Origin of the sequence: Actinocrinis sp., from assembly GCF_035605935.1 — a bacterium.
Taxonomy (GTDB): Bacteria; Actinomycetota; Actinomycetes; order Streptomycetales; family Catenulisporaceae; genus Actinocrinis.
Window position 1 is genome coordinate 1 of record NZ_DATNGK010000233.1, and the last position, 57,671, is coordinate 57,671.

Below are 57,671 nucleotides of genomic sequence, written 5' to 3' on the forward strand. Positions count from 1 at the left end.
CGGCCAGGCTCTCCGCCTCGGCGGCGCTGCGGGCGAGGCGGCGGCGTTCCAGTGCCGCGGTGGCCTGCGCCGCGAAGGCGGTCAGCACGCGCTGGTCGTCGGCCGGGAGGGTTCGCCCGCGCAGCACGATCACCGCGTCCGCGCCAGCTTCGACGACGGTGTCCGCCTGCGCGGGACACAGCGCGAGATCGGCGCCGGTACTGGCGACCAGCGTCCAGCGGTTGGGGTCGTCGTTCTCGTCGGGAAGATGCGGCGAGGAGTGTTCGGCGACACGTTGGAGCAGCGCGACGGAGGCCATGCCGAAGGTTTCCCGGAACCGTTGAAGCAGGGCGCTGATGGTCTCGTCGCCGCGCAGCACCGCGACCGCGAACGCGTTCAGGGTCTCGGCCTCGGCGGCGGCGTTGGCGGCGCGCCGGGTCTGCTTGGTGGCCAGGTCGACCACCGAGGCGACCGTGAGTGCGACGAGGGCGAACACGACCAGCGCGATGACGTTGTTCGCCTCGGCGATGGTGATCGAGTGGACCGGCGGGATGAAGTAGTAGTTGAGCAGCATCGAGCCCCACAGCGCCGCGATCAGCGCGGAAAGCAGGCCGCCGAGCCGCGCGATGGCCACGGTGGCGACCAGGAAGATGAGCACCTGGCTGGTGAGGTTCACGCCGTGGCGTACGGTCGTCAGTGCGAGAGTGAGCAGTGGCGGCACGACGAGCGCCGCCAGGTGACCGCGCCAGCGGCCGTCGCCCCAGCTCGCTTCACGCAGCGGATTGGGCGGCAGCCAACGCGCGCGCCGCCGCGAGGTCTTCGGCTCCTCGTGCGTGACCATGTGCACGTCGATGTCTCCGGAAAGCCGGATCGTCGTCTCGCCGATGCCGCGCCCGGTCAGGAAGCGATTGACTCGGCTGCGCCGGGATGTGCCGAGCACCAGCTGGGTGGCGTTCTGGGCGCGGGCGAACTCCAGCAGCGCACGCGGCACGTCATCGCCGACGATCGGATGGTAGGTACCGCCGAGTGATTCGACGAGATGACGCTGCGCTTCGAGGGCCGCCTGGCTGATGTCCGCGGACAGTCCGTCGGAGCGGGCAATGTGCACAGCCATCAGTTCGGCGCCGGTGCCGCCGCTTTTCGAGGAACGCGACGCGATGCGGGCCGCGCGCCGGATCAGCAGCTCACCGGCGTCGTCACCGGGCAGCGCCACCACGACCCGCTCGCGCGCCTCCCAGACCGCGCCGATCCGATGGTCCTCGCGATACTGCTGTAAGCCCTCGTCGACACGATCGGCTACCCACAGCAGCGCCAACTCTCGCAGAGCCGTGAGATTCCCGACGCGGAAGTAGTTGCCGAGCGCGGCATCGACTTTCTGCGCGGCGTACACGTTGCCGTGCGCGAGGCGCCGACGCAGCGACTCCGGGGACATGTCCACCAGCTCGATCTGGTCGGCGGAGCGCACCACCTCGTCCGGCACCGTCTCGCGCTGCGGAACCCCGGTGATCCGCCGCACGACATCGTTAAGTGACTCAAGGTGCTGAACGTTGAGAGTAGCTATCACCTCGATCCCGGCGTCCAGTAACTCCTGCACGTCCTGCCACCGCTTGGCGTGGCGGCCGCCGGGAACGTTGGTGTGCGCGAGTTCGTCGACGAGCGCGACCTGTGGCTTGCGGGCCAGTACCGCGTCGAGGTCCATTTCGCGCAACTCGCGGCCGCGATAGCCGCGCAGCAGCGGCGCGATCACCGGCAGCCCCTCGGCCAACGCGGAGGTGTGCGGCCGTCCGTGCGTCTCAACCAGCGCGACGATGACGTCGGCGCCGCGCTCGATCCGGCGATGCGCTTCTTCGAGCATCTTGTACGTCTTGCCGACTCCGGGTGCTGACCCGAGGTAGATCCGCAGCTTGCCGCGCACGCGCCCGCTCTCCTCGGCTAGTGGGAGTAGGGGTATTCGGCGTCGAGAGCCAGGTTCAGCTCCAGGACGTTGACGCCGCTCTCGCCGAGGAAGCCGAGGTCACGGCCCTCGGTGTACTGCTTCACCAGGGCGTCGACCTGAGCGGGCGAGACGCCGCGGGTGGCGGCGATCCGGCGCTCCTGCTGCTGCGCGTTGAGCGGTGTGATCTCGGGATCGAGGCCGGAGGCGGAGGTGGTGACGGCGTCGGTGGCGACTTCGCCGGGGGCGACGACATAGCCGCCGACGGAGTCGAACACTGACATGGTCTTCCGGTTGGCCGCGATGTTCGCGGCGAGCTTGTCGCTGTTGGGGCCGAGGTTGCTTCCGGCGGATTGAGCGGGATCGCAGCCGTAGTCGTTCTGCGCGCCGGAAGGCACGGCGTCGGATGGGCGCGGCTGGAAGTATTGCGGCAGTGGATTGCCCTCGCCGTCGACGAATTCCTGGCAGAGCAGTTTCGAGCCCACGCTTTGGCCCCTGCCGTTCGTGATCAGCGAGCCGTCCGCCTGGTTCTTGAACGCGGCCTGCGCGACGCCGGTGACGATCAGCGGATAGGCGACGCCGCAGATGGCCGTGAGAACGAGCAGCGCGCGCAGCGCGGCGAGGTGGCGCAGAACGGCGCCGGGGAGACGGTTCATGCTCTTACCTGCCCATTCCGGGGAGCAGCTGGATCACCAGGTCGAGCAGCTTGATGCCGACGAAGGGGATCACCAGGCCGCCGAAGCCGTAGATCCACAAATTGCGGCGTAGCAGCGCGCTGGAAGAGGAGGGGGTGTAGCGCACTCCGCGCAGCGCCAGCGGAATCAGTGCCACGATGATCAGGGCATTGAAGACGATGGCCGAGGTGATCGCGGACTGCGGGCTGTGCAGATGCAGGATGTTGAGTTTTCCCAGGCCGGGAAAGACCCCCGCGAACATGGCCGGCACCATCGCGAAGTACTTGGCCACGTCATTGGCGATGGAGAAGGTGGTCAGTGCGCCCCGAGTGATCAGCAGCTGCTTGCCGATCTCCACGATCTCGATCAGCTTGGTCGGGTTGGAATCCAGGTCCACCATGTTCCCGGCCTCCTTCGCGGCCGAGGTGCCGGTATTCATCGCCACGCCGACGTCGGCCTGCGCGAGCGCCGGGGCGTCGTTGGTGCCGTCGCCGGTCATCGCGACCAGCTTTCCGCCCTCCTGCTCCTTTTTGATCAGGGCCATCTTGTCTTCCGCAGTGGCCTCGGCGAGGAAGTCATCGACCCCTGCTTCGTCCGCGATCGCCTTAGCGGTCAACGGATTGTCGCCGGTGATCATGACGGTCTTGATGCCCATCGTGCGCAACTCGGCGAAGCGTTCCCTGATGCCGGCTTTGACGATGTCCTTGAGGTGAATCACGCCGAGGACCCGCGCTTGGCCGTCGTGTAACTGCGCGACGACCAGGGGAGTGCCGCCGGAGCCGGAGATCGCGTCCACGATCTGGCCGACCCCGTCCGCGGGGTGGCCGCCGTTTTCGCGCACCCACTTCATGACCGCGCTCGCCGCGCCCTTGCGGATGCTCGCGCCGCTCTGTCCGTCCAGCGCCGGCAAGTCGATGCCTGACATCCGGGTCTGCGCGGTGAACTCCACGAAGGTTGCGTCGTGCACCTCGCGGCCGCGCAGTTGGTACTCCTCCTTGGCCAGCACGACGATTGAGCGGCCCTCGGGCGTCTCGTCGGCGAGGGAGGAGAGCTGCGCGGCGTCGGCGAGCGTCGCGAGGTCGACCCCGGGTACGGGCACGAACTCACTGGCCTGCCGATTGCCGAGGGTGATGGTGCCGGTCTTGTCCAGCAGCAGAGTGTTGACGTCTCCGGCGGCTTCGACCGCGCGACCGGACATGGCCAGCACATTGCGCTGTACGAGGCGGTCCATGCCCGCGATGCCGATCGCCGAGAGCAGCGCGCCGATCGTGGTCGGGATCAGCGCGACCACGAGGGCGACCAGGATGACCAGCGACTGCGGGGCGCCTGAGTAGAACGCCATCGGCTGCAGTGTCACGACGGCGAGCAGGAACACGATGGTCAGTGAGGCCAGCAGGATGTTGAGCGCGATCTCGTTCGGCGTCTTCTGCCGCGCCGCACCCTCCACCAGCGCGATCATCCGGTCGATGAAGGTCTCGCCGGGCTTGGTGGTGATGCGCACCACGATCCGGTCGGACAGCACGCGAGTGCCGCCGGTGACGGCAGATCGGTCTCCGCCGGACTCGCGGATGACGGGGGCTGATTCACCGGTGATCGCCGACTCGTCCACCGAGGCCACGCCCTCGACCACGTCCCCGTCGCCGGGGATGATCTGCCCGGCCTCGACGACGACGTAGTCGCCGAGCTTCAGTTCGGTGCCGGCGACTTCCGTCTCAGGGCCAGTGCTCCCCGGCTCCCAGGAGGTCAGGCGTCGGGCGACGGTGTGCGTCTTGGTCTTGCGCAGCGTCGCGGCCTGCGCCTTGCCCCGGCCCTCGGCGACCGCCTCGGCCAGGTTCGCGAACAGCACGGTCAGCCAGAGCCACGCGGTGATCGACCAGGCGAAGACCGAGGGATGCGCGATCGCGCCGTACGTGGTCAGCGCCGATCCGACTTCGACCACGAACATGACCGGATTCTTCAGCTGTACGCGCGGATCCAGCTTGCGCAGCGCGTCCGGCAGCGAGATCCACAGCAGCTTGGGGTCGAGAAAGCCGCCGGCGATGCGGCGCTGCTCCTGTGGCGCGGGGGCCTGGGGTCCGGGCGCTGAGGGCGCCTGAGTGGGCGTTATCGTCGCCATCTGTTACTTCAGTCCTTCTGCGAACGGGCCCAGCGCAAGCGCCGGGAAGTAGGTCAAACCGACGACGATCAGCACCACGCCGAGCAGCATGCCGACGAAGAGCGGCTTGTGCGTCTCGAGCGTTCCGGCGCAGGCCGGGGTGAGTTTCTGCTTCGCGAGCGAGCCGGCCAGCGCGCCGACGAAGATCATCGGCAGGAACCGGCCGAGCAGCATCACGACGGATCCGGTGATGTTGAAGAAGGCCGTGTTGCCGTTCAGGCCGGCGAAGGCGGATCCGTTGTTGTTGGCCATCGAGGTGAAGGCATAGAGGATCTCGGTCAGGCCGTGCGGTCCGGAGTTGTTCATCGAGGCCCGCTCGCCGGGCAGCGCGATCGCGATGCCGGTGGCGATCAGCGCGACGGCTGGGGTGGCCAGGATGTAGAGCGCCGCGTACTTCATCTCGGCCGGGCGGATCTTCTTGCCCAGATACTCCGGCGTGCGCCCGACCATCAGACCCGCGATGAACACGGTGACGATGGCCAGGATCAGCATGCCGTAGAGCCCTGATCCGGTGCCGCCCGGGGCGATCTCGCCCATCATCATGTCGAACAGGGCCATGCCGCCGCCGAACGGGGTCAGCGAGTCGTGCATGTTGTTGACCGCGCCGGTCGAGGTCAGCGTGGTGGAGGCGGTGAAGAGGCTGGATCCGGGAATGCCGAAGCGCACTTCCTTGCCCTCCATCGCGCCCTTGGCCGCCGCGACCGCGTTGCCCCAGCCGCGCGCCTCGAACCAGGTGATCAGCGCGGCGGAAGCGGCCCAGAGCGCCGCCATCACCGAGACGATCGCATAGCCCTGCTTTGGCGAGCCGACCATCTTGCCGAAGGTACGCGGCAGCGAGAAGGAGATGACCAGCAGGCTGTAGATCTCCAGCCAGTTGGTCCAGCCGTTCGGATTCTCCAGCGGGTGCGCGGAGTTGGCGTTGTAGATCCCGCCGCCATTGGTCCCGATCTCCTTGATCGCTTCCTGAGACGCGGTCGCGCCGGTGTAGAGGCTCTGCTGGCCGCCGGTGACCGTGGTGAGGGTGTGTACGTGGTTTGACAGCTCCTGCGGGATTCCGGAGGCGACCATGATGATCGCGACGACGAACGCGAAGGGCAGCAGCAGCCGCAGGTTCAGCCGCGTGAGATCCACCCAGAAGTTGCCCACCCGGTCGGTCTGCCTGCGCACGAAGCCGCGGATCAGCGTGGCGACCAGGCAGATGCCGACCGCGGCCGAGACGAAGTTCTGCACGGCGAGCCCGGCGAACTGCGCGGTGTAGCCGAGGGTGTTCTCGCCCGAGTAGTTCTGCCAGTTGGTGTTGGTGACGAAGGAGGCGGCAGTGTTGTAGGCGAGGTTCGCCTGCATCGCCGGCATGCCTAACGCCAGCATCAGATGGTCCTGGACGCGCAGGATCAGGTAGAGCAGCAGGACGCCGACCGCGGAGATCGCCAGCATCGAGCGCACGTACACCGGCCAGGTCTGGTCGGCGTCGCCGTCCACGCCCATGAGCCGGTAGAGGAACCGCTCGATCCGCCAGTGCTTGGGGGAGGTGAGGATGTGGGCGATGTAGTCGCCGAGCGGGCGGTACGAGACCGCGAGGGCGAGCACGAGGAGTCCGGCTTGCAGCCAGCCGGCAGCAACGACTGACATGGTCACAGCACCCTTTCTGTGCCGTCGATCTCGCTTCGCTCGTTCTCGGGCATCGCTGTGTTTGTTTCTGAGCCGTCGATCTCGCTTCGCTCGTTCTCGGGCATCAGAATTTCTCCGGCTTCACCAGTGCGATGACCAGGTACGCGGTCAGCAGCACGGACACGACCAGGCCGATGATGTTCTCAGCGCTCAAGTCGCTCGACCCCCTTGACGATCAGGGCGAGCACGGCGAACACCGCGACCGTCAGGACGACGAAGGCCACGTCGGCCATCTCGGGCTCCTACGAGTAATCGACGGTGCGCGGAGCCGGATCCCGGCCGCACGCACAGGCCCGCATCCGGGCCGCGTGATCCATGGAACCGCCGAATTAACCGGTTTCCTCGGTCACTCACAAAGCTCTAACGGCCCCGGGTCGAATCTCCACGCCTGGTAGACGCCGTGCGGACTGCTGCCTAGCCGGCCGTATGCGCCGCGTTAGAGACGCGCGAATTCGGCACGTGAACCCGTTGAATCGACGCCAGAGATACCGCCGGTCAGCGCGTCGGCGTCAGCGTCAGTGCCGCTTTCAGTGCCGGCGTCAGTGTCAGGCTCAGTGGTGGAAGGCGGTGCGGTTCTCCACGCCGTGCTCGCTCATCGGTCCCGGCTGCCGGTGGAGTTCGGGCAGCAGGCGGTTGAGGTCCGCGAGTAAGAGGTCTGCCAAGTCCTTGGAGAATCCGTTGCGGCACACCACTCGGATGACCGCCAGGTCCTCGCGGTTCGCCGGGAATGTGTACGCCGGCACCTGCCAGCCGCGCTCGCGCAGCCGCCGTGAGACATCGAAGACGTCGAACGCCTTCACCTCGTCCCGGGTCGTGAACGCGAAGACCGGCAACTGGTCGCCGCGGGTCAGCAGCCGGAACGCCCCGCTCGCCTCGATGCCGTCCGCGATGTGTTCGGCCACGTTGCGAGCCGCCTGCTGCACTGCGCGATAGCCGTCCCAGCCCAGCCGCAGGAAGTTGTAATACTGCGCCACCACCTCGGCCCCGGGCCGGGAGAAGTTGAGGGCGAAGGTCGGCATGTCGCCGCCGAGGTAGTTGACCTTGAACACCAGCTCCTCGGGCAGCGCCTCCTTGTCCCGCCACAGCGCCCAGCCGACACCGGGATATACGAGGCCGTACTTGTGGCCGGAGGTGTTGATCGAGGCGACCCGCGGCTGCCTGAAGTCCCAGGTCAGCTCCGGGTCGAGGAACGGCGCGACCATGGCTCCCGAGGCGCCGTCGACGTGGACCGGGATGTCGAGGCCGGTGCGCTCCTGCAACGCGTCCAGCGCCGCGCAGATCTCCGGCACCGGCTCGTAGCTGCCGTCCATCGTCGAGCCGAGCACCGCGACCACGCCGATGGTGTTCTCGTCGCACATCGCCGCCGCGGTCTCGCCGTCGAGGTGGTAACGCTCGCCCTCCATCGGGACCAGCCGCGCCTCGATCTCCCAGAAGTTGCAGAACTTCTCCCAGCAGACCTGCACGTTGATGCCCATGACCAGGTTCGGGCGAGCCTGGCCGCTGGCGTACCGGTCGGCGTTGCGCGGATTGCGCATCCAGCGGCGCTTGAGGGCGAGGCCACCGAGCATGCACGCTTCGCTCGAACCGGTGGTGGAGCAGCCGACCGCGGCCTGCGGATCGGGGGCGTTCCACAGATCCGCCAGGATCGCCACACAGCGGCGTTCGAGTTCGGCGGTCTGCGGATACTCGTCCTTGTCGATCATGTTCTTCTCGGCGCACTCCGCCATCAGCGCCGTGGCTTGCGGCTCCATCCAGGTGGTCACGAAGGTGGCCAGGTTGAGCCGGGCGTTTCCGTCGAGCATCAGCTCGTCGTGCACGAGCCGGTATGCCATCGAAGGCGGCATCGGACCGTCGGGCAGCCGGTGCGCCGGCGGCGCGATCTCGAGGGCGCCGAGCGGGTCGGCCTCCGAGAACAGCGGATTGACGGATAGACGGCGATCGCCTTGGTGTCCCTCATGAAGTGGCACCGGTCCACCATCCCACTGGTCCGCGGTGAGCGCGAGCGGTCCGCGCTACAAGTGTTAGCGGCGGGGTGGCAGCGGCGCGGGGCCGGCGCAACGTACGCGCCGGCCCCGCAGAGTTCACCTACCTGTCAGCCTGCTGCGGTCAGCCGACCGTGCAAGCGTTGCCGTTGACGGCGAACGCGGTCGGTGAGGCGTTGCTGCTGGACCAGGTTCCTTGGAAGCCGAACGAGGCCGAGCCACTGGCCGGTACGGAGCCGTTGTAGCTGACGTTGGTCGCCGTGACCTTGGTGCCGCTCTGGCTCACCGTCGCATTCCAGGCGTTGGTCACCTTCTGGTCGCCTGGCCAGGTCCAGGTGACCGTCCAGCCGGTCCACGCGCTCGTGCCGGTGTTCGCGACGGTCACGTTCGCGGTGAAGCCGCCGCCCCAGGAGTTCGGCGCGTAGGTGACCTTGCATCCGCCGGACGAGGTGGACCCGCTCGTGGTCACGGCGAGGGTGCCGGAGCGCGCGGATCGGTTGCCCGCGGTGTCCTTCGCGTAGACGGCGAAGGTGTAGCTGGTCGAGGGAGTCAGGCCACTGATTGTCGCCGCGTTCGTGGTCGGCGAGGCGAGGACGGTCTCGGTTGCGCCGTTGACGCTCACCACGTCGTACCCTGCGATGCCCGCGCTACTGGTCGACGCGGTCCAGCTCAGGTTGACCGAGGTGGACGTGATGCCCGAAGCCGTCGGTGTGCCGGGCGTCGTGGGCGGGGTCACGCTCGTGCCGGGCTTGAGGGAGATGACGGCGGCGCTGTACGGCGCGATGCTCTGCGAGGCGGCGCTACCGCTGGCCGCGGTGATGATCGACGTGCCGGGAGGTGCGAGAGTGGCCACGCTGGGTGCGCCGGATGCCGGGGTGAAGCCGGCGTAGCTCAGCGCGACGTTGTAGCTGTTGGCCGGGTCGGTGTTGACCAGCAGCACTCGCATCGAGCCGTCCGCGGCCTTGACCGCGTACGACTTGACCAGCGACTGGCTGGAACTCGCCGAGACCAGGGTGTCGCCGGGGTGGATGAACTGGCTCAGCAGCTGCATGCCGTAGTAGGCGGGGAACGGGGTGTCGGCCGCCGGTTCGCAGACCTGCGCGCCGTTGAGGGTGCCGCAACTGCCGTCCGCCAGTACGCCGTAGTCGCCGTAAGTCGCGCTGCCATAGAGGGAGGAGCCGTTGTCGCCGGTGGTCACGATGCCGTTGTGGATCTGCCACCAGTCCACGCTCGCCACGCCGCTTTGCAGCCAGCCGAGGTAGTCCTGCTCCAGATACAGGGCATTGACGATGCTCAGCGTTTGCTTGCCAGGGTTCGAAGACACCGAGTTGGTCTCGGTGATCATGATCGGCACATTGGCGCTACCGCTGTACTGGCTTAGCGAGGAGCGCAGGCTGGAGACCATCGTCGGGATCTGCGACGCGTCGCCCAGCAGTCCGGAGTCGGTCGGCCCCGGCGGAGTTACCGTGCTGGGGTTCTGCGGGTACCAGTGCACGTCGGCGAAGCCGATCTGGTTGCCCAGCGCGGAGAGCACGGTCTGGTTCCAGGTCTGCGGGCTGCCACTGTTGGTCACCCCGTCCGGCCAGTTGCCCGGCGCGGTCAGCACGACGCCGATCACGATGCTCGGGTCGACCGCCTTCATGGCACTGATGTAGGCCTTGGCGTTCTGCGCGTAAACCGCGGGACCGCAGTTGGTCGGGCTGGTGGCGGAGGTGCAGTGCTTGTCCGGTTCCCAGCCGGTGCCGCCGTAGGTGCCGTTGCCGTAGATCTCGTTGCCGATTTCCCAGTACTTGATGCCGTAATGGTGCGTGACGTTGGCGTAGCGCACCCAGTCCGCGGCCTCCTGCGCGCCGGTTTCGGCAGGGCTCTGCGACGCGCCCATGGTGTCGCCGGTGCCGTAGTTGACGGTGATCATGCCCTGCGCGCCGCTCTGGCTCAGCAGCGTGGCGTACTGGTCGAAGTTCACCGACTGCGCCTGGCCGGAGAGCACGTCGGTGTTGGTCTTCCAGTTGTACGTGTCCGACGAGGTACCACCTGGGAAGCGGATCAAGCCGATCCCGGCGTTCTTCATCAGACCGGGCACGGCGGCGTCGACCAGCTTCGAGTCATAGACCGAGCCGTTGGTGCCGATCCCGGTCGCGGGCACCGTCGCCAGCGACTGCCCGGCGTTGACGCTCACGCTCGCGGCGCCCACCGCACCCGCCGCGTGCGGTGTCACCGCGCTCGCCTGGACAGACGCTGCCGCGAGCGCGGCCGTGGCTGCTAACGGAAGCACGGCCGCGGCGAGCACGCCGCGGCGGGCTCGAGGTTTTTGTGTTCGCGCAGCATCTGTGCGCCCTGCGATGGTCATCGACGGTGCCCTCCGACGAGTGGGGAATACTGCTCAGCCGGTGGTGCCCGGCCAAAACGGCAGGATTGGTTCCGCTGGCGCTGATCGTCAAGCGTCCTGAACGAATCGCGATCATCGCGCAGCCCAGTGGAGGGCAGGCGTCGAAACTTACGCGCGGCCGACCTGTGTGCCGTCAGACACCGCGGAGCCGGGTACGCCGCATTGCGTTCGGCGTGCCCGGCTCCGCTCTTCTGCGGCAGGCTTGGGTCAGTTGCTCGTGTAGAGGGGAATTCCGACGCCGGCGGAGACGGGGTCCACGCGCAGGTAGTTCGCTCCGCTCTTGGCGCAGGCCTCGAAGGCGAATGGCAACTCGACGGACGCCTTCTGGTTCGGCGGGTAGATACGCAGTCCGAAGGCCTGCGTCGGCCCGCAGATGTTCGCCGGGTAATTTGCGACATCCACGATCTGCAGTATGACGTGCGAGGTGCTGCCCGGGGTCAGCAGTACGGTCCTGGGCGTGATGCGGTGGTCCCAGCTCGCCGGAGTGCCGAGCTGGGCGCCGCCGGCTTTGATGCCGGAGACTCCGGGAAAGCCGTACAGCGTGCAGCTCGTGGTGCCGATGTCAGAGAACTCCACCGGGAGGTAGAAGCTGCCGGCGGTCCCGCTGGGGGGTTCGCCGTACCAGACCCTGAGTTGCGAGGTCGCGCACGCGGCGACCCGAGCTCCCGTGTGCGAGGCGGAGACGGTGGCGGCGCTCGCCGCCACGCTGCCGCCGAGTGCGGCCGCGGCCACCACGCCGACGACCAGGCCGGCGAGCCGCGAGAGAGGTGTCCATTGTCGATTCAAGGCGCGTTCCCCTTTCGGTCTTCGGGGGCGAAGCCGATCCGCGCACGCCACCCGAAACCCCCGACCGGAGTCATCCGGTCACACAGAGAGACGTCCATCGCGCCAAACGGTTGAAAGGAAACGCGAAGGAGCCGGGTACGCCGCATTGTGTTCGGCGTACCCGGCTCCGGTTGCCTACTGGAGCGCTACCGGCTAGTGGTGGGCCATGTGCTCCGCGGACGCTGACGCGGTCGGCGCCGCGGCCGGCTTGTTCGCCTTGGGTGCGGGCTTGGGTGTCGGCTTGGGCGACGGGCTCGGCGTCGACTTGGCCGGCGCGCCCGTCATGTCCTGGACCGACGCCTCCGCGGCGTGGCGCCTGATCGACTCGATGCCGCTCATCGCCGCGGTCTTGGACTCGTAGGCCTCACCGACCGCGATGATCTCCCCGTTGCCGGCCTTGAGGCGGAAGCGGAACTTGCCCTTCGCATCCGTGTAGAGCTCGAACTTCCCGGCCATGCCCTGTCCTTTCTGTCGCTGGGCGATGACAGATCGAGACTCGCCGCCTTCGCGGCGCGGCGCACGGCGGCCGGTCCATCTAGGTGACCGGGCGCCTTCCGCATCCTCTTGACACTCGTGTAACGCGAGTGTTCACTGTCGCGATGGAGAGCGCTCTCCGCCTTTGGCTGGACAAAGCGCCGATCCGGGACTTTCGGGGGGTCCGAGCTGCACGTTGACGTAGTACCGTTCAGCACGCTTGTCACCGGAATCGTTTACGGAGCTGTGAACATGATCAGATCTCGATGGCGCGTCGGCATGGCGAAACCGGCCGGCGCGAGCCGCCAGCGCCCGGACCTGCGCTTGCGGCCGCGGCGCGCGGCGGCCGTGGTGGTCGCCGCGCTGGCGCTCGTCGCGGGCAGTGCGGCAACCGCCGGCGCCGCGAGCGCCGCCACGGCCGGGCGCAATACGGCTTCGCCGAGCACTGCCGGCCACGATTTCGGGCTCCCCGGCCTTCCGAAAACCGGCGGCAGCCTCGGGCCGAACGTGATCGTGTTCACCCCGGATCTGCCGCAGACCCAGATCCAGGCGACCCTGGACAATCTCGCCAACCAGCAGGTCCCCAACCAGTTCGGCAGCCAGCGGTACGCGGTGCTGTTCTCTCCCGGTACCTATGGTTCGAGTGCTGATCCGCTGGTCTTCCAGGTCGGCTTCTACACCAGCGTCGCAGGGCTCGGCATCAACCCTGGCGACACCGTGATCAACGGCTCGATCGACGTCTACAACCAGTGCTTCGCCCCGGACAACTGTGTGGCGCTGGACAACTTCTGGCGGTCGGTCTCCAACCTGACCATCAACGTGGCCGGCCAGTCGGGCTGCAAGGGCAACACCGAGTTCTGGGCCGTCTCGCAGGCCGCACCGCTGCGCCGGGTACATGTCAACGGTCTGGTAAGCCTGATGGACTACTGCGACGGCTCCCCGGACTACGCCAGCGGCGGCTTCATCGCCGACTCGCAATTCACCGGCAGCACCGTGATCAACGGCTCCCAGCAGCAATACATCACCCGAAACTCCGCGCTGGACGGCTGGACCAACGGAGTGTGGAACCAGGTGTTCTGCGGCGACTCCGGCGCGCCCGCGCAGAGCTTCGCCTCGAACTCCGGCCTTTCCGGCGGCCCGGCGCCCTACACGACGCTGGCCACGTGCCCGGTGACGCAGGAGGAGCCGTATCTGTACCTTGATTCCGCGGGCAAGTACCGCGTCTTCGTGCCCTCCGTTCAGCGCAGCTCGAACGGGCCGACCTGGTCGGCGACGACGCAGACCGCCGGGACTTCGCTTTCGCTCAACTCCTTCTACGTGGTCAACCCGAGCAGCACGGTCGCGCAGATCAACACCGCGCTCGCGCTCGGCGACAACCTGCTGTTCACCCCCGGCGTCTACAACATCCCGCGCACCATTCACGTGCTCTGGCCGAACACCAAGATCATCGGCCTTGGCTTCCCGACCCTCATCCCGACCAGCGGTAACGTCACCATGGACGTCTCCGGCGTCGGCGGCGTCAACCTCTCCGGCCTGATCTTCGACGCCGGACCGGTCAAGTCGCCGTCGCTGCTCACCGTCGGCTGGAAGGGCTTCCCGCTCAGCCACTCAGCGGACCCGGTGACCGTGGACGACGTGTTCTTCCGGGTCGGCGGCGAGCAGGCCGGCTCGGTGAAGGACGCCTTCGTCGACAACAGCGACAACTCGATCATCGATGACGTCTGGATCTGGCGCGCGGACCATGGCGCCGGGGCCGGCACGTGGACGGGTGACCAGGGCGACACCGGGCTGATCGTCAACGGCGACCACGTCACCGCGTACGGCCTCGCGGTCGAGCACTTCCAGAAGACCGAGACAGTCTGGAACGGCCAGGGCGGCACCGTGATCTTCTTCCAGAACGAGAACCCCTACGAGGTGCCGGATCAGGCCTCGTGGATGGCGAGTGCGACCCAGAAGGGTTATCCGGCCTTCTACCTCCCGAACCGGGTGACCAGCTTCCAGGGCTACGGGATGGGCAGCTACTCGTTCTTCAACCAGGGCGCCGACATCGAGAACGCGATGGCTTTCCAGGCGCCGAACGCGCTCGGCGTGCAGTTCCACGACATCCTGACGGTGTTCCTCAACGGCTCCGGCGGCATCCAATCGGTGATCAACGGCACGGGCGCTGCCGTCAACTCATCGTTCGGCGGCCCAAGCGACGTGGTCAGCTACCCGTAGCGAGGCGCTGAAACCGACGCCCCCGGCTCACCGCATTAGGCGGGGCCGGGGGCGTCGTGTCGTCGCCGGCTGACGCCAATCAGAGGGTTGATCCGTTCCCGTTATTACCGAGACACAGCGCCACCGGGCTGCCAGCCGCCACCTGAACGCGGAAGTGCCAGCTGAGCTGCCGCCCGGTGTCCGGGAACTTGACGCGCAGGCCGTGCCGGGTCCAAGCGCTCACGTGCTGATCCGCACCATCAGGCTCGTTGCCCACATACCACGAGTTGAGCACGAGTTGGCTGGTCGCGTTCGTGCCGAGCGCCTCGATCGAGACGGTTGAGCCATCGGCTACGGTCACGTCCTGGTATCCGCCGGCGGCGACGGTCATGGGGCAGCCGGGCGGCGCGACGATGACCGCCTTGTTCGAGGCCCCGAACGCGGACACGGCCAGTGGCATCAGCACCCGCATTTCGGTGTTGACGATGCGCGAGGGCAGCTCGGCCAGCTTCGCCATGGTGATGGTCGGAAGCGGGCTGCCGTAGCGATCCCTCACGTCGTAGTAGAGCGCGGGCGTGACCACGGGCAGCAGTTGGCGGTCGAGCACGGCGTCCCGGCTCAGCGCCGGGGCGCCGCGAAACAGCCAGGTGATTTCCAGCTCGTACTTCTGCGTCGTGAGCATCTTCGTGTGCGCGTGCTCTTTTTGGATGAGCACCGCGCCCCCGCCGACGACGATCACCGCGGCAGCCGTAACTGGCGCCGCCGTGCGCCACAGTCCGCGCCACTGCATGTCACGCAGCGACTCGGTCAGGATCAGCAGTACGAAGACCGCGCCGATGTACACGTACCGCGACGCCGTCGCCTGCACCGTGCCGTACTGAGCGCGCACCAGGCCGGTCAGGGTGAACTGGAGCACGATCCCGACCGCCGCCGGAATGGCAAGGCCGCAGTCCAGGTGCTTGCGATACCACAACAGCACGGCGGTCGCGGTGAGCCCGGCGAACGCGATCGGTGCCCAAAGCGAGGAGAGTGCGAAGACCCCAGCGGCGGATGTGCCGACTCCGGTGGGTGTGTAACCGATTAGGCCCCGCAGCGTGGCGATGGTGAAGATCGAATGATCCGACGCGGTGCCCTGCCGCCCGAAGGTGAGGTACCACCACACGTACGCCACCGACGGCACGATCAGTGTCCACATCAGCCTGCGGCGCTCGCGGTCGAGCGCCAGGTCCACGCCCACCGCGATCAGGAAGAACAGGCCGATCCCGGAGGACATGAGGGCCAGCAGCAGGGCCGCTGATCCGGCCGCCGCCCGCGGCCGGTTCGCGGCGGGGCGCTTGCCGAGCAGGTGCAGCGCGAGCAGGCCGAAGACCACCGAGCCGAGGAAGCCGATTTGGAACGCCCAGATGATGTCTTCCGCGCCGCGGCCGAGGAACAGCTGGATCGTGCCCGCGATGAGCCCGAGCAGGTCGCCGCAGCGCCGCCGCACCACCAGGAAGAGCAGGAAGGCCGCGCTCACGTGCATCAGCAGCAGGGCTGCCATGAACGGCATGTAACTGTGCGCGCCGTGGAGCAGGAGCAGCGTCTTGTAGATGAGCATCGGAATCGTGGACCAGTGCTCGTTGTGCGGCACGAAATACGAGCGCAGGGTCCAGCCGTGCGCGGACTCCAGGAACGACCATTCGTCGTAGTAGAAGTCCAGGTTCCGGGTGGCGAAGAGCAGGGCGCCGAAGGCGATGGCGCACAGCCCGAGCATGAGCTTCGCGGAGTGCGGGATGTGCAGGTCACGCCAGCGTTGCGCCTGGCCGTCGAATCCTGATCCGCGTGGGATCGCTCCGTTCGACGCGGTGTCGGGCGCCGCCGTCTCGGGCGTTTGCCTGGCGGATTCGGCCGATTCCGGCTCGCGGGACTGCTCGACACTCTCCCCGGCGGGACTCGCCGCACGCCTCGCGGCCACGCGTGGGATGAGCATGAGAGGTCCCTCCCGAAGGGGCCGGTCGAGATGGGTGAACGGCCGGTCGGCCGTCGATGATGATACGCGGGCGGCAGTGCACTCGGTTGCGCGCGGTCGCGAATCAGTCTCGCAAACGGCGACACCGCCGCGATGGCGCCGCGTCGTCGGGACGCTCCATCGGGCGGTGTTGCTGAGCTGATCTGTCTGGATCTATCTGGTTGTCTTCTGGTCCGCGTTATTCGGCGCTGGCCACCGCGCCACTCGTCACCGTCGTCGCGCTGTCGGCGAGTTCGGTGCGCCGCGGCTTACGCAGCACGCCGGGCGCGGTAGCGAGCACGATCAGCAAGGCGACCGCGAGGAAAACGACCGAGCCGGTGAGCGCCGCGGAGATCGCGTGCGCCAGGTGCTGCTTCGCGGCGATCGCGGCGGGCACGCCCGCGACCTGGTGCGCAGCAGCGGTGCGGGAGGCGGTGCCGAACACGGTGACCAGCACCCCGAGCCCCAGCGACCCGCCGACCTGGTGGAACGCGTTGACCAGGCCCGAGGCCGCGCCGCTGTCCTTCGGGTCGACCCCGGCGATGCCGGAAGAGGTCAACGGGATGAACGCGATGCCCATGCCGAGGCCGAGCAGCATCATCGGCAGCGCGACCCGCGGGAAGTACTGGGTGTCCGCGGAGAGCCGGCAGGTCCAGGCCATCGCGATCAGCGCGATGGAGAGGCCCGTGATCAGCAGCCTGCCGCTGCTCACCGCGCCGGCGACCTTCGGCACCAGCCGTGAGGTGGCGAACAGCACCGCGGTCATCGGCAGGAACGCGAATCCGGCCTTCAGCGCGCTGTAGTCGCGCACGTTCTGCAGGAACTGGGTCTGGAAGAAGAAGAACGCGAACATACCGCCGACGGTGAACAGCCGGGCGACATACGCCCCGGTGCGCTCGCGGCTGGCGAACAGGCGCAACGGCATGATCGGCTGCTGCGCCCGCAGTTCCACGAGCACGAACCCGGCCAACAGGAACACGGCCGCGGCGAAGGAGGCGAGCGTGGTGTGGTCGGACCAGCCGTCCGAACCGGCCCGCACGAAGCCGTAGACCAGCGCGGTCATGCCGAGCGTGGAGCTCAGCGCGCCAAGCACGTCGAACCGGCCAGGGTTGCGCTCGGTCTCCGGCAGGTAGCGCGGGGCGAGCAGTACCAGCGCGATACCGATCGGCACGTTGATGAACAAGCCCCAGCGCCACGAGGCCAGGTCGGTGAGCAGGCCGCCCACCACTAGGCCGACGCTGGCGCCCCCGCTCGACGCGGCGGCATAGAGGGAGATGGCGCGCATCCGCTCACGCGCAGTCTGGAAACTCATCATCAGCAGCGCGAGGGTGGACGGCGCGGCGATCGCCGCGGCCAGGCCCTGAATGGCGCGCGTCGTCAGCAGCCACGGACCGTTCGGGGCGAGCCCGCCGAGCAGTGAGGCCAGCGTGAACAGGGCGATGCCGCCGAGGTAGACGCGGCGGCGCCCGAGGATGTCGCCGACCCGCGCGCCGAACAGCAGCAGGCCGCCGAAAGTGAGGGTGTAGGCGTTCTGCACCCAGGACAGGCCGGTCGGCGAGAAGCCGAAGGCGTCGTGGATCTTGGGCAGCGAGGTGATCACGACCGAGGCGTCGAGCACGATCATCAGCTGGCTGGTCAGGATGATCGCCATGACCAGCGGCGAAGGAGTGCTGCGTCCAGTCGCGAGGTCCGCGGCCCGGCTTATGGAATGCCGGGCCTGAGGACGGGTTAACAAAGAAGACGGAGATGGCATGATACGGCGAGCCTTTCGATGGGAGCTCGACGAGTGGTAAAGTGGAGGCGCCCTCCAGAACTATATGGAGGATGCCTCCACTTAGCAAGCCGGAAAGGGGAACTGGGCCATGACCAGCGCGGATGCCGGGGCGGTGACGATCGTCCCCGGGCGACGTCCGCAGCGCGCCGATGCACGACGCAACTACGAGAAGCTGCTCGCGGTGGCGCGGGACGCGTTCGCGGAGAACTCCGCGGTCACCCTCGAGGAGATCGCCAGGCGCGCGCACGTCGGCATCGGGACGCTCTACCGGCACTTCCCGAACCGGCCGGCGCTGCTTGAGGGCATCTATGTCGAGCAGGTCGAGGAGCTGTGCCGCAGCGCACGCGAACTCGCCGAGGTTTTGGCGCCGTGGGATGCGCTGGTGGCGTGGCTGCACCGGTACGTCGGTTATGTGGGCACCAAGCGGGCGCTCGCCGAACAGCTGACCGCAGCTGTGGGCGCGCCGACGGCGGTATTCGGCCAATGCCGTCAGGCGCTGTTCGGCGACGGGGAGCCGCTGTTGACGCGGGCTCAGGATTCGGGCGTAGTGCGCAAAGACGTGACCTTCGAAGAGGTGGTGCGGATGGTTAGCGGCATCACGATGGCCACGTTCACCGAAGAGGGCCAGATGGAGCGGGTGCTGGACATCGCGCTCGACGGCCTGCGGACGCGGTGATCTCGGTGGCCGTGGCCGCGGCTCGGTGACCGCCGCGACCGCGGCGCATTGACGATGCCGCACGGTGTCGCATTACACCGTGCCGCGCTAAAGAGTCAGTGTCGCGCTGCACGGTGCCTATCGAACGCGGCGGCGCCGCGAGGCGCGACCATGCCCCGCGGCGCCCTATCATGCGCCGTTCATGTGCCAATACGCTGTGCCGATCAGATGGGTCAGTGCAGCAGGTTGAGCGTGTTCGCCGCGTCGTCCACGAAGTAGACGTCGTCGTTGTGAACTGTGGCGAGGCCGAATAGCGCCCCGGCGCCGGCCGGGTCGCCGGAGGAGTCAAGCTGCACGGTCTGCACCTGGTTGCCGGATGGCGTCGTGGCCACCAGGAAACCGTCGCCGGCGTTCACGGTCAGGATGTCGCCGCTGTTCGCGACCGCGAGCCCGAGTGGCGTGTTGAGCGCGCCGCCCCGGGTGACGGTCCGTCCGGTGCCCGCGCTGTCCGCACGCCACGGCGCGTTCGGGATCGCGGCGATCCGGTTGCCGACGCTGTCCGCGACGTAAAGGGTGCCGTTGGCGGCCAGACCGACGCCGGTCGGCCCGACCACCAGCGCGGCCGGGTCCGTGCGCTCGCCGAATCCGGACCCGATGACGGTGTGCGAGACCAGCCGCGGCGCGTGACCGGCCGGGATCGCCAGCCCGAGCCGCAGCACGGTGCCACGCTGCACGGTCGCGCCGTTCGCCGCCACGGTGCCGTTGAGCACGTTGCTGACGAAGAGCTCTGCGAAAGAGCCGAAGTCGAGCGCGGTCATGTCCCACGGACCGTTGATGCCGTGCCCGGACAGCGTCTCGCGTACGGCGCCGTGCGAGTCGAGCACCAGCAGGCAGCCGGCTTGCGCGGTGGCGCCGCTGCCGTCGGCGGTCGGCAGCGAGCCGACGATGACCCAGCCGGACCGCAGCGCCACCAGGGCGGTGGTCAGGCCGATGCCGCCGGGGCAGGCTCCTGGCAGGTGCGCCGCGTTGATCGTGGCGAAGGTGCTGACGTGGCCGTTCGGCCAGACCTGCACGATGGTGGTGCCGGTGCCTTGCAGGTTCGAGGCCGCGTTGAAGTTGCTGACCAGCACGTTGCCCTCGTGCAGGGCGCCGGCTGATTCGGGGACTACGGCCACGCCGTACGGGTTGACATCGCCATTGGCTGGGACGGTGGACGCGATCTGGGTGATGTTCGTGTCGACCGGGGTGGTGCGCGCGGACGCGGGAGCCATGCTGGCCGCGAACGTGAGAGCGGTGCCGGTGAGTACAGTGGCGGCGAGTTGGGCAGGGTGCAGCGTTCGTCGTCGTGCCATGAGTGCTCTCCTTGGACAGAAGACGCTGTCGTTGGCGGTGATCCGCTGACGAATGGGTGGCGTGCCCGAACCGGTTCGCGCTGTGCGTGACGCAACGGGAACGGATCCTCGCGGATACCGGTTCATCCGCCGGACGCCACCCGGGTGACGGCGTTCGCGCCTTGGCATAGCGTTGAGTTATGGCGAAGCCCACGTTGCAGATCATCGTCGGCAGCACCCGCCCCGGCCGGGTCGGAAAGCCGGTCGCCGACTGGTTTCACGAGCACGCGGCCAAGCACGCCGGCTTCGAGGCCGAGCTGATCGACCTCGCCGAGGTGAACCTGCCGCTGCTCGACGAGCCGAGGCACCCCAGATTCGCCGAATACGAGCACGAACATACCAAGGCGTGGAGCCGGCGGATCAGCGCCGGGGACGCGTACGTCTTCGTCGTGCCCGAATACAACCACGGCTACAACGCGGCGACCAAGAACGCGATCGACTATCTCAACCATGAGTGGACTGACAAACCGGTCGGCTTCGTCAGCTACGGCGGCATCGCGGCCGGCACCCGCGCGGTCGAGATGCTGATCCAGGTCGTCTCGGTACTCGGCATGATCCCGATGCCGATCCAGGTCAACATCCCGCTGATCGCCGAGCGGATGACCGCCGACCACCGGTTCACGGCCAACGAGGTGCTCGACAACAGCGCCGTGGCCATGCTCGACCAACTGGCCCGCTGGACGCACCGGCTGGGTTCCAGCCGATGAAGAAGAAGGGAACCGCCATGCCACACGAGGAGCACACCGTCACCGTGGACCGGCCGATCGGGCAGGTCTTCGCTTACCTCTCCGACGAGGAGAACGACCCCGCCTGGCGCTCGGGCATCGTCGAGATCAAGCGCGTCTCGCCGGAGGGTGGGGAGGGCGCGACGATCCGCCAGGTGCTGCGCGGCCCCGGCGGGATGAAGATGCGCGGCGACTACCGCATCACCGCCTATCAGCCGCCGAACCGCTACGAGTTCCAGGTGATCGCCGGACCGGCGCGCCCGGCCGGCCGCTTCGCCCTGGCCGAGGACGGACCGGACCGCACGACCGTCACCTTTAGCCTCGACCTTGAGCCGAAGGGCATGGCGCGGCTGATGGCCGGCCAGATCACCAAGCAGATGCGGGCCGAGGTCGGCGCGCTGGACAAGCTGAAGCAGAACCTGGAGGCGTAGCGGCGCGGCCTAGGGCCTGTGCCTCATGGCTGCTCGCAGCCCGTGCGAGCGGCGCGGAAAAGCGGGCTTGACCTTGACGCAGCGTCAACCTTCCACGATGGAGGCATGCCACACGAGACAGTAAGTCAGGCGGCGGCGCGAAGCGCGTTGCCGCAGCCCAGAGCAGCTGCCCTGGGCAGCGCGGGACAGTGCGCGCCCGAGCAGGCGGCCGCGCTCGCGGTGTCCGGTCTGCGCAAGTCCTTCGGCGAGAAGCTGGTGCTGGACGGGATCGACCTGTCCGTCGCCGCGGGGAGCGTGTTCGCGCTGCTCGGCCCGAACGGCGCCGGCAAGACGACGGCCGTGCACATTCTCTCCACCCTGATTCCGGGCGACGGCGGCCGCGCCTGGGTCGCCGGGCACGACGTTGCCGCCGAACCGGACGCGGTGCGCGCGGTCATCGGCGTGACCGGCCAGTTCTCCGCGGTCGACGGATTGCTGACCGGCCGGGAGAACCTGATCCTGATGGCCGACCTGCACCGGCTCGGCAAAGCCGAGGGCCGCAGGCGCGCCGACGCGCTGCTTGGCCGCTTCGACCTGGCCGAGGCGGGCGGCCAGCGGGTGATGACCTACTCGGGCGGGATGAAGCGGCGGCTGGACCTGGCCATGACGCTGATCGGCGCGCCACAGGTCATCTTCCTCGACGAGCCGACCACCGGCCTCGACCCGCGCAGCCGCCGCGAGCTGTGGCGGATCATCCGCGAACTGGTGGCCGACGGCGTGACCATCTTCCTCACCACGCAGTACCTCGAGGAAGCCGACCAGCTGGCCGACCAGGTCGCGGTGCTGGACCAGGGCCGGATCGTCGCGCACGGCAGCCCGGCCGAGCTCAAGCGGCGGGTGCCGGGCGGCCATATCAGCCTTCGATTCGCGGACCCCGAGGCCCTGGACCGCGCGGCGGACTGCCTGGACGTATCAGCACGCGATGACGAGACGTTCACCATCCAGGTTCCGAGCGACGGCGCAGTGCGTGCCCTGCGATCGGTGCTCGACCGCTTGGACGCGGCGGGCGTCGAGGCCGAGGAGCTGTCCGTGCACATGCCAGACCTCGACGACGTGTTCCTCGCGCTGACGGGCCGCGGCACCGAAGAAACCCACGAAAACGACAGTGCTGAAGGGACGACGGCATCATGAGTAGCCTGACTTACGCGGTGACCGACTCCGCGACGATGCTGCGGCGCACGCTGCGGCACATCCTGCGCTATCCCGCGATGCTCGCCGCGTCGCTGGGCGTGCCCGTGATCCTGTTGCTGTTCTTCGTCGGGCTGCTCGGTCGCACGCTCGGCGCTGGGCTGACCGCCTCGCACGTCGGGAGCGTCGGGCATGGCAGCTATATCGACTACGTCGCGCCCGCGATCGTGCTGCTGACGGTGGCTTCGGGCTGCATGGCGACCTCGGTGGCAGTGTGCGTCGACACCACCGAGGGCATCATCAACCGGTTCCGCACCATGTCGATCTCGCGGTCCTCGCTGCTGACCGGGCATGTGATCGCGAGCGTGATCCAGACCCTGGTCAGCGTCGCGCTGGTGATCGGGGTCGCGGTGGCGATGGGCTGGCGGCCGAGCGGCGGCGCGCTCGCCTGGCTGGCGGCGGTCGGCCTGATCGTGCTGCTCAGCTTCGCGCTCACCTGGCTCGCCGTGGCGATCGGGCTGATCTCCAAGACCCCGGAGTCCTCCAGCAACACGCCGATGCTGATCCAGTTCCTGCCGTTCCTCGGCAGTTCGTTCGTGCCGGCCGCCTCGATGCCGGCCGGGGTGCGCTGGTTCGCCGAGTACCAGCCGTTCACTGCGCTCAACCAGACCCTGCGCGGCCTGCTCAACGGCGGCCCGATCGGAAACGACGCGCTGATCTCGATCGCCTGGTGCCTGGGCATCCTCGTGGTCGGATACTGGTGGGCGCGCACGGTATTCCAGCGCGGACGCGTGCGCTGACCGGCTGAAGCAACGGGAAATCCAGCGGGGCTCAGCAAAACGGGACAGTAGCCAAACGGGACAGCCAAACGGGGAATGGAGCCAGGAGCCGACGATGACCGCGACGCTCACCATCAGCCAGCTCGCCAACTACGTCGGGGTGACCGTGCGCGCGGTGCGCCACTACCACCAGTGCGGCCTACTTCCCGAGCCCGAGCGTGACTCCTCCGGCTACCGCCGCTACGACGCGCAGGCCGTGATCGACCTGATCCGCATCAAGACCCTGGCCGAGGCCGGTGTGCCGCTGGCCAGGGTGGAGGAGCTGCTAGCCGCACAGCCGGAGCAGTTCGCCAAGGCCATCGCCGAGATTGATACGGCCCTGGCCGAGCGCGTCCGCGAGCTGAAGCGGCATCGCAAGCGGATCGCCGAGCTGGCCGGCGGAGAGCGACTCTTCCTGCCGGACGGGGTGGTCGACTTCCTGGACGAACTGCGCGCGATGGGCGTGAGCGAGCGCGGTGTGCGCACCGAACGAGACGGCTGGATCATGCTCAACGCGCGCATGCCCGAGACTGTGCCGCTTCTCATCGAACACAAGCGGTCGTATGTTGCCGACCCGGTGTTCCGGCATTTCTGCGTGGCCTATGACCAGGCTTTCGACTGGGATCCTGACGATCCGCGACTGGAGACGCTGGCTGACGAGATGTTGGACTATGTCGAGCGCCAGGCCCAGCGCGATAGCCAGATCCAGGGCTGGGACTCGTTCATTGAAAATATGGCGGACGACGCGGAGGCACTCGACGGCTCCATGATGATGCAGATCACCGACGCGTCCCCCGCCTGGCAGCGGCTGAACCGGCTGGCAGTGGAGAAGCTGCAGACGCGGTCCCTGGACAAGCCGACGCACGCCTGGCCGTTCGAGCAGAGCGGACGGGACCCCGGCGTTGGCCGCGATCGCGTCACAGGGCCATGATGGCGGTATGGCAGATCTGTATCGCGATCGGTGGATCAGCTGCACGGAAGACGGGATCATCGTGCGCTGGTACTACCTGTGGGGTACCAAAACGATCCCCTACAAGGCGATCCGCTCGGCCAAGCGGGTGCCACTGTCGCTGGCGCGCGGCAGGGGCCGCGTTTGGGGCACAGCCAATCCGCGCTACTGGGCAAGCCTCGATCCCGGCAGGCCGGGCAAGCAGTACGGGCTCGTGCTCGATCTCGGCGGGCAGGTGCGGCCGTTCATCACGCCCGACGACGTGTCAGCCGTCGAGCAGATCATCAAGGATCGGGCCGGCCTGGCTGAGATCCCCGTCGCCGATGCCGGCCCGTTCGTGTAGCGCGCCGGGCCGGCCGCGATCAGCTGGCTAATGCAGCGTGGAGATCAGCAGCTTGGCGAGGGCCAGTTCCCGCTCGACCTTCAGATCGCCGGGGCCGACCTCGATGTAGACGTCGTCCTTGAGCGCCACGACGACCGAGTCGCCCGACTGGGTCAGCGTGAGCGCCAGGTCGCCGACGCCGGAGGTCGGCGTGACGGTCCAGGCGCAGTCGCCGGTGCACGAGCGCTGTGATCGCGGCATCAACTTGGCCTTGGTGTCACCGAACTCCTGGGCCGCGGACTCGTTGTTCATCGTGGTCGGGTCGGTGCCGATCACGACGGACACGTCCAGCTGCGCTCCGCCGCTCGGCGTGGTGAACGTGTACCGGCAACTCTCGTAGCCGTGGAACCCGAGCGCCGACTGGGTGTCAGGCATCGAAGTATTCACCTTGAAGCCCACCGCGGAGCTGATCTGGTCGAGACTCACCTGGCTCGGGCCCGGCGGGACGAAACTGCCCTGCGAGCTGACCGAGGTGCATGCCACCGGGAACGGCGTCGCGCTGGACGTCGGGGAGGGCTGGCTCTGGCCGGTGGCGTCGGCAGCCGCCTCGGAGGGGGTTGCCACCATCGAGACCTGCGTCGCGCCGATGGGGGTTCCGCTGCCGACCGCGCAGCCCGATGCCAGTGAGCAACAGCCGAGGACTGCCAGCGAAGTGATGAACCGAGTCGTGGTGCGCACCGTGCGCCCTCCCGTATGCGTTACGTCGTCGAACGGTGTCCGATGCAGTGCGCTCGATGCACTGACACCGGAACGGTACGGCCCCGGGGACTGCACCACACGGCGTGAGCGCTCTCAATGCCCGAATGGGCAACGAGCTGCACACGAGTAGGCAAGGCGCGCTTCGGAGCATGGCGCCCGAATTACGTGCAGTGCGCCGAGCCGAGCTGTTGTTAGATCCACCCGCTGCGTTGCGCGTGCCAGCCGAGCTGCACCCGGTTCGCCGCGCCAGCCCGCGACATCATGCCCTTGACGCTGCGCTGCACGGTTCGCCGGCTCACGCTCAGGGTCTCGGCTATCGCGCTCTCGGCCTGGCCCTGCAGCAACATCTTCAAGATCTGCGCATCGAACTCGGTGAGCCGCTGTGGGTGCGGCTGCGGATGTGGGTGCGGGTTAGACCGGCAGGCGAGGATCTGGCCTAGCTGCATACGATTGCGGGCACCGACTTTCGCCAGCAGTATGCGTACATGCCGCTGTATGGTGCGTTCGCTCACCTGCAACCGTGCGGCGATCGCCTTGTCTGGGACGCCGTTGAGCAACAGTCGCAGGATCGGCTCGTCGAACGTGTCCGATCGTCGCCGCGGTGACTCGGCTTCGAGACGGGATTGAGCGGCAAACAGCGACGCGGCTTCGCCCGCAAAATCCTGCACGGTCCCTCCGGATGCGTTAACCCACCGCGCCCGAGTTCGCCGCGCCGCGTATGCGGCACCCGTGCGGCATAGCAATACCTATCAAAGCACTACATAACACTTCAAAAGCTCACTCTGTCGTATATGCGCCACCGGCCTCCAGCCGCGCCGCACCCTAAGACAGTCTCAGCCCCGGCTCATCCGCGGACCCGGTGCAGCCCTGGCATTGCCGCGCTGACCTGCGACGTTTATCTTGCTCTCAAGCCCTTGGCGTGTATGCGCCGAGGTCCGGGCGGGTTAGACCATTGACCGACCGACTGGTCTAGTCCAATCTGGCATCAGCATAAACACCAATCCGGAGTTCGGCGCGCTCCGGCGATAAACAAACCCACACTCCGTATTCGCACACCCACGCGAATCGGATATTTCGCGCAAGCGCGCGCACCGGAGGCGCCCGGTACGCCCGCCTCGATCGACCCCGCGGCTCCGCCGCGTCGCGCCCGCATGCGCGCCGCCGGTGCCGCCCCGTACCGGAGAGGCAGTCATGGCTCGAGTTCCCCATTTCACGGCGCGGCCGGCCCGCAAACGGGCGCTCGCCGCGGCCGGCGCCGCGCTCAGCGTCGTCCTGGCGACGGTCGGCGTGGTCGCGGCCACCACCGGCGCCCAGGCCGCCGCGGCCAACCTGGTCCAGAATCCCGGCTTCGAGTCCGGGGCGCTCTCGCCCTGGTCCTGTTCGAGTGGCGGCAGCGGCAAGGTCGTCACCAGCCCGGTGCACTCAGGCGCTGACGCGCTTCAGGCCACCCCGGCCGGCAGCGACGACGCGCAGTGCTCGCAGACCGTCAGCGTCCAGCCGAACTCCGCGTACACGCTCTCGGCCTGGGTCAACGGCTCGTATGTCTACCTGGGCGACACCGGCACCGGAACCACCGACGGCAGTACCTGGACCCCGGGCAGCGGCGGCGGCTACCAGCAGCTGACCACGAGCTTCAACACCGGAGCCAGCACTACCAGCGTGACCGTCTGGGTGCACGGTTGGTACGGCCAGCCCGCCTACGAGGCTGATGATTTCTCGCTCACCGGTCCTGGCGGCGGTGGTCCGTCGCCGAGCACCGGCCCGACCTCTTCCTCGCCGACGCCGAGTGCGAGCCCGACCGGCGGTAGCGGAGGCGGTAGTTGCTCCGCCCCGGCGTGGGTATCCACGACGGCATACAACGGCGGCGCGGTGGTCTCCTACAACGGGCATACCTGGACCGCGAAGTGGTGGACGCAGGGCGATATCCCCGGCAACAACTCCCAAAACGTGTGGACGGACAACGGCGCGTGCAGCGGAGGCGGCGGCCCGTCGCCGTCGAGCAGCCCGAGCCACAGCCCCTCGCCCAGCCCGAGCAGCACCGGCGGCGGCGGCAACGGCGGCCCGCACAAGCACGTGCTCACCGGTTACTGGCAGGACTTCGTCAACGGCGCGACCGTGCAGCGGCTCAGCGACGTGAGCAGCCAGTACGACATCGTCGCAGTGGCCTTCGCGAACGCGACGGGCACGCCGGGCCAGATCTCCTTCGCGGTGGACTCGGGCCTGTCCAGTTCGCTCGGCGGCTACAGCGACGCGCAGTTCAAGGCGGACATCGCGACGCTGCACAGCCGCGGCCAGAAGGTGATCGTCTCGGTCGGCGGCCAGAACGGCGCCATCTCGGTCGGCGACTCGACCTCGGCGGGCAACTTCGCCAGCAGCGCGGCGTCGATCATCAAGAGCTACGGCTTCGACGGCATCGACATCGACCTGGAGAACGGCGTCAACGCGACCTATATGGGTCAGGCGCTGCACTCGCTGGCCAGCCAGAGCGGCCTCGGCTCGGGCTTCATCCTGACCATGGCCCCGCAGACCATTGACATGCAGAGCACCGGGATGGCTTACTTCCAGCTCGCGCTGAACGTCAAGGACATCCTGACGATCGTGAACATGCAGTACTACAACTCCGGCTCGATGAACGGCTGCGATGGCAACGTCTACTCGGAGGGCACCGAGAACTTCCTGGTCGCCCTCGCCTGCATCCAGCTGCAGAACGGCCTGAACCCGAGCCAGGTCGGCCTCGGCGTCCCGGCCTCGACCAGTGCGGCAGGCGGCGGCTTCGTGAGCCCCTCGGTGGTCGACGCGGCGCTGGACTGCCTCGCCTCGGGCAGCAACTGCGGCAGCTTCAAGCCGTCGACGACCTGGCCCGGCATCGGCGGCGCGATGACCTGGTCGACGAACTGGGACGCCAGCGCGGGCAACCAGATCGCCAACACGGTCGGCGCGCATCTGCACGCGATGCCGTAACCAGATAGTGCCGCGGCCCCGGATGCGTTTCATACGCATCCGGGGCCGCGGTATTCGCTTGTCCAGCTGAGCGAGACAGAACGCGCGGACTTGCTGGGCGTCCTTATTGCGCGTCGTAGACGATGCCCTTGTTCACCGAGCGGACGCTCGGGCCGAGATGCACGCAGTACCACTCGCCGCGCCAGGAGATGAGCGAGAAGATCCCGAAGGACTTGGTCACGCCGTTGATCTGATAAGTCAGTCGCGTGCCGTACAGCCGGTAGTACGAACCCTTGTTGTACTCGACCCCGGGCTTGATCCACACGGCCTGGCTGGTCGGCACCGAGACCTTCACGAACTGCGCCGAGGCGGCGTGCGAGCCGAGCAGCGCGTGCGCGGCGTGGATGTCGAGGTCGTACCAGTCGATCAACCGGTTCTGGTAGTCGGCCGAGGCGTTGGAAATCGCCTTCACCTGGAGATAGGCGCTCTTCGGAAAGAAGAACGGCAGCGCGATCGACGGCTTGTCCTGCACGATCGCCTGCCACAGATCCTGCACGCCGGCTTGGAACATCGGATCGTCGGACCGCGGCAGGACGTGCGTCTGTGGCAGCGTGCCGGGGTCGACGGACGGCGAAGGACTTGGGGAGGGGGAGGGCGAGGCGGACGGGCTCGGCGCTAGCGGCGAAGGTATGGCGGTGAGCGGGATGTTGACTCCGGTGCCGTTCGTGCCAGGGCCCGTGCTGCCACCCCCGCAGCCAGCGATGGGCAATAGGGCCAACGCTGCGCACAGTGCGTAAGGCCATCGGCGCGTTGTACCGGACCGTTGCGCGCCCATGCACTTGGTCCTAATCATGGGGTGCATCCTTCCAGCCGCGCCGATTCTGCACGAGCGCGCACCGGTGCTTGCATGATGGAGTGATGTTCCCTGACTGGCAGAGCATGACGGACGCGCAGCACGAGCGCTGGGAAGCCGTGCTGGGCACTCTCGCCGCGGCCCTTCCGCCCCACGCCGCAGGCGTCATCGTCGACGGCGAACACGCTGACCTCGTCGCGGACCGGATCGCGCACGCACTGCGCTCGACTGGACGACACTGCGTCCGCCTCACCGACCAGCACCCACTCGCCGACGAGGACACCTGGCGCGCTGAGGGCACCTCGACCACCATCGCGCTCGCGGACGGCCCGCGCTGGCGCGAGAACCCGCCGACCGGCCGCTGGGAACTCGCCATCTGGCTGCGGATCCCCGGCGACCACCCAGGCAGCGGACAAGCGAACTCGAACTCCCAGGCAAAACCCGTGAGCGAGGTCGTTCTCGACCTGGCCGACCCGTCCTGGCCGATCATCCGCCGCGTCTCCGGCGCGATCGCGGTGCCCGAACACTGGTATGTCACCGAGACCCAAGCCTTCTTCGCCGTGCGCGCAGCCACCTGGGACACCAAGTTCGGCGACGACCTGCCCGCCTACGCCGCCGCCGTCGCCGAAGCCGCGCCGCCACTTGGCGGCACCGCGCTCGACCTCGGCTGCGGCACCGGCCGCGCATTGCCCGCGTTGCGCGCGGCGGTCGGCCCGACCGGTCGCGTCATCGGTCTCGACCTGACCCCGCAGATGCTTGACGCGGTGCGCTCCAGCGGCCGTGACCGGGACGCCACCGCGCTGCTGCTCGGTGATGCGCAGCGTCTTCCGTTCACGGACGCCTCTATCGACGCCATCTTCGCCGCCGGTCTGCTCAACCACCTCGACAACCAGTCGGCGGGGCTGCGCGAGCTGGCCCGCGTCACCAGGCTCGGCGGTCAGCTGATCGTCTTCCACCCGACTGGACGCGCCGCGCTGGCCGCGCGCCACGGCCGGGTTCTCGGCGCGGATGAACCGCTCGCCGAGCACGTACTCGGCGCCGCGCTGTCCAACGCGGGCTGGAAGCTGGACTACTACGACGATCCGGTGAGCCGCTTTCTCGCGCTCGCGACGCGCACGTAATTCACCGGCGCGCAGCGAGGAGCCAGGCCGTGTGTAAGAAGTAGCGTCGCGGCCCCGGCGAAACTGCTTACACACGGCCTAGAACCATCGTCGGCTCCAGCGATGAGCGCTATGATCGCGCCGCGCTCACGCAGCAGCGAGGCGACAGGGCCCACGAGTCAGGAGACTGCCGTGCCGGATGCCGACAGCACCACACAGCCGTCCCGTTTCGACGTGGACGGCGTCGGCTTGGCCTACGAGGAGGCCGGGGCCGGCGCGGCCACGCCGCTGGTCTTCATTCACGGCTGGACCGCGAACCGGCACCGCTGGGACCACCAGTTCGAGCACTTCGCCAAGTCCCGGCGGGTGCTGCGGCTCGACCTGCGCGGCCATGGCGAGAGCGACACGCCGACCGAGCGCTACAGCATCGACGGCCTCGCCGCCGATGTGCGCCGCCTGCTCGATGATCGCGGCATCGAGCGCTTCATCCCGATCGGCCACTCGATGGGCGGGATGATCGCGCAGACGCTCACCCTCGCCCAGCCCGAGCGGGTCGAGCGGCTGGTGCTGGTCGGGTCGGTGAGCCAGATGGTGTACAGCCGCTCGCGCGGCCTGGTGATGGCGGCCTCGAAGTCCGTGCCCTACAACACGTTCGTCGCGATCAACATTCAGCGCGCGTTCAAGCGGGGCTACCCGAAGGAACTGATCCGGAAGTACATCGCCGACTCACAGGCCACGCCCCGGCACGTCGTCATGTCCTGCTACGACGCGATGCGCGAGTTCGACGTGCTCGATCGGGTCCGCGAGATCCAGGTCCCGGTGCTGATCGTGCACGGCCGCCATGACATCCAGTTCCCGCCGGCCCAGGCCGAGCGCATCGCGGCGAACTGCGCGAACGCCACCGTCAAGATCCTCGACACCGGGCACGAGTGCCCGATCGAGAACCCGGGGGCCGTGACCGAGGCGATCGAGACGTTCCTCGCCGCGCCCTGAGCCGACGCAACGCTCACGCCAGAGTTCCGTGCCGGTATCCGCCCGGGAAGCTGAAGAAAATCTTGCCGCGGCGTGCAGCTAATCTTCAGGAATGCGCGTCTCCAGAATCGTGACGAATTCCGAAGCCCGGCTGCCGCAGCAGGTCTCCCGCCGCCGATTCATGGGCGGCGCGGTGGGACTGGCCGCGCTGGGCTCCTTCGCCGCGGCCTGCCAGGGGGACGCGAGCCCGGCCGCCAACTCCTCCGCAGCCAGCCCAAGCCCGGTCGCGGCGCAGAGCGGCGGTGGCGCGAGCGCGAGCCCGAGCCCGAGCGCTACGGCCGCCGCCGGGCCCGACCCGCAGCTGCTGGCCCAGCGCTACCAGGGACTCAAGCCGTTCGCCCCGGCCCCGGCGCCGCCCGCGGTCAAGCCGATCGCGCTGAGCGTGGAGCACCCGCAGGTCTTCGCCAAGGTGCCGATCAGCGACAAAGTGGTCTTCGTCACCGTCGACGACGGGATCGAGAAGGACCCGGCGTACATCCAGATGGTCAAGGACTTCCAGATCCCGATCACCATCAGCCTCGCCGACACGCTGATCCGCGATGACTACGCCTACTTCGAGAAGCTGTATCAGACCGGGTTCGTCTCGATCCAGAACCACACGGTCAACCATCCGCTCAACATGCCGAGCCTGTCCGCGCAGCGGCAGCTCGATGAGATCTCCGGACAGCAGCAGAAGCTTGAGAGGGAGTACGGAGCGACGCCGTACCTCTTCCGCGCGCCTGGCGGCAACTACAACTCCGTCACGGTGAACGCGGTCAAGCAGGCCGGTCTCAAGGGCATGATGAACTGGAAGGAGTCGATGGAGATCCACGACATGCAGTACCAGACCGCCTCGCACAACCTGCAGCCCGGCGACATCATCCTGGCCCACTTCCGCGGACCCGCGCAGCTCAAGGGCGAGACCATGGTGCAGATGATGATCAACCTCTACAAGCACATCCAGGCGCAGGGATTCACGGTCGCGGACGTCACAAAGTACGTGTGATCAGGGTTCGCGGACGTATCAGCGTTCACCGAAGTATCAGAGTTCGTTGACGTATCCGTGCTCGTTGACGTGCCAGTGCTCGTTGAGATGAAACAGCGCGAACGCGCGGCGGATCAACGGCTGCGCGACGTTGCGCACGCGCACCCCGCCGTTCGTCATGCCCTGCTCGCAGCCCGAATGCGCGTGACCGTGCACAGCCAGGTCCGCGCCGCCCTCGTCAATGGCCTGCGCCAGCAGGTAGCTGCCGAGGAACGGGAAGATCTCCGGCGACTCTCCGGCCAGCGTCTCCGGCACCGGGGAGTAGTGCGTCAGAGCGATGCGAAAGTCGCAGTCCGCTGATTTGAGCTCGTCCAGGGCCGCGCGCAATCCTTCCGCGCAGGCCTCGGAACGTCGGGCGAACGCCTTGATCTCCGGCTCGCCGAAGGCTTCGAGCGCCCGGCCGGGGAACCCGCCGCCGAAGCCCTTCGTCCCGGCGACGCCGAGCCGGAAGCCGCCCAGATCCAGCACCGCGGCCTCGCCCTCGAGAGTGCGCACGCCCTGCTTCTCTAGAATCTGGACGATCTGTTCCGGCTGCTCACCGTGATAGTCGTGATTGCCGAGCACCGCGATCACCGGCACCGGCGCGTCGGCCAGTTCCCCGGCCACGACCCGCGCCTCGTCCGCGGTGCCGTGCCGGGTCAGATCGCCGGCGAGCAGCAGGACATCCGCGCACTCGCGCAACGACTCGATCGCGGGACGCAGCGCGCCCTCGCTCGCGGTTCCGAGATGGATGTCGCCGACCGCGGCCACTCGGATCGTCATAGCTCCTCCACCAGCGGCTTGGCGTCGACGGGAGCCGGGGCCACCGTCACGTCGAGCCGCACCGGCAGCCCGGCCAGTTCCTCCTGCACGAGGTGCACGATCTCTTCCCTGCACTCGCTGGTCGCGACGGTCCCGGAGACGATCACGGCGTTCGCGCGCGCCTCGATGCGCAGCCCGAGTTCGGCGATCTCGCCGTGAGCGAGCCGATGCCGCAGCCGTTCGATGCGGTACTCGGTGTCGTCCGTCAGGTGCTGCCCAGCCTCGTTCGGGTTCTGCGTTGCGTTAGTCACGGTGCGACGCTCCCTCCGGTGCCTCCTGGTCGAACGTTGCCTGTTCGAACGCTGCCACTCCCGGCCGCGCGGGAATGACGTCGAGCCGCTCCAGCAGATAGAGGAAGGCGTCCGGCATCGGCTGGCTGCCGAACTGCGCGCGCAGCCCCGGCCAGTCGACCTTCTCGCGCAGCAGACGAGCGATCGGCAGTACCGCGCCGAAGTCGCAGTGATGCTCGGAAAACGCGGCCAGCAGGCTGCCGATCATGTCGGTCGCCGCGATGACCGGCATCCGCACCGAGTTGACTGACAGCTCCTCGGCGCGGGCCAGGAACCGCTCGTCGATCGACTGCTGCGCGAGTTCGAAAATGAGGTCCACCTGCTCGCCGCGGCACCGGGCCTTGATCAGCCAGTCCTCCGGCGGCTGATAGACCTCGAGGCCCGCTTTGCGCAGTGTGTCGGCGACCTGCTCGGCGTCTTCGCGGATGATGCAGAAATCGACGTCGTGGCGCAGGCTCATCGGGGCGCCGTGTGCGTACGCCGCTACTCCGCCGGCCAGCGCGAACCGGTGACCGGCCGCTTTGAGCAGCGAACCGACCTGCTTCGCGGCGTCGAGGATCGCTTGGGTGCGGTCGGGCGGGAACTCGGCGGTCGTCGTCGTCAGACCCATGACCAGATCGCCTTCCGGACTCCCCAGACGCTCCAGTTCCAGCTCGCTCATACGGCCCCTCCGCTCTGTGGATCAACCGCGCGTACCCGCTTCGGCCGGTAATATCCGGTCGGCTGCGGCTCAGCGTTGCGGCTGCGTCTGCCGGTGAGCCGTGCCCTGCCGGTGCGTCGCGACGACGTCGTAGACGGCGACCAGCAGCGCCAACAGCACGAGGCCGATCGCGACGACGAGACCGCGCTGGAAGGCATCCGCCCAACGCCCCGGATCGTTCGGCTGTCCGCCGCCTGTGTGCGGGCCGGCCGCCGCCGAGCCGACCGCGGCGAAGAACACCGAGCCGACCGCCGCGATGCCCACCGCGGAGCCGATCCGCTGCGCGGTCTGCAGCACCCCGGCGGCGCTGCCCGCGTAGCGGACCGGCACCTCGGACAGCGTGATGGTCTGGTTCGGCGCGATCACCAGGCCGCTGCCCAGCCCGGCCACGGCCAGCGGCGCCACGGTCGCCCAACCCACCTCCCGGCCCGGCACCATGTGCACCGCGAGCAGCGTCCCGCCGAGGCCGATGCCCACCATCACCAGTCCGGCGGTGATCAGCGGCCGGCCGAGCCGGTTCACCACGCGGCCGCCGAGCGCCGAGGCGATCCCGGAGCCGACCGCGAACGGAGTCATCGCGGCCCCGGCGAGTAGCGCGCTGTACCCGAGCCCGGCCTGTACGTAGAGGGTGAAGATGAAGAAGATCGCGGTGAATCCGGAGAAGTAGACCAGCGCGATCGCCGAGCCCAGGCTGTATGAGCGGAACCGGAAGAGCGCGAGATCGACGAGTGGATCGGCCCGGTTCTGCCGCCGTCGTTCCCAGAGCACGAAGACGGCCAGGACCAACGCGGCGGCGGGCAGCAGCAGCCACTTGAGCGGGCCGCGCCATTGCTGCTCCTCGACCAAGGGCAAAAGGATCAGCACGACGCCCATGGCGAGCAACACCACGCCGACCGGGTCCAGTCCTTCCGGCCGGCTGCCGCGGGCGTCCCGGTCCTGTTTGCGCTCGCGTGCTTGCATCTCCCGGTGGCTCGGCAGCAGCCGATACGCAGCGGGCAGCGCGGCCAGGCCGATCGGCACGTTGACGTAGAAGACCCAGCGCCAGCCGTCGGTGGGCCCACCCGCCGAGATCAGCAGCCCGCCGAGCAGCGGGCCGATCGCGGTGGACAACCCGATCACCGCGCCGAGCAGACCGAAGGCGCGGCCGCGTTCCCGGCCATGGAAGAGCTGCTGGATCAGGCCCGCGACCTGCGGGTTGAGGATGCCGCTGGCCAGGCCCTGAGCGAACCGGGCCGCTACCAGCCAGGCGGGGCCGGTGGCGACGCCCGCGAGTGCGCTGGTCAGCGTGAAGGCGGCCAGCCCGATCATGAAGGCGGTGCGGCGGCCGTGGGTATCGCCGAGCCGTCCCGCCGGAACCAGGACCAGGCCGAAGGCCAGCGCGTAACCGGACAGCACCCACTGGAGATCGTCCGGCGAAGCGTGCAGCCCAGCTTTGAGGGAAGGCAGCGCCACGTTGACGATGCTCACGTCCAGCAGCGTCATGAACCCGGCGACCAGGCACACGGCCAGCGCACGCCAGCGTGTGTCGGTTGGTCGTTTGGCGTTTTCGGCTGGGGACGACGCGCTGTTGGACGACGCGGTGTTACGAGTCTCTGCTGACACGGGCTGGCTCGGCTCTGTCGGGATCGGCGTGCTCGCTTCAGCTCTCCAGTGCCGGACGCTGTCAAACGATCGCTACACGACCGCCCGAGCCGGGCGGTAGACGATCAGCGAACGTGGCTCTTTGCCGACGTCAAGCTGTGACTCGGCGCCGGCGGCCTCGCCGTCCACGCAAAAGCCGAGCTCCCCGGCGGCGCTGGACAGAGTCAGCGTCGTGGCGGCGCGGTATTGGTACACGCGGCTGTTCGCGAGGGTCCCGGTGGCCAGCGCGGCGAGCAGCCGGACGCGGGCGAGCGGCTTGCCGGCATCGACGATCCGGATGTCCAGATCGCCGTCTTCCAGGCGCGGGCGGCCGGACGGCGCGAGACCGGCTGGCTGGTAACGGCAGTTACCCGCGAACAGCAGCCACAGGCGCCGCTCGACACCGTCCACTCGGCACTCCACCGGCTTGCCATCGCGCAGCACGTCGATCGCGCCGGCCAGAATGGCAGGCCATTTGCCGAGCAGGTGCTCATAGCGCTCGCGGGCATGGACCAGGTCGACGTAGGCACCGACGCTGAAGGTGTTCACGAACACGTGGTCATTGACGGTGCCCACATCGACCGCGATCGCCTCCCCCTTCTGCAATGCGGCGACGGCGTCGTCAACGGTCTCGATGCCGATGTCGCGGGCGAAGTGGTTGAGTGTTCCGGCCGGGACCACGAGCAGCGGCACGCCGGCCCGGAGCGCGGCGCCGACCGCGGCGTTGATCGTGCCGTCACCCCCGGCGACACCGAGCACCACGGCCCGTTTCGTGGCCTGCTCCAGTAGCCCCGGCAGATCCGCGCCGTCTTGCGCGACGACGATCTCGGCCGCGGGCAGTTGCTCAAGGATCTGCTGCTCCAGCTGTTCGGTGCCGTTCTTTTCGCCGCTGTTCTGTTCTCCGCCGCGCCCCGCAGCCGCGTTCAGGACCAGGACAAGTTCCTCGCCGGTGACCAACGCCGGCGCTTCGTTGCCGGCCGGTGGCGCCTGCGCGGGTTCCGGGTCGAGCGGCGGCCACCACCGGGTGGTGAGCAAACCGGCCGCGACGCCGAGTGCCGCTCCCGCTACCACATCGGTCGGGTAGTGCACCCCGGTGACCACACGGGACGCGGCGACCCCGACGGCCAGCGCGGCGACCGGGAGCGCCAAATAAGGATTCTCCAATGCCACGCCGGTGGCGAAGGCGGCGGCCGAGGCGGCGTGGCCGGAGGGGAAGGAGGAGCTCTCCGGCACGCGGCGCAGCTGCCGGATCAGCGGGATGTCCACCAGCCCGGGCCGCTGCCTGCGGATCAGGGTTTTGCCGACCAGGTTCGCCGAGGCGCTGGCCACGCTCACCGAGGCCAGCCCGCGCAGGGCGGCGCGGCGGGTGTTGCGTCGCGGTGTCGCGGCCATCGTCGCGGCCAGGCCGATCCAGAGCTTGCCGTGATCAGCCGCGCGGCCAAGCTTGGGCAACACATGATCGAGAACCCGCGACTGCGTAGGCGACACGAAGCCCATCAGATGTCTGTCAAAGCCGGAAATGCGGAGCGGGCGTACAGGCATGGCTACCTCCCCTGGGGACTGCCGCCGTTTACCCACCACCCGCGAGGGCACACGGGCGTCACCGGATATCCGAGCGTTGATCACCTCGGTGGAAACGGCACGGTGCCGAAGCGGCATGGTGTTGGCACGGTAGGACTGGAAGGGAGCGACCGATGGCCGTCAGCTCGCACATGCGTGGATATTCCACGCGGCGGATGGCGCGTGGCGACGCGATACGGACGCTGGGGCGAGTAGGGTTCGTCGCCCGCGGGATCGTCTATCTGATCATCGGCTGGATAACGCTGCTCATCGCGTTTCAGCACAAATCCCTGGAGGCGGACCGTACCGGAGCGCTTGAGCTCATCGCGAGCAAGCCGCTCGGCTCGGTACTGCTGTGGTTCCTGGTCGTCGGTTTCGGCGGGATGGCGCTGTGGCGACTGTCGCAGGCCGCATACCCGCCGCCAGGCAAGAGGGGCGCGGGCTCGCGCGCCGCATCGCTCTTCCGCGTCGTGCTGTACGCGATCGCCTGCGTCAGCACCCTGAGTTTCGTGCTGACCCACCACGCCAGCGGCTCGACGAATCAGGCTTCGCAGGACTTCACCGCCCGCACGATGACGCATTCGGGCGGCCAGTTGCTGGTGGCGCTGGTCGGCGTCGCGCTCATCATCGGCGGACTGGCTCTGGTCTGGCGCGGCGTGAAGCGTTCCTTCGCCAAGAACCTCAAGCTGAGCTCGATGAGCGCGGCCAAGCGGCGCTGGGTGCTGCGGCTCGGCACGATCGGCAACATCGCACGCGGCGTGGTTTTCGCCGCGGTCGGCGGGTTCATGCTCGACGCGGCGGTCACCTTCGATCCGGCGCGAGCCAAGGGCGTCGATGCGACGCTACGTTCATTCGCGGCCGCGTCTTACGGTCCGGTGCTGCTTGTGCTGATGGCGTTCGGCCTGGCCGCGTTCGGCCTCTACTCCTGGGGCGAGGCGCGGTGGCGGCGGCTCTAGGGCGAAAAAGCTAGAGGCTCGAGGCCGTCGGGGCGTTACGCCCCGACGGCCAGTTCGTTGCGGGCTTGCGCGACGGTCGGATAAACGGTGAACGTGCCGCGCAGGCACATGTGCTCCAGCAGCCGGCGAACCCACGGGCGCGGAGCGGCGAGACAGAGCCAGCCCCCTGACGCGCTGAGAGCGGCTTGCCAGCGGGTCAACTCGGTGATCGCGTCGCCGTCGAGGTCGTAGAGCCGTGAGAGATCGAGGAGGACGCGAGTGCGCCCCGCGCGTACCAAACCGTCCAGGGTTCGGGTCAACTCGCCGATCCGGTCGGTGTAGAGCTCGCCCCACATCTGCATGACGACGTGGTCATCGTCGCATTGAACGCGCAGCTCGAGCCGGTGCGCGGATCCGGCCTCAAGATTGGACTCGGTGACGACAGACATGGTTCTCCTCCTCGCTACCCGGCTCAGAACTGGTGCGCAGCACGCGATTGCCTGCGCGCGGCGCACAGTCCGTTACTCGGGGGGAGCCGTCTGTACCCGCCGCCGCGCAAAACATGCGCCCCGCCGACGCGCCGCATGATCGCCCAGTTCACGGGTACCGATGAATGCCTAGCCGGGTGGATCCGTTCGCGATGGCGCACGGCCCGGCATGAACCTGGGTCACAGGATGGGAGGCGGGTCATGCTTGTCGTAGGACTGCTGCTCCTCGCCGCGGCGGTGGCCGTCGGCGCGGCTGGAGTCGCGGCAAACACCGGCACTGAACACCAGCTGTCCAGCGGTTTCACGCTCTTCGGCTATCACCTGCACGGTTCGGCCGGGCGGCTGTACCTGGCCGGATTGGTGATCGGGGCGGTAGCGATGTTGGGCTTCATGATGGTGGCCGAAGGGCTGCGCCGCGACGCCGCGCTGCGCCGCGAACTCGGCCGGTTCCGCCGCGACGCCCGCGCTCGTCGCCGGGCCGAGGCCGGCGGTCCGGGCAAGACGGCTCCGGTGGCTACGGCTCCCGCGGCTGCCACCGCGCCCGCCAAGGTAGTGCCTGCCAAGAAGGCAGAGCCCGTCGTCGCGCGCACTGCTGACGCGACCGACACCTCGGCCGAGCGTTCGGCGCGACGCCGCGGGCTGCGTGGCTGGCGGCCGGCGCGCCCGGCGAGTTAACGATCTGAGCTGAAAACGCCGGTGCCTCCGAGTAGTGACGTACTCGGAGGCACCGGCGTCTCAGGCCTCGATCCTAGCCGGTGAACTCAGGTATCGATGGCGGTCGGTGAGTTCAGCTGGCGAATACCTGGAACTCAGCGAGCTGACCGGCCGGCCAGCCGCTGTTGCCGGTGAAGTTGAGCCGCACGAACCGGGTGTTCGCCGCGTTGAAGGTGATGGCGACCGTGTTGCCGGTCGCCGGGTTGAAGGTGTAGCCCGCAGCGCCGACGATCGTGCTGAAGTTGGATCCGTCGGTGCTGCCCAGCACGGACAGCGTCTGCGTGCGGGTCGCCCAGGCGCTGGACGGCGGCAGGTCGAGCACGATCCGGCCGATGGTCTTCGTCGAGCCCAGGTCAACCTGGAGCCACTGCGGGAACGCGTTGTCCGTGCTCTCCCAGTAGCTGCTGGTGTTGCCGTCGACCGAGTTCGCGGGCGTATACGACTGTGTATACCCGCTTGCCGAGGTCGGCTGGTTCAGCGCCAGGTTCGTGTTCGAGTTCACGCCGCCGCTGGGAAAGACCTCGAAGTCAGAGAGCTGACCGGCCGGCCAGCCGGTGTTGCCGGTGATGTTGACCCGGACGTACCGGGCTGTGGTCGCGCCGAAGGTGATCGTTGCGGTGTTGTTGTTGGCGTTCGGGTCGAAGGTGTAGCCGGTCGATCCGACGACGGTGGCGAAGTTCGATCCGTCTGTGGAGCCGAGTACCGAGAGGGTCTGGGTCCGGGCGCCCCAAGCCGTCGACGGCGGCAGCTTCAGGATCAGCTTGCCGATGCTGTAGTTCTGGCCGAGGTCGACCTGCGCCCACTGCGGGAAGGAGCCGTTGGCGCTCTCCCAGTAGGACGAGGCGTCGGCGTCGGTCAGGTTCGAGGCGAGGTACGGGCCGTTGACGGAGCTGGCCGAGGCGGGCTGCCCGGCCGCGATGTTGGTGGCGCTGCCGATCCCGCTGCCGGTCAGGGCGATCGTGGTTGGGCTGTTGTTGGCATTGCTGGTGACGGTGAGCGTTCCGGTGCGGGCGCCGCTCGCGGTCGGCTTGAACGTGACGGTCACGACGCAGGACGCGTTGACTGCGACCGTCGAGCAGTTGTTGGTCTGGCTATAGTCACCGCTGACCGAGACCCCTGAGACAGTGGCCGAGGTGGTGCCGGTGTTGGTCACCGTCACGTTCTGCGCGGTCGAGGTCGAACCGACGACCGTGCCCCCGAAGGACAGGCTCGCCGGGCTCGCGTTGAGCACCGGTCCTGGCGCGGTTCCGGTGCCGGACAGGGTGACGGTGTTGGTGACGCCCCCGGCGTTGACCGTCAGGGTTCCGCTACGGCTACCTGCCGCGCTCGGCTTGAAGGTCACGTTCACCGTGCACGAGCCGTTCGCCGCGATGGACGAGCCGCAGTTGCTGGTCTGTGCATAGTCGCCGCTCGTCGAGATCGACGAGACGGAGGCGGCCGAGCCGGTCGGGTTGGAGACGGTCACGGTCTGCGCGGCGGAGGTCGCGCCGACGGCCACCGAGCCGAAGTTGAGCGCGGTCGGGGTGACCGCCACGCCGTTGTTCGGGTACGGCGGGAAGACCGGAGCCGGGTTGTCCCCATTGCATTGCGTCGGGTTGATGCCGGAGTTGCCGCCGTTGTCGGTGATGGCGAAGGCCGAGCCTTCGCAGCTGTAGCTCGGCGCGTTGCCCGCGTTGGCCTGCGCGACACCCGTGGCGGTGACGTTTTGCGCGCTCGCGGTTCCGCCGGTCTGCTCTTGGAGGGCGAAGGTTCCAGCGCCGGCGATGGTGACGTTGTTGAGGTTGACGCCGCTGATGGTGCCCTCGACCCACTGGATAGCCTCATAAGGGCTCTGCTCGATTAGGGCATTGCTGACGTTGATCGGACCGGTGATCGCGCCCTGGCTTGCGTCGAACCACAGCGAGCCGACGCCGAACTGCCAGTTCGGGTCGAGCGAGCCATTCCGAATCAGGGTATTGTTCTGGATGGTGGTGGTGCCGACCGGGGTGGAGCTGAAGCGCTGGCCGACGTGGATGCCGCCGCCCTGGGTGATTCCGGTGTCCTGAACCAGGTTTCCGGTCACCGTGTTGTCGTGCCCGCCGTAGATCGCGATGCCGTTGGCGAGCATCTGAAGCTGCACGGTGTTGTTTGAGATCGTGTCGTTGGCGTCGGCTCCGATGCCGGAGTCGGCCCAGGTGGCGATGCCGTCGTCGCCGGTGTTGCGCAGGTCGCTGTTGGTCACGGTGGAGTTGGTGACGCCGCCGTGGAAGTTGATGCCGTCCGCGGTGGTGTCCCGGATCCGCAGGCCGCTGAAGGTGAGGCCGTTCATCGGGCCGTCCATCCAGGCGCCGACCTTCATGTGCTCGATCCACAGATTCGAGGCCGAGGAACTGCTCATCGCGCCGCCGATGCCGTTGACCTGGCAGCTGTCGCAGCGTTCTTGCACGTTGCCGGAGATGGCGAAGTTCTGCAGGTGCACGTTCGTGCTCGGATTCGGCGCGGAGTTGCCGTAGAAACCGGGCGCGGTGCCGGTGACGGTCGAGTACCACATGCCCGCGCCGGCGATCGTCACGTTGTTGACGCCGATGTGGCCCGGGACGTTGTACGTGCCCGGCGGGATCCACACGGTGCCGCCCGAACCGGCTGCGCTGATCGCCGCATTGAACGCGGAGGTCGAGTCGTTAACGCCGCCGGCGTCGGCGCCGTAGCTGGTCACCGAGACCGAGCCGGCGGGCTGGGTGAGCGCGGCGCCGACGTTCTCGAAGTCGGCGAAGTCGATCGTGTAGGCGGAGGCGGTGTCCTCGGCGTCGACCTGGAGAGTAAAGGTGGTGCCGGCCGGATAGGTCGTGCTGAACAGCCGGTGCGTCTCGTCGTAGAAGTGGTGCGGATTGCTGCCGGGGGAGTTGGTGAACGGGTAGCTGCCGTAGTACCAGCTGTAGGCGTTGGTGAGGGTGAAGTCGCTTTGCTTGGTGCCGTTGATGTAGAGCGAGAGCGGCGCGGTGTAGACGGAGCCGCCCGAGGTGTCCGGGATCGAATACCGGAAGTCGATTGAGTTGGTGGCGACCGGCGTGGTGAAGGTGACGTACTTGCCGGTGCCTTGCAGCGTGACCGCCTTGCGGTACGACGCCTCGTCGGCGAGCTGGCCTTGGGTGTAGCTGGGGCCGATGACCGATCCGTTCGTGGCGGAGTTCTCGGCTTGTACCTCGACGTACGCGAGGCTGGCGCCGGTGCCGCCGGTGGCCGCGGCCTGCGCGGTGGGCATCGCGAGGGCGACCACGCCGCCGGCCAGTAGCGCGGCGCTGCCGGTGAGCGCGGCGGCGCGGCGTAACCGTCCGGCCTGGTGAGCAGGGCTGGGGGAGGGGTGGGACAAGGTTCTGCTCCTTTCAGCGCGACGCCGAAGCAGCAGCTCAGTGGGCGGCGCCGGGTGCGGGTGAGCGGGAGGAGCACGCGTGGGTGGAGCGAGGTGGGTGGAGCAAGGAGGAAGGTAACTTCTTCGACATCAAGATGCAATATCTAGACGGATCTCTGGTGAAAATTTACTTAGCCTTGCAAGGCTGGTGAGTGCGGGCACGTCACAGCGCGGACCGGCGAGGCAGCTGCCTCGCCGGTCCGCGCTGTTGTGTGATCCGCGCGGTTGGTCCGCTAGGCCGGGAGCACCACCAGATCGCGGTCGGTGCGGTTCAGCCGCTCGCCGCCGCTTTCGGTGCAGATGACGATGTCCTCGATGCGCGCGCCGAACCGGCCCGGAAGGTAGATCCCCGGTTCGATGGAGAAGGCCATTCCTGGCTCAAGCGGCCGCGAGCTACCGGCGACGATGTAGGGCTCCTCGTGCGTCTCAAGGCCGATTCCGTGGCCGGTGCGGTGGATGAACCGGTCACCATATCCGGCCGCTGCGATCATGTCGCGGCCCACCGCGTCAAGCTGTTCCGCGGTGATCCCTGGTCGCACCGCTTCGACTTGCGCGCGCTGCGCGTTGAGCAGCACCTCGTACAGCTCAAGGAACTCCTTCGGCGGCTCGCCGACCGCGTACACGCGCGTGGAGTCTGAGCAATAGCCGTCGCGGGTCGTGCCGCCGATGTCGACGACCACTGGGTCACCGGGCTCGATCGTCCGGTCGGAGACGTCATGATGTGGGCTGGCGCCGTTCGGGCCCGCGGCCACGATCACGAAATCGACCCGCTCATGTCCCTCGGCGAGGATCGCGTCCGCGATGTCCCGGCCGACCTCGCGCTCGGTGCGGCCCGCGCGCAGCCACTCGCCCATGCGCGCGTGCACGCGGTCGATCGCGGCGCCGGCCCGCCGCAGCGCCTCGGCCTCAGCGGGCGTCTTGAGCTGTCGCAGCGCGCTGAGCACGCCACCGGCCAGGTCCTGCTCCGCATCCGGCAGAACCCTGCGAAACTCGGCCGCCTTCTCCACCCACATGTGGTTGTCCAGGCCGACCCGCTTGGCTCCGGACACGCGGGCGGCCGCGATCGCGTACGGGTCGTCGGTCTCGTTCCACGCCACGATCTCCAGACCCGAGGCTCCGGCCGCGGAGGCCGCCGCGACCGGCTGCTCCAGCGCGGGCACCAGCAGACACGGCTCCCCGCTGACCGGCAGCACCAGGCAGGTAAGCCGCTCGAAGGGCAGCGCGTCGTAGCCGGTCAGGTAGCGCAGGTCCGCGCCGGGGCAGACCAGGAGCGCGTCCAGACCGGCCCGCGCGGCGGCCTCGCGGGCGAAATGCAGGCGCTGCGCCGGGTAGAGGGCCGAAATCTCGCCGCCGTCAGACATGGCAACTCCAGAGCGTTCAACGGGACACTGATCCGCTCCATCCTGCCGCATCCCGGTCTTGAGAACTCGGCGGCGCAGCGCAGCGTGTGCCTAGAACGTGAAGCGCTCCTCCTAGAACGTGAAGCGCTCCTTGTGGATGTGGCGACGCGGCACCCGCGCCTCGCGCAGCGACTGCCCGGCGGCCTGGATCATGCTGCTCGATCCGCACAGGAAGACATCGCGGTGCTGGATGTCGGGCACCAGCGAGGTGATTCGTTCCGCGCTGAGCGGGCCCGGGTTGGCGTCCCGCGGACCGAGCAGGTAGTGCACCGTCAGCCGGCCGCCGGCGGCGAGCCATTCGAGTTCCCGGTGGAACACGATGTCGCCTCGGCGCGACGCGCGGTAGAGCAGCACCAAGTCCTCACCGGCAGCGGCCAGCGGATCGATCAGCGCGCGCAGCGGCGTGATGCCGATGCCGCCCGCGATCAGCACAACCTTGCGGCGGGTGCGCAGCGCGGCGGTCATGGCGCCGTACGGACCCTCGGCGAAGACACGGACGCCCGGTTGCAGCTCCTGCAGCGCCCTGGTGTGGTCGCCGAGCGCGCCGACCGTGATACGCAGCCACTCGCGGTTCGGGGCCGCGGAAAGCGAGAACGGGTGCGACTGCCACCAGAAGCCGCGGGCCAGGAATCGCCAGCGGAAGAACTGGCCCGGCTCGGCCTGGAGCCGGCGCAGGTGGCGGCCCGTCAGGTAGATGGACACCGCATCGTCGGACTCGCGCTGCACGTCGACCACGCGCAGCCGGTGCCGCATCGAGAAGATGACCGGCTTTACGACGCGGAACGCGAACACGGTCAGCGCCACCGCGACGTACAGGCCGACCGCGAACAGTCGCGCGCCATAGTTCGCGTCGAAGGTGCCGCCCGCGGTGAACTCGTGCGTGAAGAACAGCACGATCGCGAGGTACACGAGATAGTGCGTGTACTGCCACGTCTCGTACCGCACCCGCCTGCGCACGGCCCGCGCCGAGATGAATCCGATAAGGAGCAGAAGTCCTAGCCCGATCGTCGCGTCGAGCAGGTAGGGCATGTCGAGGATCATCAAGAACTGCGACGGTACCTTGTTCACAGAGCCGGCGTAGCCGAGGGTGATCAGGGCGGCGTGCGCGAGCAGCAGCAGCACCAGCGATTCGCCACTGGCCCGGTGCGCGGCGGTCAGCCAGTCCGAGCCGATCGCCCGCTCCAGCCACGGAATCCGGGCCATCAGCAGCACCTGGATCAGCACCAGGTAGGCGCCGAGCATGCCCGCGGCCTGACCGGCGGCGGTGGCCTGACCGCCGAGGTTGGCCAGCGTCGTGTCCGGCGTGTCCATCCAGAAGAAGGCCAGCACCGCGATCGCGCCCACGATCACCAGGCCAAACAAGCCGGCCGCGATGTACTCGCGCGGCGGCAACGCGCGTGTCGAAAGACGCGATCGGTGCAGCGGGCGCGCGCGGTACGCGAACGGCGTCGACACGGCTACGCGTTGCCCCGGCACGACCGGCGGCGCCTGACCGCCCGCTCGCCCCTGCGCTGCTACCCGAGACTGCGCGGCGACCCGAGACTGCGCCGTGGCACGAACCTGAGCCGCGACCCGCGCCTGCGGGGTCGGTCGACCACCCGACGGCGGCCGGCCCGGCCCAGGCGGAGGCACGGAGACGGCACGATCCACCCATTCCGCCATGGTCTACAGCTCCACATGCCTGGTTGCGGCCTTGTCCCCTCCTGGGTGGCCTCTTGTGGGCGGTCCACGACGAAGAGGCGCATTCGGTTCATTGCCGGTTCGCGGACCGAGCTGTTACAGAACGCGTAGAACCGATTACGGGCTTCATCCGTGCGGACAGGTCGACACACCCGGCCCGAGTTTTCTTGGGAGCGCACTCGATGACCATCACGCATGAGCCGTCCGACCTGCTGACCGACGACGCCGCCGCCAAGCAATCCTGCGAAGCAGGCGCCTGCGCGCGCTTCGCGCTGAACCGGCGTGGCCTGCTGCGCGGCGCGGCGGCGGCCGGGACGGCGGTCGTCGCCGGGGCCGGGCTGTCCGCGTGCGGCCACATCCTGGACCCGAACGAGAACGCCGCGGACGGCGCGCCGCCCAGCGGCGCGACCGTCACCGACATGACCGCACCCCCGGCGACGGCCAGTGCGGCGGCCAAGCCGATGAGCGGCGGCGCCGGCATGGACGCGAGCAAGATGCCGGATCAGACCATGAAGACCACCGCCGCCATGCCGACCGGCACGCTGCTCGGCAAGGCCTCGCAGATCCCGGTGGGCGGCGGCGTCGTCTTCGCGAACCATCAGGTCGTGGTGACTCAGCCGAAAGCCGGAACCTACAAGGCATTCAGCTCGGTCTGCACCCATGCCGGATGCCAGTGCAATGAGGTAGCCTCAGGCATGATCAACTGCCCGTGCCACGGCGCCTCATTCAGCATCAGCGACGGTTCGGCGCTGCAAGGCCCGACTCAGACTCCGTTGCCCGCTAAAACCGTGACGGTCACCAATGGGGAAATCCGTCTCCAGGCGTGATCGGCATGGTTTCGGCGAGTGGCGCGAGCGCGGCCTGGATCGGGATCGCCGTCGTGGGGATCCTCAGCCAGGCCGCACCAGCGGTCTATTGGTTCGTCAGGAAGCGGCGCAGGACGTGACGGTCATGCCCTGACCGGTTCCCGTGCCCTGGAAGCCGAAGTTGGTCGTCTGCCCGGCGCCGACGCTGCCGTTATAGCTGACGTTCGCGAACTTCACCGTTCCAGTGCCGCTGGCCGACGCGTTCCAGGCGCTGGTCACCGCTGCGCCTGACGGAAGGTTGATCGTCACCGTCCAGGAGTGGATCGCGGACGCCCCGGCGGTCACGTTGACGCTGGCCGTGAAGCCGCCCTGCCACTGATTCACCGCTACCGCCGCCGAGCAGCCGCTCGGGGGCGGGGGAGGTTTCTAAGGCTATCGCTGGAAAGTTCCACAGTGGTTCGGCCATTGCTGGCCTAACGTCGGGGAGTCAGCGCCCGATCTCACGCGGCGCGGTGGTTTCGCGCACCACCAGCTCGGTGACCAGATCCACCCGGCTGGTCGGCAGATCCGCGCCGCGGGCCAGGTCGAGCAGCATCCGGGTCGCCGTCTCGGCCATGTCGCGCAGCGGCTGGTTCACCGTGGTGAGCGCCGGATCGGTCCACGCGGCCACCGGCAGGTTGTCGTAGCCGATCACGGAGACCTGTCCGGGCACGTCCAGGCCGAGCCGCCGCGCGGCCCGCAGCACGCCCATCGCCTGGAGGTCCGAGCCGGCAAACACCGCGGTCGGCCGGTCGGCCCGGTCGAGCAGCTTCAAGCCGTATTCGTACCCTGCGTCAACGTAGAAGTTGCCGTAGAGCACCAGCTCTGGATCGACCGGCAGGTCGGCCTCGTCGTGCGCGGAGCGGAAGCCGGAGACCCGGGCGCGGCTGCACAGCACGTCGCGCGGCCCTGAGATGATCGCGATGCGCCGGTGACCGAGTTCCAGCAGGTGCCTGGCCGCGAGCAGACCGCCGTTCCAGTTGTTCGAGCCGACGGTGGGCACCGAGGCGGTGGTCGCGCTGTCGGTGTCCACGACCACGAACGGGATGCGCTGGCGCTGCAACTGCTGGCACTGCGGCTGGGTCGGGCTGCACATGACGAACACCACGCCGAGCGGCCGGCCGGTCAGCACCCCGTCCAACCACGGCTGCGGCGGATGATGCTGCCCGCCGAGCTGCGAGAGCACGACGTTGACGCCGGCCGCCGCGGTCACCGCCTCGACCCCGGCGACGATCAGCATCGCCCAGATCGAGTTGAACTCGTGGAAGACCACTCGGATCTGGCCGGCGTCCGGCGGCTTGCGCGGCTGACGGCGGCGATACCGGTGCAGCTCGAGGCTCGCCTCGACCCGCGCTCTCGTCTCCGGCGCGACGTCGGCGCGGCCGTTGAGCACCTTGGAGACGGTCGCGATGGACACGCCGACTTCGTCGGCGATGGTCGCGATCGTCGGCGAGCCTGGGCTGTCATCCGCCTCGGGAGAGGTCATCGAAAGGCCACCTCTGTATGCAAAAACTTTCGGTGAGCATAGCAGCGGATTCAGGGTTGTACAAAGCAGATCTGTGAGACTTTCAGAGCGCTGCTCACGGCGCGCGAAGTGCGCTCCGGCAAGGAAAAGGCGCTGTTGGAAAGTCTTGACACGCTAGACGTGAAGGCCTAGCTTACCGCAACACACTGCGGTTCTGATCTCGAAACTTTCGATGCAGCGCGCAGCCCTACCTGCCGGATTTGGCGCCCTGGGCAGCGTCGGGGCGAAGGGGCGGCATGGCAAATCACGGGTCCGCGGACACGGACCGCACCGGCGAGAGCGCGCAGCGGTGGCGCGACGCACGGCTTTCGCCGGCCGAGCGGGCCGACGCCCTCATCGCGCTGATGACCTTGGCGGAGAAGGCAGCCCAACTGGTCGGCGTGTGGGTCGGTGCGGACGCCTCGGGGCAGGGGGTCGCCCCGCATCAGGACGAGATGCGCAACGGCACGCCGTGGCCCGAGCTGATCCGCTACGGCCTCGGCCAGCTGACCAGGCCGTTCGGCTCCGCTCCAGTCGACCCGGTGCTCGGCGCGCGCTCGCTGGCCGCCTCCCAGGCTCAGATCGCCGCCGCCAGCCGGTTCGGCATCCCGGCCCAGGTGCACGAGGAGTGCCTGACCGGGTTCGCGACCTGGGGCGCCACCGCCTTTCCAACGCCGTTGAGCTGGGGCGCGAGCTTCGACGCGGAACTGATCGAGCTGATGTCCGGGCGGATCGGGCGATCCATGCGCGCCGCCGGAGTGCATCAGGGCCTTGCTCCGGTGCTGGACGTCACCCGCGACTACCGCTGGGGCCGCACCGAGGAGACCATCGGCGAGGACCCGTATCTGGTCGGCGTCATCGGCGCAGCCTATGTCAGGGGTCTGGAACAAGCTGGCATCGTCGCGACGCTCAAGCACTTCGCCGGGTACTCGGCCTCACGCGGCGGCCGCAATCTCGCCCCGGTGCCGATGGGCCGCCGCGAACTGGCCGACGTGGTACTGCCGCCGTTCGAGATGGCGCTGCGGCTCGGCGGCGCGCGCTCGGTGATGCATTCGTACGCCGAGATAGACGGCGTTCCGGTCGCCGCGGACGAGGGCTTGCTCACCGGTGTGCTGCGCGAGGACTGGGGATTCACCGGCACGGTGGTCGCCGACTACTTCGCCGTACGCTTCCTGCAAACGCTGCACGGCGTCGCCGCGGCCGCTGCGGACGCCGCCGGCCTGGCGCTCAAAGCAGGGATCGATGTCGAACTGCCCACGGTGGACGCCTACGGCGCGCCTCTGCTCGAAGCGGTACGCGCCGGAACCGTTGATGAGGCGCTGGTCGATCGCGCTCTACGCAGGGTCCTGATCCAAAAGGCACAGCTCGGCCTGCTCGACGAACCTGCGACGGACGCCGCGGCGCATCCTGCCCCGGCTCAGTCGCTGGTCTTCGACGACGAGGAGAATCAGCAGATCGCCCTGCGCCTGGCCCGGGAAGCGGTGATCCTGCTGCGCAACCGCGGCGGCGTGCTGCCGCTGCCGACCGGTCGCCGGATCGCTCTCATCGGGCCGGTCGCCGACGAGCCGCTGGCGATGCTCGGTTGCTATTCGTTCCCGGTGCATGTGAGCGCTCATACCGGTCACGGTCTCGGCCTGGAGATCGCCTCGCTGCGAGAGTCGCTCAGTGAGCTGATTCCGGGCCTCGCTTACTCACCCGGCTGCACCGTGGACGGCGACGACACGTCGGGTATCGCCGCGGCGGCCGCTGTCGCAGCGGACTGCGACGTCTGCGTGCTGGCGGTCGGCGACCGTTCCGGACTGTTCGGCCGCGGCACCTCCGGCGAGGGCTGCGACGCGGCCGACTTGCGGCTGCCAGGGGTGCAGCCGGAGCTGGTGCGCGCCGTGCTCGCGACCGGAACCCCGGTTGTGTTGGTGCTGCTGGCCGGGCGTCCGTACGCACTCGGCGAAGAGGTCGAGGACGCCGCGGGCATCGTCTGTGCGTTCTTCCCCGGCCAGCGCGGCGGTCAGGCACTGGCCGAGGTGCTCACCGGTGTCGTGAATCCGTCCGGCCGGCTGCCGGTGAGCGTGCCGCGCGACGCCGGGGGCCTGCCCGCGACGTACCTCTCGCCGCCGCTCGGCCGCCGCTCGCAGGTCTCCTCCATCGACCCGACGCCCGCCTTCCCGTTCGGATTCGGGCTCGGATACACCGCCTTCGAGTGGAGCGATGCCGGCGTGGCCGGGCATCGCGAGAACGCCATACAGCCCACCGAGTGGCCCGTCGACGGGGAAGTGACCGTTCAGATCACCGTCCGCAACGCCGGGGCGCGTCCTGGCACCGAAGTCGTACAGCTCTACCTGCACGACCCGGTCGCGCAGACGACCCGGCCGGTGGTCCGTCTCGTCGGCTTCGCCCGCGTCTCGCTGGAACCCGGCCAGCAGGCCCGCGTCTCGTTCACGGTGCCCGCCGACTTGGCCTCGTTCACCGGAGTGCGCGGCCGACGCATCGTCGAACCCGGAGACGTCGAGTTGCGCTTCGGCCGTTCGAGCGCGCACACCGAGGCGGCGGTGCCCTTGCGCCTGGTCGGCCTCGAGCGGGAGGTCGGTCATCAGCGCCGGCTGGTCTCGGTGATCGAGGTGGAGGCCGGCGCCCCGCTTACGCACACCGCACCGGAGGCCGGAGGATGAGATGAGCACCCCGAGAACCCTGGACCCGCCGTCGGGCGCCCGGGCCGCCCCGCGGTCGCGGCCGGGTCGGACCCGCCGCCACCCGCACCCGCGAAACCGGCTGACCTGGCGCCGCGCAGTGCGCCGGGACTGGCGGCTGTACTCGCTGGTGATCGCGCCGCTGCTGTTCTTCGCCCTCTTCCGCTACCTGCCGATGATCGGCAACATCATCGCGGTCCGGCGCTACGAGCCGGGCGGGAGCCTGTTCGGTGACGAGTGGGTCGGCCTGCACTACTTCCAGATGTTCTGGAGCGATCCGACGTTCTGGCAGGTGTTCACCAATACCCTGATTCTCGGCGGATTGACGCTGCTGTTCACCTTCCCGGTGCCGATCATCCTGGCGCTGCTGCTCAACGAGGTGCGCACCACGAGCGTCAAACGCTTCGTGCAGTCGGTCTCCTACCTGCCGCACTTCCTGTCGATCGTGGTCGTCGCCGCGATCATCACGCAGATGCTCGACTCCAACGGCGTGGTGAACCAGGCGCTGCACGCGGTCGGCCACGCGCCGATCCTGTTCCTGCAGCAGCCCGGCTGGTTCCGGCAGATCTACGTCTCCTCCGAGGTCTGGCAGACCGCCGGCTGGGGCACCATCCTCTATCTCGCCGCGCTGACCACCATCGACGGCCAGCTCTATGAACAGGCCCGGATCGACGGCGCGAACCGGTGGCAGCAGACCTGGCATGTGACCCTGCCCGGCATCCGGCCGACCATGGTGACGCTGCTGATCCTCAACATCGGCACGTTCATGGCGGTCGGCTTCGAGAAGATCCTGCTGCTCGAGAACCCGCTTACCTACCCGACCGCCGATGTCATCTCCACGTATCTGTACCGCGTCGGCGTGGTGTCGGGCAGCTTCAGCTATGCCGCGGCCATCGGGCTCTTCGATTCGCTGATCGGTCTGACGCTGGTCATCTCCGCCAACTACCTGTCCCGGCGCCTGGTGGGAGCGAGCCTGTGGTAACCATCAGTGAGCTGCGACCCGGGCGCAAGGCCCCGGCGCCGCCGGCGCGGGTTCGGATCAAGCCGAGCCGCGGCTACCGGGTCTTCCAGGTCGTCAACGCCGTGATCCTGATCGGGGTCGTGGTGGCGACGCTTTACCCGTTCGTCAACATCCTGGCTCAGTCGTTCAGCTCCGAGTCCGCGATCCGCCAGGGCTCGGTGAACCTCATTCCGCACGGGTTCAACCTCACCACCTACAAGACGGTGATGAAGGACTCGACGTTCTGGACGAACTATCGCAACACCGTCGAGTACACCGTGGTCGCCACCTTCATCTCGATGGTGCTGACCACCTGCTACGCCTACGTGCTCTCCAAGCACCACCTCAAGGGACGCAGCGTCCTGATCGGCATCGCCGTGTTCACCATGTTCTTCAACGGCGGCCTGATCCCGAACTACGTCCTGGTGAGCCAGCTCGGGCTGCGCAACACGCTCTGGGCGATCGTGCTGCCCAACGCGATCAACGTCTTCAACCTGCTGGTGATGAAGGCGTTCTTCGAGAGCCTGCCCGGCGAACTCGAGGAGGCCGCCGCGGTCGACGGCCTGACCACCTACGGGATCCTGTGGCGGATCGTGCTGCCGCTGTCGAAGGCGGTGATCGCCACGATGATCCTGTTCTACGCGGTCTCCTTCTGGAACTCCTGGTTCTCCGCGTTCTTGTACATGGACCGCTCGGACCTGTTCCCGGTGACCGTCTATCTACGCAACCTGATCGCCGGCGCCACCGGCGCGGGCGGGATGAACGAGGGCACGTCAAGCGATACCTCGCTCCAGGTGGCGGCCAGCATCCAGGCGGTGACCGTCGTGCTCACCGTCATCCCGATCCTCAGCATCTACCCCTTCATCCAAAAGTACTTCGTCTCCGGCGTGATGCTCGGTGCGGTCAAGGGCTAGCTCACCTTGGCGCTGCCGCAGCGGCAAAACACCCACACTCCGCGCACCGTCCGCACAGACAAGGGAGTCTCCATGAACGGTCCGTTCACAAAAAACACACTGTCCAGACGGCAAGCCCTCTTCGGGGCAGCCGGTATCGCCGCGCTGGCCGTGGCCGGCTGCAGCAACTCCAGCGGCGGCAAGAGCGGCGGCGACCTGTCCGGGAACCGGGACGGCGCCATGGCCAAGTACGGCGTCGGCGACCAGTTCAAGGCGACCTCGCCGCTGACCTTCTCGATCATGGTGCTCAGCAACCCCGGCTACCCGTACGACGCCAAGTGGCCGTTCTGGTCGGAGCTGACCAAGCGCACCAATGTCAGCTTCCAGCCCACCGTGGTGCCGCTGAGCGACTACAACCAGAAGCGCAGCGTCATGGTCGGCGCCGGCGACGCCCCGACGATCATCCCCAAGACGTATCACCCCGCGGAGGAGGCCTACATCGCCAGCGGGGCGATCCTGCCGGTCAGCGACTACCTCGACCTGATGCCGAACTTCAAGGACAAGGTCGCCAAGTGGAACCTGCAGGGCGATCTGGACCAGTTGCGCGAGGCGGACGGCAAGTATTACCTGCTGCCCGGACTGCATCAGGACGTTTGGGCGGACTACTCGATCGCGGTGCGCACCGACATCCTGCAGAAGCTCAACATCGCCGTGCCGCAGACCTGGGACGACGTGCACGCCATGCTGCGCACGATGAAAGCCGCGTACCCGAATCAGTACCCGCTGTCCGACCGATGGAGCAGCCCAGGGCCGGGGCCGGGCGCCAACCGGCTGATGGCCACCCTCGGTGATGCGTACGGCACCTGGGCCGGCTGGAACTACCAGCACAGCTGGTGGGACGCGACCGCCGGCAAGTTCGTCTACACCGGCGCGATGGACCAGTACAAGCAGGTGCTCCAGTATCTCAACACGCTGGTGTCTGAGAAGCTGATGGACCCGGAGAGCCTCACTCAGACCGACGACCAGGCAAAGCAGAAGTGGGCCAACGGTCAGACGTTCGTCATCAGCACGAACGCGCAGGAGGTCATCAACACCCTGCGCAAGGACATCGCGCACATCCCGGGCGCCACGGTGGCGAAGATCCCGGTGCCGATGGGTCCGATGGGCGCGACCAAGACGGGTTTCCGCACCGAGAACGGCGTGATGATCTCCGCGAAGGCCCGCAACAGCAAGAACTTCGTCGCCATGATGCAGTTCATCGACTGGCTGTGGTACTCCGACGCGGGCGAACTGTTCGCCAAGTGGGGTATCGAGGGCACTACGTACACCGGCAGCGTCGACGACGGAACGTTCAAGCTGGCGCCCGACGTGACCTGGGCCGGTCTCAACCCCTCCGGCACCCAGAATCTCCAGGTGAAGTACGGCTTCTTCAACGGCGTCTTCGCCTACGGCGGCAGCACCAAGCTGCTCGACTCGCAGTTCCCGCCGGAGGAACTGGCCTTCCAGAACGTGATGAACGGCCGCCGCACGCTGCCGCTGCCGCCGCCGCACCCGCTGAGCGCGGACCAGCGGGAGCAGGCGACGCTGTGGGAGACGAACCTGCTCGACTACGTCGACCAGCAGTCGGCCAAATTCATTCTCGGGCAGCGGCCGCTGAGCCAGTGGGACCAGTACGTGACCGAACTCAAGGGCCGCAACTCGGACCAGTACATCAACTTGATCAACCAGGCGTACCAGAGCTACAAGCAGAAGCACGGCTAAGCCGTCGCCATCAGACCCTTGAGAGTTGCCCGGCCCGCGGATAGCGCGAAGGAGCACCGTGCCGAACCCGATCATCGTCCCGCAGCAGGCGTCTGGCCGATTGACCGACGCCTGGCGCTACTGCGTCGGCACCGGCCGGTTCGAGCTGGCGTTGCGCCGCGACTATCAGGACTCGCTCGCGCTCATTCAGCGCGAGATCGGGTTCCGGCGCATCCGCGGGCACGGGCTGCTCAGCGACGGCGTCGGGGTGTATCAGCCCTATGAGTATCAGGGCTCGAGGCACGTGCGGCACGCCTTCACGTACGTCGACCAGGTGGTCGACGCGTACCTCAGCCTCGGCATCGCGCCCTTCCTGGAGCTGGGCTTCATGCCCGCCGCGCTCGCCTCCGCAGAGCAGACGGTGTTCTGGTGGCACGGCAACGTCACGCCGCCGAGCGACCACCGCGAGTGGGCGGCGCTGGTGCGCGCGACGGTGGCGCACCTGGTCGAGCGCTACGGTCTCGACCAGGTACGCGGCTGGCCGATCGAGGTGTGGAACGAGCCCAATTTGAAGGACTTCTGGCAGGGCGCCGACCGGGACGCCTATCACCGGCTCTATGAGGTGTCCGCACACGCGGTCAAGGACGTGGACGCCTCGCTCCACGTCGGCGGCCCGGCCCTCTCCCCGGGAGCCGACAGCTGGCTGCGGCCCTTCGCCGAGTTCGTCGCGGACCGCGGCGTGCCGGTCGACTTCGTCAGCCGGCACGCCTACACCTCGGGACCGGCGCAGCATGTGCCGTTCGGCGTGCATCAGACCCTTGAGCCGCCGGCGGCGCTGCTGGATCAGTTCGCCGCGCCCCGGCGGCACTTGCGCGACACGGCGTTGGCGGACCTGCCGGTGCACATCACCGAGTTCAACTCGTCCTATCGGCCGGACAACCCGGTGCACGACACCGCGTTCCATGCCGCTTACCTCGCGCCGGTGCTCGCCACGGGCGGAGACCTGGTCGACTCCTTCTCCTACTGGACGTTCAGCGACATGTTCGAGGAGGCCGGTGTTCCGACCACGCTGTTCCACGGCGGCTTCGGCCTGCTGACTCACCGCCAGATCAAGAAGCCCACCTTCCACCTGTATGCGTTCATGGCCCGCATGGGCGAACAGATCCTCGCGCGGGGAGACGACCACTTAGTCACTCGGCACGCGGACGGCCGGATCGCCGTGCTGGCCTGGGCGCCAGTGGACGTGACCGGGCGCGAACCGGTGTCTGGCCACGCGTTGCGGCTTTCGATCCCGGTCGGCTCGCAGAACTCGAATTCAGCCTTCATGCTCCGCTCCCGCGTCAGCGACACAGCGGGAAACGCCTACGCCGCCTGGTGCGAAATGGGTCGCCCAGCCACTCCACAGCCACGCCAACTCGATGCGTTGCGTGAGGCCGCCGAACCGGCGCGCACACATGGGAGCCTGCCAATCGAGGCCGGCCGCGTCGACCTCGCCCTGACGCTGGATCGGCACGAGGTGACGCTCGTCGAACTCAATGCAGTGATCGACGAGACTGCGCCTTGGTGGGACGAGCGGCGCCTGCTCGGACTATCCGCTGACGACTCGCCGGAGCCATGATGAGCAGCCAGATAACCGGGGCCGGGGCCGGCACTGCGCGCGATTCGCGCACCCGCGGCGAGTTCGGCGAAGGGCCGCTCGCCCGCCTCGCAGCCCTCGTCTACAGCCTGCTCACCGTCGAACTGCTGCTTCTCCTCACCACCATGCCCGGTCTGATTCCGTTGGTGCTACTCGACCGCGATGCCAGCAACGCGCCGCTCGCCGTCGCGTGCGCGATTCCGCTCGGCCCGGCCCTCTCCGCCGCCCTCTTCGCGCTGCGTCAGCACAAGGGCGACCTGACCGACCTGAAACCCGCCGCGCAGTTCTGGCGCGGTTACCGGCTCAACGCCGGAGGCGTACTGCGGGTGTGGATTCCGTGGCTGGCGCTGATGGCCGTCCTCGCGGTGAATCTTTCGCATACGGGCCCCGCGGCCATCCCCGGCTGGTGGGCGGCGCTGCTCGTCGCCTTCGCGACCGTCGCGACGCTGTGGATGGCCAACGCGCTGGTGATCACCTCGCTGTTCGCCTTCCGCTCGATCGACATCGCCCGCCTGGCCGCCTACTTCCTCGGCCGCACAAAGGGCGTGACGCTGGGCAATTTCTGCTTACTGATTTGCGCCGCCGGCCTGGTGGCGGCCGCCTCCGAGGCGGTCCTGGCGCTGGTCGGCGCCGGGTTCGCCGCCTTCCTGCTGCGCAACTGCCGGCCGATGATCGACCTGGTTACCGCGGAGTTCACGGCCACCAAGCAGTCCACAGGCCCCGAGGAGCCCACCGCATGAGCCTGCCGCCCGCCGCGAAGATCGCGTTCGGCGGGGATTACAACCCGGAGCAATGGCCACCCGCGGTCTGGGCGCAGGACTATCAGCTTTTTGAAGCGGCGCGGATCGACACCGTCACTCTCGGCGTGTTCGACTGGGCCCTGATACAGCCTGCAGAAGACGTGTACGACTTCGCCCTGCTCGACCAGATCGTCCAGCGCGCGACCGACGAAGGCCGCAGCATCTGCCTGGCCACCGCCACCGGCGCGCACCCCGCCTGGCTGGCCCGCGCGTACCCCGACGTGACGCGCACGGACTTCGAGGGACGCAAGCACCGGTACGGCCAGCGGCACAACGCGTGCCCGAGTTCACCGGCCTTCCGCCGCCTCTCTCGGGAACTGGCTCGCCGCATCGCCGAGCGATACGCCGCCAACCCAGCCGTCATCGCTTGGCACATCGGCAATGAATACGGCGGCGCCTGCTACTGCGAGCTGTGCGCCGCCGGATTCCGGGACTGGTTGCGCAAGCAGTACACGTCGCTGGAAGCGCTGAATGCGGCCTGGTACACGACTTTTTGGTCACACACCTTTGCCGAGTGGGACGAGATCGAGCCGCCCTCCGCGCTGACCGAGCATTGGCGCGGGCCGGACCACACCGCGTTCCAAGGCATCACGCTGGACTATCTGCGGTTCATGTCCGACGCCATGCTCACCAACTTCCTGGACGAGAAGGCGGCGATCCGGGAGTCGAGCCCTGAGGTGCCGGTAACCACGAACTTCATGGGCATGTACCGGCAGATCGACTATCACCGCTGGGCGCCGCACCTCGACTTCGTGTCCTGGGACAACTACCCGCCGGACGACACCTCGCAG

The 57,671-nt window shown here is 68.2% G+C and carries 47 protein-coding genes and 2 pseudogenes (1 of these 49 running past the window's edge); 22 read left to right on the forward strand and 27 right to left on the reverse strand.

Going from position 1 to position 57,671, the window contains the following annotated elements; translation table 11 throughout:
* The 10 genes and pseudogenes from VN779_RS18660 to VN779_RS26525 form a co-directional block, all read right to left on the reverse strand.
* Window positions 1-1,834, reverse strand: a 1,834-nt coding sequence (locus VN779_RS18660) for a sensor histidine kinase (RefSeq protein WP_414639716.1), incomplete at its 3' end; no start/stop codon positions are given.
* 77 nt (window positions 1,835-1,911) lie between these two features.
* Window positions 1,912-2,568 carry a K(+)-transporting ATPase subunit C gene (gene kdpC / locus VN779_RS18665; RefSeq protein ID WP_325725065.1) on the reverse strand — a complete coding sequence of 219 codons (657 nt, stop codon included), beginning with the start codon at window positions 2,566-2,568 and terminating at the stop codon, window positions 1,912-1,914.
* Window positions 2,569-2,572: 4 nt separating this feature from the next.
* Window positions 2,573-4,702, reverse strand: coding sequence for a potassium-transporting ATPase subunit KdpB (kdpB, locus tag VN779_RS18670; protein ID WP_325725067.1), 2,130 nt, complete (start codon window positions 4,700-4,702; stop codon window positions 2,573-2,575).
* A gap of 3 nt (window positions 4,703-4,705) precedes the next feature.
* Entirely contained in the window at window positions 4,706-6,370 is a 1,665-nt protein-coding gene (kdpA, locus tag VN779_RS18675; RefSeq protein ID WP_325725069.1) for a potassium-transporting ATPase subunit KdpA, read from the reverse strand.
* Between the two features lie 103 nt (window positions 6,371-6,473).
* Window positions 6,474-6,563 carry a K(+)-transporting ATPase subunit F gene (kdpF, locus tag VN779_RS18680; RefSeq protein ID WP_325725071.1) on the reverse strand — a complete coding sequence of 30 codons (90 nt, stop codon included), beginning with the start codon at window positions 6,561-6,563 and terminating at the stop codon, window positions 6,474-6,476.
* Window positions 6,553-6,642, reverse strand: a complete 90-nt coding sequence (locus VN779_RS26520) for a potassium-transporting ATPase (RefSeq protein ID WP_349260848.1) — start codon at window positions 6,640-6,642, stop codon at window positions 6,553-6,555. Before VN779_RS26520 ends, kdpF begins: the two co-directional genes overlap by 11 nt.
* Before the next feature lie 318 nt (window positions 6,643-6,960).
* Window positions 6,961-8,376 (reverse strand): glutamate decarboxylase, encoded by a 1,416-nt coding sequence (locus tag VN779_RS18685; protein WP_325725073.1) that lies wholly within the window; start codon window positions 8,374-8,376, stop codon window positions 6,961-6,963.
* 139 nt (window positions 8,377-8,515) lie between these two features.
* Window positions 8,516-10,609: a cellulose binding domain-containing protein gene (locus VN779_RS18690; protein WP_325725074.1), complete on the reverse strand. Its 2,094-nt coding sequence runs from the start codon at window positions 10,607-10,609 to the stop codon at window positions 8,516-8,518.
* 378 nt (window positions 10,610-10,987) lie between these two features.
* Window positions 10,988-11,566 (reverse strand): DUF4232 domain-containing protein, encoded by a 579-nt coding sequence (locus VN779_RS18695; protein WP_325725076.1) that lies wholly within the window; start codon window positions 11,564-11,566, stop codon window positions 10,988-10,990.
* Between the two features lie 321 nt (window positions 11,567-11,887).
* Window positions 11,888-12,061, reverse strand: a pseudogene (locus tag VN779_RS26525) (YegP family protein); the annotation flags it as partial.
* Between the two features lie 270 nt (window positions 12,062-12,331).
* Between VN779_RS26525 and VN779_RS18705 the strand changes: the two are divergent.
* Window positions 12,332-14,296 carry a hypothetical protein gene (locus VN779_RS18705; RefSeq protein ID WP_325725078.1) on the forward strand — a complete coding sequence of 655 codons (1,965 nt, stop codon included), beginning with the start codon at window positions 12,332-12,334 and terminating at the stop codon, window positions 14,294-14,296.
* Between the two features lie 79 nt (window positions 14,297-14,375).
* On the opposite strand, the gene VN779_RS18710 is transcribed toward VN779_RS18705, so the two are convergent.
* Window positions 14,376-16,244: a hypothetical protein gene (locus tag VN779_RS18710; RefSeq protein WP_325725080.1), complete on the reverse strand. Its 1,869-nt coding sequence runs from the start codon at window positions 16,242-16,244 to the stop codon at window positions 14,376-14,378.
* Window positions 16,245-16,461: 217 nt separating this feature from the next.
* Window positions 16,462-17,913 (reverse strand): MFS transporter, encoded by a 1,452-nt coding sequence (locus tag VN779_RS18715; protein WP_325725081.1) that lies wholly within the window; start codon window positions 17,911-17,913, stop codon window positions 16,462-16,464.
* Between the two features lie 211 nt (window positions 17,914-18,124).
* Between VN779_RS18715 and VN779_RS18720 the strand changes: the two genes are divergently transcribed.
* Window positions 18,125-18,712: a helix-turn-helix domain-containing protein gene (locus VN779_RS18720; protein ID WP_325725084.1), complete on the forward strand. Its 588-nt coding sequence runs from the start codon at window positions 18,125-18,127 to the stop codon at window positions 18,710-18,712.
* A gap of 212 nt (window positions 18,713-18,924) precedes the next feature.
* On the opposite strand, the gene VN779_RS18725 is transcribed toward VN779_RS18720, so the two are convergent.
* Window positions 18,925-20,043 carry a hypothetical protein gene (locus tag VN779_RS18725; protein ID WP_325725086.1) on the reverse strand — a complete coding sequence of 373 codons (1,119 nt, stop codon included), beginning with the start codon at window positions 20,041-20,043 and terminating at the stop codon, window positions 18,925-18,927.
* Window positions 20,044-20,222: 179 nt separating this feature from the next.
* Here VN779_RS18725 and VN779_RS18730 point away from each other — a divergent pair, with 179 nt between their 5' ends.
* From VN779_RS18730 to VN779_RS18755, 6 genes are all read left to right on the forward strand, one after another.
* Window positions 20,223-20,789 (forward strand): NAD(P)H-dependent oxidoreductase, encoded by a 567-nt coding sequence (locus VN779_RS18730; RefSeq protein WP_325725088.1) that lies wholly within the window; start codon window positions 20,223-20,225, stop codon window positions 20,787-20,789.
* Between the two features lie 17 nt (window positions 20,790-20,806).
* Entirely contained in the window at window positions 20,807-21,238 is a 432-nt protein-coding gene (locus VN779_RS18735) for an SRPBCC family protein (protein ID WP_325725090.1), read from the forward strand.
* 105 nt (window positions 21,239-21,343) lie between these two features.
* Complete coding sequence (locus VN779_RS18740; RefSeq protein WP_325725092.1) at window positions 21,344-22,408, forward strand: ATP-binding cassette domain-containing protein; 1,065 nt, start codon at window positions 21,344-21,346, stop codon at window positions 22,406-22,408.
* Window positions 22,405-23,205 carry an ABC transporter permease gene (locus VN779_RS18745; RefSeq protein ID WP_325725094.1) on the forward strand — a complete coding sequence of 267 codons (801 nt, stop codon included), beginning with the start codon at window positions 22,405-22,407 and terminating at the stop codon, window positions 23,203-23,205. Before VN779_RS18740 ends, VN779_RS18745 begins: the two co-directional genes overlap by 4 nt.
* A 94-nt stretch (window positions 23,206-23,299) precedes the next feature.
* On the forward strand, window positions 23,300-24,154 hold the full coding sequence (locus VN779_RS18750) for a MerR family transcriptional regulator (RefSeq protein WP_325725096.1): 855 nt from the start codon (window positions 23,300-23,302) through the stop codon (window positions 24,152-24,154).
* Entirely contained in the window at window positions 24,126-24,515 is a 390-nt protein-coding gene (locus tag VN779_RS18755) for a hypothetical protein (RefSeq protein WP_325725098.1), read from the forward strand. The genes VN779_RS18750 and VN779_RS18755 overlap by 29 nt, the downstream gene beginning before the upstream one ends.
* Window positions 24,516-24,542: 27 nt before the next feature.
* Here the strand turns inward: VN779_RS18755 and VN779_RS18760 are convergent, their stop codons facing one another.
* Window positions 24,543-25,232: a hypothetical protein gene (locus tag VN779_RS18760; RefSeq protein WP_325725100.1), complete on the reverse strand. Its 690-nt coding sequence runs from the start codon at window positions 25,230-25,232 to the stop codon at window positions 24,543-24,545.
* A 212-nt stretch (window positions 25,233-25,444) separates the two neighbouring features.
* A complete protein-coding gene (locus tag VN779_RS18765) occupies window positions 25,445-25,921 on the reverse strand; it encodes a helix-turn-helix transcriptional regulator (RefSeq protein ID WP_325725102.1) in 477 nt (158 codons plus the stop codon).
* A gap of 523 nt (window positions 25,922-26,444) precedes the next feature.
* Here VN779_RS18765 and VN779_RS18770 point away from each other — a divergent pair.
* Window positions 26,445-28,214, forward strand: a complete 1,770-nt coding sequence (locus VN779_RS18770) for a chitinase (protein WP_325725104.1) — start codon at window positions 26,445-26,447, stop codon at window positions 28,212-28,214.
* Between the two features lie 103 nt (window positions 28,215-28,317).
* On the opposite strand, the gene VN779_RS18775 is transcribed toward VN779_RS18770, so the two are convergent.
* Window positions 28,318-29,046, reverse strand: a complete 729-nt coding sequence (locus VN779_RS18775) for a hypothetical protein (RefSeq protein WP_325725106.1) — start codon at window positions 29,044-29,046, stop codon at window positions 28,318-28,320.
* A gap of 65 nt (window positions 29,047-29,111) precedes the next feature.
* On the opposite strand from VN779_RS18775, the gene VN779_RS18780 reads away from it, so the two are divergent.
* The 3 genes from VN779_RS18780 to VN779_RS18790 all read left to right on the forward strand — a co-directional run bounded on the left by VN779_RS18780 (window position 29,112) and on the right by VN779_RS18790 (window position 32,163).
* Window positions 29,112-30,167 (forward strand): class I SAM-dependent methyltransferase, encoded by a 1,056-nt coding sequence (locus tag VN779_RS18780; RefSeq protein ID WP_325725109.1) that lies wholly within the window; start codon window positions 29,112-29,114, stop codon window positions 30,165-30,167.
* Between the two features lie 171 nt (window positions 30,168-30,338).
* Complete coding sequence (locus tag VN779_RS18785; protein ID WP_325725111.1) at window positions 30,339-31,139, forward strand: alpha/beta hydrolase; 801 nt, start codon at window positions 30,339-30,341, stop codon at window positions 31,137-31,139.
* A 91-nt stretch (window positions 31,140-31,230) separates the two neighbouring features.
* Complete coding sequence (locus tag VN779_RS18790) at window positions 31,231-32,163, forward strand: polysaccharide deacetylase family protein (RefSeq protein WP_325725113.1); 933 nt, start codon at window positions 31,231-31,233, stop codon at window positions 32,161-32,163.
* Window positions 32,164-32,199: 36 nt separating this feature from the next.
* Here the strand turns inward: VN779_RS18790 and VN779_RS18795 are convergent, their stop codons facing one another.
* From VN779_RS18795 to VN779_RS18815, 5 genes are all read right to left on the reverse strand, one after another.
* Window positions 32,200-32,964, reverse strand: coding sequence for a metallophosphoesterase family protein (locus VN779_RS18795; RefSeq protein WP_325725116.1), 765 nt, complete (start codon window positions 32,962-32,964; stop codon window positions 32,200-32,202).
* Entirely contained in the window at window positions 32,961-33,254 is a 294-nt protein-coding gene (locus VN779_RS18800; protein ID WP_325725118.1) for a hypothetical protein, read from the reverse strand. The genes VN779_RS18795 and VN779_RS18800 overlap by 4 nt, the downstream gene beginning before the upstream one ends.
* A complete protein-coding gene (locus VN779_RS18805) occupies window positions 33,247-33,954 on the reverse strand; it encodes a nucleotidyltransferase family protein (RefSeq protein WP_325725119.1) in 708 nt (235 codons plus the stop codon). The genes VN779_RS18800 and VN779_RS18805 overlap by 8 nt, the downstream gene beginning before the upstream one ends.
* A 69-nt stretch (window positions 33,955-34,023) precedes the next feature.
* A complete protein-coding gene (locus tag VN779_RS18810) occupies window positions 34,024-35,595 on the reverse strand; it encodes an MFS transporter (protein ID WP_325725122.1) in 1,572 nt (523 codons plus the stop codon).
* 72 nt (window positions 35,596-35,667) lie between these two features.
* Window positions 35,668-37,110, reverse strand: coding sequence for a bifunctional phosphatase PAP2/diacylglycerol kinase family protein (locus VN779_RS18815; RefSeq protein WP_414639717.1), 1,443 nt, complete (start codon window positions 37,108-37,110; stop codon window positions 35,668-35,670).
* Between the two features lie 197 nt (window positions 37,111-37,307).
* On the opposite strand from VN779_RS18815, the gene VN779_RS18820 reads away from it, so the two are divergent.
* Window positions 37,308-38,129: a DUF1206 domain-containing protein gene (locus VN779_RS18820; protein ID WP_325725126.1), complete on the forward strand. Its 822-nt coding sequence runs from the start codon at window positions 37,308-37,310 to the stop codon at window positions 38,127-38,129.
* Between the two features lie 35 nt (window positions 38,130-38,164).
* Here the strand turns inward: VN779_RS18820 and VN779_RS18825 are convergent, their stop codons facing one another.
* Entirely contained in the window at window positions 38,165-38,557 is a 393-nt protein-coding gene (locus VN779_RS18825) for an STAS domain-containing protein (RefSeq protein WP_325725128.1), read from the reverse strand.
* Window positions 38,558-38,797: 240 nt separating this feature from the next.
* Here VN779_RS18825 and VN779_RS18830 point away from each other — a divergent pair, with 240 nt between their 5' ends.
* Window positions 38,798-39,271: a hypothetical protein gene (locus VN779_RS18830; RefSeq protein ID WP_325725130.1), complete on the forward strand. Its 474-nt coding sequence runs from the start codon at window positions 38,798-38,800 to the stop codon at window positions 39,269-39,271.
* A gap of 112 nt (window positions 39,272-39,383) precedes the next feature.
* On the opposite strand, the gene VN779_RS18835 is transcribed toward VN779_RS18830, so the two are convergent.
* The 3 genes from VN779_RS18835 to VN779_RS18845 all read right to left on the reverse strand — a co-directional run bounded on the left by VN779_RS18835 (window position 39,384) and on the right by VN779_RS18845 (window position 45,553).
* On the reverse strand, window positions 39,384-42,659 hold the full coding sequence (locus VN779_RS18835) for a discoidin domain-containing protein (RefSeq protein WP_325725132.1): 3,276 nt from the start codon (window positions 42,657-42,659) through the stop codon (window positions 39,384-39,386).
* 272 nt (window positions 42,660-42,931) lie between these two features.
* A complete protein-coding gene (locus VN779_RS18840) occupies window positions 42,932-44,059 on the reverse strand; it encodes a Xaa-Pro peptidase family protein (RefSeq protein WP_325725135.1) in 1,128 nt (375 codons plus the stop codon).
* A 111-nt stretch (window positions 44,060-44,170) separates the two neighbouring features.
* On the reverse strand, window positions 44,171-45,553 hold the full coding sequence (locus VN779_RS18845) for a ferredoxin reductase family protein (RefSeq protein WP_325725137.1): 1,383 nt from the start codon (window positions 45,551-45,553) through the stop codon (window positions 44,171-44,173).
* A 407-nt stretch (window positions 45,554-45,960) separates the two neighbouring features.
* On the opposite strand from VN779_RS18845, the gene VN779_RS18850 reads away from it, so the two are divergent.
* Entirely contained in the window at window positions 45,961-46,605 is a 645-nt protein-coding gene (locus tag VN779_RS18850; protein WP_325725139.1) for a Rieske (2Fe-2S) protein, read from the forward strand.
* A gap of 96 nt (window positions 46,606-46,701) precedes the next feature.
* Here the strand turns inward: VN779_RS18850 and VN779_RS18855 are convergent.
* A pseudogene (locus VN779_RS18855) lies at window positions 46,702-47,007 on the reverse strand (cellulose binding domain-containing protein); the annotation flags it as partial.
* A 64-nt stretch (window positions 47,008-47,071) separates the two neighbouring features.
* Window positions 47,072-48,109 (reverse strand): LacI family DNA-binding transcriptional regulator, encoded by a 1,038-nt coding sequence (locus tag VN779_RS18860; protein ID WP_325725143.1) that lies wholly within the window; start codon window positions 48,107-48,109, stop codon window positions 47,072-47,074.
* A 275-nt stretch (window positions 48,110-48,384) separates the two neighbouring features.
* Here VN779_RS18860 and VN779_RS18865 point away from each other — a divergent pair, with 275 nt between their 5' ends.
* The 7 genes from VN779_RS18865 to VN779_RS18895 all read left to right on the forward strand — a co-directional run.
* Entirely contained in the window at window positions 48,385-50,793 is a 2,409-nt protein-coding gene (locus VN779_RS18865; protein ID WP_325725145.1) for a glycoside hydrolase family 3 N-terminal domain-containing protein, read from the forward strand.
* A 1-nt stretch (window position 50,794) separates the two neighbouring features.
* Window positions 50,795-51,793, forward strand: coding sequence for an ABC transporter permease (locus tag VN779_RS18870; RefSeq protein WP_325725147.1), 999 nt, complete (start codon window positions 50,795-50,797; stop codon window positions 51,791-51,793).
* Window positions 51,794-51,795: 2 nt separating this feature from the next.
* On the forward strand, window positions 51,796-52,725 hold the full coding sequence (locus VN779_RS18875; protein ID WP_349260851.1) for a carbohydrate ABC transporter permease: 930 nt from the start codon (window positions 51,796-51,798) through the stop codon (window positions 52,723-52,725).
* Window positions 52,726-52,797: 72 nt separating this feature from the next.
* Window positions 52,798-54,465 (forward strand): sugar ABC transporter substrate-binding protein, encoded by a 1,668-nt coding sequence (locus tag VN779_RS18880; RefSeq protein WP_325725151.1) that lies wholly within the window; start codon window positions 52,798-52,800, stop codon window positions 54,463-54,465.
* 58 nt (window positions 54,466-54,523) lie between these two features.
* A complete protein-coding gene (locus VN779_RS18885) occupies window positions 54,524-56,062 on the forward strand; it encodes a GH39 family glycosyl hydrolase (RefSeq protein ID WP_325725153.1) in 1,539 nt (512 codons plus the stop codon).
* Complete coding sequence (locus VN779_RS18890; RefSeq protein ID WP_325725155.1) at window positions 56,062-56,820, forward strand: hypothetical protein; 759 nt, start codon at window positions 56,062-56,064, stop codon at window positions 56,818-56,820. Before VN779_RS18885 ends, VN779_RS18890 begins: the two co-directional genes overlap by 1 nt.
* Window positions 56,817-57,671, forward strand: partial view of a beta-galactosidase gene (locus VN779_RS18895; RefSeq protein ID WP_325725157.1) — the start only. 1,188 nt of this gene lie beyond the right edge of the window; 855 of the gene's 2,043 nt are visible here — the first part of the coding sequence; it begins with the start codon at window positions 56,817-56,819; the stop codon falls past the right edge of the window. Before VN779_RS18890 ends, VN779_RS18895 begins: the two co-directional genes overlap by 4 nt.

Coding starts and splice junctions, on each gene's coding strand:
- kdpC (WP_325725065.1), bottom strand. CDS start 2,568: ATGAACCGTCTCCCCGGCGCCGTTCTGCGCCACCTCGCCGCGCTGCGC.
- kdpB (WP_325725067.1), bottom strand. CDS start 4,702: ATGGCGACGATAACGCCCACTCAGGCGCCCTCAGCGCCCGGACCCCAG.
- kdpA (WP_325725069.1), bottom strand. CDS start 6,370: ATGTCAGTCGTTGCTGCCGGCTGGCTGCAAGCCGGACTCCTCGTGCTC.
- VN779_RS26520 (WP_349260848.1), bottom strand. CDS start 6,642: ATGGCCGACGTGGCCTTCGTCGTCCTGACGGTCGCGGTGTTCGCCGTG.
- VN779_RS18705 (WP_325725078.1), top strand. CDS start 12,332: ATGATCAGATCTCGATGGCGCGTCGGCATGGCGAAACCGGCCGGCGCG.
- VN779_RS18710 (WP_325725080.1), bottom strand. CDS start 16,244: ATGCTCATCCCACGCGTGGCCGCGAGGCGTGCGGCGAGTCCCGCCGGG.
- VN779_RS18715 (WP_325725081.1), bottom strand. CDS start 17,913: ATGGCGATCATCCTGACCAGCCAGCTGATGATCGTGCTCGACGCCTCG.
- VN779_RS18720 (WP_325725084.1), top strand. CDS start 18,125: ATGACCAGCGCGGATGCCGGGGCGGTGACGATCGTCCCCGGGCGACGT.
- VN779_RS18725 (WP_325725086.1), bottom strand. CDS start 20,043: ATGGCACGACGACGAACGCTGCACCCTGCCCAACTCGCCGCCACTGTA.
- VN779_RS18730 (WP_325725088.1), top strand. CDS start 20,223: ATGGCGAAGCCCACGTTGCAGATCATCGTCGGCAGCACCCGCCCCGGC.
- VN779_RS18735 (WP_325725090.1), top strand. CDS start 20,807: ATGCCACACGAGGAGCACACCGTCACCGTGGACCGGCCGATCGGGCAG.
- VN779_RS18740 (WP_325725092.1), top strand. CDS start 21,344: ATGCCACACGAGACAGTAAGTCAGGCGGCGGCGCGAAGCGCGTTGCCG.
- VN779_RS18745 (WP_325725094.1), top strand. CDS start 22,405: ATGAGTAGCCTGACTTACGCGGTGACCGACTCCGCGACGATGCTGCGG.
- VN779_RS18750 (WP_325725096.1), top strand. CDS start 23,300: ATGACCGCGACGCTCACCATCAGCCAGCTCGCCAACTACGTCGGGGTG.
- VN779_RS18770 (WP_325725104.1), top strand. CDS start 26,445: ATGGCTCGAGTTCCCCATTTCACGGCGCGGCCGGCCCGCAAACGGGCG.
- VN779_RS18775 (WP_325725106.1), bottom strand. CDS start 29,046: ATGATTAGGACCAAGTGCATGGGCGCGCAACGGTCCGGTACAACGCGC.
- VN779_RS18780 (WP_325725109.1), top strand. CDS start 29,112: ATGTTCCCTGACTGGCAGAGCATGACGGACGCGCAGCACGAGCGCTGG.
- VN779_RS18790 (WP_325725113.1), top strand. CDS start 31,231: ATGCGCGTCTCCAGAATCGTGACGAATTCCGAAGCCCGGCTGCCGCAG.
- VN779_RS18795 (WP_325725116.1), bottom strand. CDS start 32,964: ATGACGATCCGAGTGGCCGCGGTCGGCGACATCCATCTCGGAACCGCG.
- VN779_RS18805 (WP_325725119.1), bottom strand. CDS start 33,954: ATGAGCGAGCTGGAACTGGAGCGTCTGGGGAGTCCGGAAGGCGATCTG.
- VN779_RS18815 (WP_414639717.1), bottom strand. CDS start 37,110: ATGGGCTTCGTGTCGCCTACGCAGTCGCGGGTTCTCGATCATGTGTTG.
- VN779_RS18820 (WP_325725126.1), top strand. CDS start 37,308: ATGGCCGTCAGCTCGCACATGCGTGGATATTCCACGCGGCGGATGGCG.
- VN779_RS18825 (WP_325725128.1), bottom strand. CDS start 38,557: ATGTCTGTCGTCACCGAGTCCAATCTTGAGGCCGGATCCGCGCACCGG.
- VN779_RS18830 (WP_325725130.1), top strand. CDS start 38,798: ATGCTTGTCGTAGGACTGCTGCTCCTCGCCGCGGCGGTGGCCGTCGGC.
- VN779_RS18840 (WP_325725135.1), bottom strand. CDS start 44,059: ATGTCTGACGGCGGCGAGATTTCGGCCCTCTACCCGGCGCAGCGCCTG.
- VN779_RS18850 (WP_325725139.1), top strand. CDS start 45,961: ATGACCATCACGCATGAGCCGTCCGACCTGCTGACCGACGACGCCGCC.
- VN779_RS18860 (WP_325725143.1), bottom strand. CDS start 48,109: ATGACCTCTCCCGAGGCGGATGACAGCCCAGGCTCGCCGACGATCGCG.
- VN779_RS18865 (WP_325725145.1), top strand. CDS start 48,385: ATGGCAAATCACGGGTCCGCGGACACGGACCGCACCGGCGAGAGCGCG.
- VN779_RS18870 (WP_325725147.1), top strand. CDS start 50,795: ATGAGCACCCCGAGAACCCTGGACCCGCCGTCGGGCGCCCGGGCCGCC.
- VN779_RS18880 (WP_325725151.1), top strand. CDS start 52,798: ATGAACGGTCCGTTCACAAAAAACACACTGTCCAGACGGCAAGCCCTC.
- VN779_RS18890 (WP_325725155.1), top strand. CDS start 56,062: ATGAGCAGCCAGATAACCGGGGCCGGGGCCGGCACTGCGCGCGATTCG.